We start from the raw sequence: 57,671 nt of genomic DNA, 5'->3' as shown, positions 1-57,671 counted from the left end.
AGATAGGTCGTGAGCTGACGCGTGGCGTCGCTCACTTCGTCGACACTGATCTTTTGCGCCGGCCGCGCGCGCGAAGAGCCGGCATCCAGTTGCGACAAAAGCGAATCGAATTCGCGGCGAGCGGCCTCGTCGGGTAGGTACGTGGCGAGCCGCTCGCGTAACGCGTTGACGTCGGCGGCGCTCGCCGATGCACGCCGCAGCAGCAAGGTCGCCACCGGGCCTACGTGACTGGCGAGCCGCGCCTCCAGTTGCGCGATCCATTCGGGCGGCCAGGTTCTCGATGCTCCCGATACTGTTGACTTCCCTGACGCGGGCGCCACATCGAGCGTGGCGGCGGGACTCGCGTAGGCGAGCACGGTGCGCTCGGCGTCCTCGTTATCGGCGGCGAGTTCGGCAAGCAACGTGTCGCGCCATTCTCGCGCGGAAGCGAAGCGGTCTTGCGGACGCTTCGACAATGCTTTCATCAGCATCGCGTCGATATAGCCGGGCAAATCCGGCGCGATGGTACTCGGCGCAGGCGGCGTGTCGTTGAGGACCTTTTGCATCACCACGCTCGGCGTTCCTGTGAACGGGCACACACAGGTCAGCATTTCGTACAGGACGACGGCGGCCGAAAACAGATCGGCGCGCGCGTCGACTGGATCGCCGGTGAATTGCTCCGGCGACATATAGCTCGGTGTGCCGAGCATCGTGCCGAATTGCGTCAGGTACGACGAATCGAGATGCGCAATGCCGAAGTCCGCAATCTTGCATTCGCCACGCTGCGCGATCAGCAGATTGGCCGGCTTGATGTCGCGATGAACGATTCCCGCGCCGTGCGCGTAGTCGAGCGCATCGAGCAGTTGTACGAACCATCTCAGCGCACGCGGCGCACCCATGCGCGAACCGGCGCGCACGTGCTCCGTGAGATGCGCGGCCAGGCTTTCGCCGCGCACGTATTCCATCGTGATGAAGGCGGTGTCGCCGGCTTCGCCGTAGTCGTACACCGCCACGATGTTCGGATGAACGAGACGGCCCGCCGCGCGCGCTTCGTTGAGGAAACGGGCGGTGAGATCGTGCGCGGACTCGTCCGGCGTTTCACCCGGCGCCAGTTCCCGCCGGATGGTCTTCAGCGCCACCTGGCGCTCGATGTGCGGATCGAAGGCCAGATAGACGACGCCCATCGCGCCGCGCCCGAGTATCCGTTCGATGACGTAACGGCCAAGCTGGGCGGGGAAGTCGGCCGGGGAGGGCATGGCCTAGGCCTCTTCTTCGTCGAGGATCCTGAACGCCTCGACGAGACTCGTCTGCATGCGCCCGAACGACACGGCGAGCGATGCGATTTCGTCCGATCCGCTCACCGGCAAGGGCGTCGCGCCGAGCTTGCCGAGGCTCATTTCATCGGCGGCGCGCGACAGCAACTGGATCGGCCGCGTGATCAGCAGATGCATCATCACGTTCATCACGACCAGTACGACCGCGAACACGCCGCCGAGCGACAGCATGAACGCGCGCCAGATCGCGCGGCCGCGTTCGATCGGCTGCGCCATCGGAACCGACACGAATTCCGCGCCGATCACTTCGTTCATCGGCCAGTTGAAGCCGTTCGTGGAACCGTACTTGTCCAGCATGGTGGCGGGCGCCGCGCTCGGGTTGCTGTGGCATTGCATGCAGGCAGAGTCGGTGATGCGGCTCGGGCGCGCGAGAAACAGCGTGCGGCCGCCGGGCGCATCGCGTTGGCCAGTCAGTTCCTTGAGTTCGGGCCGGTCATGCAGATGGCTGATGACATCGGCTTCCCAATCGGTGGGCCGGTCGCGCGGATTGGTCGGATTGACCATCGTCGACTTGTACGAGAATTTCGGGAAATCCTTCTGCAGGAGATTGAGCATTTCGATCGCCGAGAAGGCGGGGATGGATTCCGGCACGAACTGATATTTGATCTGCGTCGCGAGGAGCGGCGTGATGTGCGCGGCCGTGTAGTTCTGCATCGATGCCGCCGCGCTGATCAGCACGTTGGCGTCATGAACGGTCTCGTCCAACGCCTGCTTTTGCAAAAGGCGATCCGAAACGACGCCGGCCGCGACCAGCCCGATCGAAAAGATGAGCAGGAACACGAGGTTGAATTTGACGCTGAGTGAAAGTTTGAGTTTCATGGCGTGTTTCAAGCGGTTTTGGCGCGGCGTTTCATGGATAACGAACCGGGTTATTGGCAGCACGTATGGGCGGATAAAGGAACACGCGCCACTCGGGCAGCGTATTCAGATGGTTCGCGATCGATCCGCGAAACGCGCTGTCCGCGAGCCGCGCGTGAAAGCGCGCGGCAAAGCGCTTGCGCTCGGGCAACGTGGTCGTGAGCCACGGCGCGATGTCGTCGTAGGTGGCGGAGCGCAACGGCTTCAAGGCGGCGCTGGGAGGCGTGGTGCCAATGGTGAGCGGCTGCAGCGCGTCGCGAAACGCGGCTGGCATGGCGGCAAGGAATGCGCTGGATGGTCGCGGCAGAATGTGGGCGGCGGGCGCGTTGCCAGAGAGTTCGGCGAAGCTTCCGGCGGGGATCGTTTGAGGCGGTTTGAGGGCGAGCGTGTGCACGCCGCTTTCGCTGAACACGGCGATATCGCCTGCGTCGTCGGGCGTGGCGACGATGGCCGCCGCCGCGTCTGTGCTCGTGCTCAGGCGAAGCGCGCCGCGCTCTGTCTCCACGATCCGTTGGGGACATGACGCAGCCTTGCACGCATGAGCGATCTTCATCCAGCCGTGCAGGAAGGCGATGCGCCCATCCGCCTGCAGCATCACGCGCGACTGTGCACCGAGCGCGACGAGCGTGCTGTTGTCGTCCTGAATCTGCACGACGCCTTGTCGCGGCGACAGAATCAGATCGTCGGCGCGCAGGGACTCGCCAGCACCGAGCGCGAACACGTTTGTCGCGCGCACCACCGTGATGGGAGAATCGGCGCTGACCAGTGTCCAGGCCGCGCGTGCGGGCGAGGACAGCGTAGCCAGCAGGACGACACCCAGGGCCCATGCCCGCAGTCGATAAGCCATGTGCTTCGCTCGAAGGTTGACGATGCCGGCTAACGCCGGCCTCTTCAACACAACAGCGAAGCGCGCGAATTATTCCGTGGCTGGAATAATTCGCGTGTCGAGGGCGGCGCGTTGAACGGGCGCGGGAATGGGGGCGAGAACAGGCGCCGGCAAAGAACCGAAGAGCGGCGCTGCGCTGCGGGTGGAAATGCTGTCGCCAAGCGCATTCAGATCGAGGCCGTGGGGCGGACCGATCAGCGCGTAGCCGAGTTCGGACTGACGCCAGGTGACGACCGTCATCGACGCAACCTGCTGCGTTGCCTGGTTCGCGTCGGGCTTGGCTTCCTTTATCACGCACAATGCCACGGGCGCGCCTTGTTTGGGCAGATAGACGATCTGAATGAGCGGCTTGTCGTTGAAACGCAGGCGCTGCACACGTTTGAACGTGAGGCCAAAGGCGCTCAAGTCCGGAATGCGAACGGCGAGGCCATCGTCGTCGCGAATCTGCGCGACCGTTTTCGCCACCAACGCGGGATCGGATTCGACGTTAGCGAGCGTGTCGCGAGAATAGAGTTGCTGATAGCTGGCGGCGGCCATGACCCAGGGCGATACGCCCGATACGCCCGTTCCCACCGACGCCACCGATGCGCCTACCGTCGAGGCGGGTCCGACGCCGCTCCCGAGGCGCAGCACGAACCCGCAGGCGAACGCCCCCACGACGAACGCGACGGCGAGCCACGCGGGCGCGACGCGCAAGCGCGAACGGATCGGTGCTGATGCCGGGGCGCCGACAGGTTGTGGCACGACGGCGTCGTTGGCGCTCGCATCGCGCCCGAGCGGCGCAGCTGCGCCTGGCCGGCCCGGCAGCTCGTTCCGGGCGGGGTCTTGCAGTGACTTTTTCGCCGCGTGTGCCATCTCGCCAATCCGCGCGATCAGGCTTTCAGGCACCGGCGGCAGCGACTGCTGCGCGAACGCTTCCGCGTAAGGCAGGCGCGACGCCCTGAGCCTCGCGACGCGTCGCATGGCATCGGGAGAGCCGTTCAGCGCGCGCTCCACGGCTTCGCGCTCATGGGCGGGCAGTGTGCCGTCCACGTAGGCCATTAATTCGATGTCGTCCGGATTCATAAGGCCTGTCTTCGCTCTTCGCGGAATGGGACGCCTCGCCCAAAACCGCATGACGCCATAAGGGCTAGTGATAAAACACCCGTGGCTCGACATTATTCCATCGAGCTACAAGATTTTTTTCGGGCCCGCGCGGGCGCGTTCGCCGTCGAGCGGCGTGGTGCGGAGGCGACGTTCTGGCAACGCCTGAGAACGTCCAATATCGCGCGCCTGCTCACAGTAAAAGCTTACTGCAAGGCTTGCTGCGACTCGCCGTGCCACGGCCCGATGCGTCGCTGTCGCGCAACGCGCTCGGGCATGCCGTCATCAGGATGTGGCGTGTGCGTTCGGTGAGGCATTGCTGAACAGCGGAGCCATGTCGAGATTGGCAATGCGCTTGCCGAGCGCGGCGAGATCGACGTCGCCCGACTTCCCGATAAGCGCGTAGCTCAGCTCGGCTTGCCGCCACGTCGTGACGTCCATGGCATCGAGCGTCTTCGTCGCGACCGGCTGGTCCGGCTTCGAGTCTTTCATCACGCAGAGCGCGATGGGCGGGCCGTTTTGTGGCAAATAGACGATCTGCACGAGCGGCTTGTTGTTGAAGCGCAGGCGTTGCACCGACTTGAACGTCAGCCCGGCGTTCGTCAAATCCGGAACGCGCAAGGCGAGCCGGTCGTCGCTGCGGATATCTCTGACGGTCTTCGCGGCGGCCTCCGGATCTTCCTGCGTGTACGCGACGGTCTCGCGCGTGTACAGCTTCTGATAACCGACCGCCGCAGCCACCCACGGCGATACGTCGGCGTTGGAGGCGATCTGTGCGCCGCCGCTTGAAAGCGGACTTGAAAGCGGGCCGAACCGCACGAACAGGCCGCAGGCGAAAGCGCCGGCCACGCAGGCCGCGGCAAGCCAGACCGGGACGCCGCGCAGGCGCGAGCGCACGGGTACGGAGGGCGCTCTTTCGCCGGGCGGCAGGGCCGGGTCGTTCGATTCCCGGGCGCGATGCGCGCGGACCAATTCGTCGACCTTGAGCTTGAGCGAATCGGGCACCGGTGGGAGAGTCTGTTGCCCGAAGGCGTTCTCGAAATCGAGTCGCGAAGCGCGCAGCAGCGCGACCTTTTCCCTCGCTTCGGTGGAAGCGCGCAGCCGCGCTTCGATCGCGCTGCGAACCTCGGGCGACAGGCCGCCATCCACGTAAGCGAGAAGTTGAGCGTCGTCAGCCATCATGCGATCGAATCCTTAGGTATCTTCGCGGGCCGGACTTTCGGCGTGTCGCCGCCAAGCAGCGCGCCGACCGCCTGGCGGGCGCGCGACAGGCGGCTCATGACCGTGCCGATGGGCACCTCGAGCACGTCGGCGGCTTGCTGATAGCTCAGGCCTTCCACGGCGACGAGCAGCATCACGACGCGCTGTGTCTCCGGCAAGCATTCGACAGCGTCGACGATCTGCCCGTGCATCAATTGCGTTTCGGGACTCCTGTCGACGGGGTCCGGAAGATTTTCGAGGAAGTCGTCGTCCCAATCGAAACTGGATCGTCGGCGCACGCTACGGGCGCGCAGTTCGTTGATCCACGTTGAATGGACAATCGAGAACATCCAGCTCAACGGAGCCGTGTCGGGCTGAAGCTGGTGGGCGCGTTCGAGTCCGCGTAGGCAGGCGCGCTGCACGAGGTCCTCGGCGTCATGCTGGTCACCCGACAGGCGAAGCGCGAACGCCCACAAGCGCGGCAGCATTTCGGGAAGCATGCCTGGTAAATCTGCACCGTTCATTGAACGAATATCTCCCATGTTCCCCGAGATGTGTTCGAAAGCACTGCGAGCACGTCGACCTCGTTCCAATAGTTGGACTATCGTTCGTCACCGTTTTTTCGCCACGAAGTTCGAACAGCTTAGTTTAACGTGAGACCGAACAACGCGTGAAAGTGCTCTTTACAGCATCGACGGTGGTCTCGATGCGGCCCTTTCTAGCGGGGACGCGTGCCGGCGGCCGTCTCTTCGCGTGTACGCCGCTCGAACGAAATCTCGTAGACCGCCGAGCGCGCGGCGAGCAGCGGATCGTCCGAGGGCGCGATGCCATCGGGGAGGATCAGCGGATCGAAATTGATGTCCCGGCAGGCGCCGTCGATCTGGCTCTCGGCGCGCTCGATCACGATCATGCCGGCGTCCACCCGATGCAAATCGCGCTCGGCCGGCCATGCGCGCGTCGCGTCGTCGACCGGGTCCCCCGGGCCTGCGGGTGTCAGCATGAGGTGCCAGGAAACGGGGCCGGTCTGCAAGCGCAGGTCGAGATCGTGCGCGAGAAAGTCGGGGTCGCGCGCCGGGTTGGTGTGTTCGTTCGACGGCGCATAAGGCGTGTCGGGAACGACACGCCAGCGCACGAAACGCGTGTTGCCGTTGGCATCGACGAAACGGAACGCGTCGATGCTGAAGTAAATTGCGTTATAGAAAGCCGAGGAAGGCGGATGGGTCTCGATCCACTCGCGAAAGGCCGTCGTTTCGGGGTGCTTCGCAAAAAACGAGCTCATTTTTGCGGGGTCCCGCCGGCCGGTCCGCGCGTCCGGCCGCAGCGCCACCAGTTGCTCGTACAGCGCCTGTGGCGTGGCGACCTGGAAGATCGGCACGGAGTTCATTGCGGTGCGCCATTGTTCGCCATTGTGCAGCGAGAAGAGCAATGCAAAGCTGCGCACGGTCGTGTCGGCGTCGTCCTGGGCGGGATTGCCGCCCGGTGCGGAGAGGCGGCCGATCACGGGAGTGCGGCCGCGCTCGAACACGCGTGCGTGCGAAAGCGCGACACCGCTTCCGTTGCTGTCGAAATAGCCGCTCACGCACACGCCCTTGGCGTGATTGCGGCGAAAGCCGGCGTGCCTGCCCATGCTGTCCTCGAAGGCGTCGATCATCCGGGCGGGCGTCAGTGCGCTCTCGCTGCCCGGCCAGTGAATCCAGCCAGCGACCCACGCGAACGCTCCTGCGACAGCCGCAATGACGATCACGATGAAGGTGTATCGGAGAACAAGCGACGACGGCTGGGGGTGGGACATGTTGCAGCGTGAAAGCGAAACGCGCCGGTCCGGAAAGGTGAGGAGTATAGAGCAGGGTACGTTTCGGTGCTTGGCCTCGCAATGAAAACGATTCGCGGTGAACGGTGCGTCTTGCCTTCTGGTTGGGGAATAAAAAGGCTCATGGGATGTTTTACGAAAGCGCACAGGCCGGTGTTCCGCCTCGCACGTGACCGACATTTTCTCGCCCAAACTTCTGAAGGAGAATCCGAGTGCTCCCGAATCACATCGTTACCTCGAACAGTTTGAACGAAGCCTTCCAGTCGATTCTTGCGGCTAACCAGGGAAGGAATTGCGTCTGGGCCGTCGTCGAGCTATCCAACTCGACGTCGGGAAACCTCGGATACTGGGCCGCGCATTCCACCCAGAATGTCGTGCAGGTGATCGGCCAGGCGCTCAGGGGGCGGATCGAACAGGCGACCCTCCGGAGTTCCGGGCAAGCGATCTCCGCGGGGGATCGCAGAACCATCAATGAGAAGATCGCGGCCGAGGTCGGCGTTCAGGGGCTGAAGGATAAGGTGGGTCACGCCGAGGAGCGACTGATCCTTGCGTGGCCCGAAATCATGGCGGACTACTCGCAAGCTCGCGATGGCGAGCAGCCCGACACGGTCAAACTGTATCTGTCGGACAGTCCGTGCACTGTCCATGACGGCAACAAGGCGAGCAATAACATCGCCGGAAAGCCGCATTCCTGTTTCGCCAAGCTCAATCTTTTGATCAGCAAGAACGCTTCCATTACATCCTGGAACATCTATTATCGAAAGCCATGGGGAATCTTGCAGACCAAGAAGCAAGGGAGGATGACCCTGGATCAATGGAACAATGTTCAGGCCGGACAGGCGCTGGTTACAAGCAACCAAAAGTATCAGGCCTTCAGTTCGGAGCTTGAGGCAGCGGCAACACGCGCTGGACTGTAGTGGATTTCCAGATGGCGCAGAGCCCAGAGTCGGCGGACGCGCCGCGTCCGCCGGTTCGTTGGCTCCTTATTGGGCCAAGTCGATCCGACCATAGACCCCAGTCGTCGGTGTCGGGCCGGCGGCGAAGAACAAGGTATTGAGCGGTTGATTGGCGGCGTTGTTACCGAACGAAATGCCCCAGATACCCGGCTGCTTGAAAGTCGATCCGTCCGCCTGTGTCATGGCGCCTATGAACGATCCGGTATTGGGATCAAACGCGTCGACGGTGCCGTCGCCGAAATTTCCAACCAGCAGATCATTGCTAAGTTCTCCGAAATTACCAGGAGCCACGGCAAGGCCCCACGGCGAGTTCAGCGATCCGCCCTGGGCAATGCGCTTCGTGAGGTGCCCGGCCGTATCGAACGCGTCGACAGCGCCGTTGCCCGCGCCGTTCACCTGGGTGTGTCCATCGGGACCGAGCTTCGCAAACGTCACATAGATGGTTGTGCCGACCACACGAATCCCGAAAGGGGAAAAGCCGGCCGGCAAGCCGGGGTCCTTGAACTGCCCGTCGAGTTGCACCTTGTTGAACGACTTGTCGAATACATCGACCTTGCCGTTGTGGAAGTCCGCCGCGTAAAGCAGGTTCTGGCCGGCATTCGCGCCGATGGCAAGACCCTTGTACACAGCGCCGCCGGCGCCGTCGTCGTGCGCATTGACCGCTTGCGTCGGCAATACTTTCGGTGACCAGGCGGCGATCGTGCCGGCGTCGGTGGCCCACAGAAAGACCGCGTTGCTCGTGGCGCCGTTTGCGCTGATCGCAAAGTCGGTGCTGGTATTGAACACGATGCCCGTCGGGCCGGCAGCCTGTCCACTCGCCGCGGGCGGGATCGTTACGACGAGCGACTGCACGACGCCATTGCCGTCATAGAGCGTCGACTTTTTCGTGTTGTTGTCGGACACCCACATGACGCCGGTTGGGTTGAATGCAATGCCCCAACCGTTCTTGAGATTGGCGTCCATGTTCGGTGCGCTCACGCTGCCATCGGAAACGAGGACGGTGGTCTTGAACGGGCCGGTGGCCGGGGGCGGGGGTGTGGAATTGTTGTCGCCGCCACCGCCGCATGCGGTGAGTGTTGCGGTGAAAGCGGCGAATGACCAGGCAATAAGCGTTTTCTGAGGTAATTTCATTTCGCGGATTCCTCTTGTATTCGGAGTGGCGCCCGCTGCAATCGCCTCTTTGTCTGCGATGCATGCGAACGAACGATTCGGGAGCGCGCAAAGTAATGGGCGTGCAATCAGCGAACAGAAAATCTGCGGATTGCATTGCCCGATCCCTTTGGCTTTGAATCGTCCTTCTCCGAACGCCTGTGCTTGCGGTTTTATTCCGCGACGGCAAACAGCCGAAGGCGACAAGAAGCGTTGCGCGCTTGTGGAATACCTCATTGGCGAGAGGTGTTATGGGAAGGACAGAACCGCCGCCACTCTTGGCCCGTTTGGCTATCTCGCACTGGCAGGAGTAGACTCGCCGGGGTCGCTCCGTGATACCGCGCCGATCGTCGCTTTGCGCCGATATGTGCGCGTGAGCAGAAGGAGTCGGAACTACAGGTCGAGTGGCGTCGGGGAATTCGAAAATGCGTTTGTCAAAGGTGGATCTGAATCTATTCGTGGTCTTCGAAGCCGTCTACAGAACGCGAAACCTGACGCGCGCAGCGGAGCTGCTGTTCATCACCCAGCCTGCTGTCAGTAATGCGCTGGGGCGGATGCGCAAAGCATTCGACGATCAGCTGTTTGTCAGTACGTCGGCCGGCATGATGCCGACGCCCGTTTCGGAAAACATCATCGGCCAGGTGCGTGAGGCGCTGCAGTTGCTCGACTCGAGTACCTACGTTGGAGGACGCTTCGACCCAGCCTCGTCCGAGCGCACGTTCCGGCTCAGCATGAACGACCTCACGGAGGCGCTCCTTCTGCCCGCACTGGAGGAGGTGCTGCAGCGTCTCGCGCCCGGTATCCGCATCGAAAGTTATTTCACGACGCGTAAAGAGGTTCCGGAAGCACTCGCCAGCGGTGCGGTCAATCTGGCGATCGACGCACCGCTGATCGACGATCTGTACCTCGAGCAGGAGCCGTTGGGCCGCGACCGGTATGCGTGCATGCTGCGTCACGATCACCCGTTTGCCAGGAAGAAGCTGACGATCGACGACTACCTCAAGTTCGGTCATATCCACGTATCCAGCCGCCCCCAGGGACCGGGTCTTGTCGATGCCGAACTGAACAGACTGGGCCTCAGGCGATCGATTCAGACGCGGGTTCAGCACTATCTGGTCGCCCCATTGATTGCGATGCGAACCGATCTCGTGCTCACGGGCCCCCTCGTGCTGCTGCAGCGGTATGACGCGCGAATCCTCGCGCTACCCTTCGATCTTCCGGATCTCGAGTCTCATGGCTACTGGCATCGAAGCGTGACCGGGGATCCGGCGCATCGCTGGCTGCGCGAGCAGGTTGGCCGTCTCATGCGGGAAATGAACCAGTAGAACCCGTGGCCGGGGTCTCCGGGAGCCTACGCATCAGGTGTCACGGAAATGTATAGTCTGCTATCACGATAATCAATTTCCTGAATGACGCGACGCTGGGTATTCTGCTAACCATGTTCAGGCGAGGATGGCATGGCAGAACTCTATTTTGTACGGCATGGTCAAGCGTCTTTCGGCGCCGATAACTATGACGAGCTATCTCCTTCCGGCCGTACCCAATCACGTTGGCTCGGCGAATACGTCGCGCACGCGAGCTTGCGGTTCGATCGCGTCGTGATCGGAACGATGGAGCGGCATCGGCAAACTGCCGATGAAATTCTCGCCGCAATGGGCGGCCCGCAAGTCGAGATCGCGCAAGACGCGGGGTTGAACGAATACGATTTCCATGCGTTGTTCGCCGCCCTCGGCGAAGAGGGTGTGCCGGCGGGCTGGTCGGCAGGTAAGTCGTCCGCACGTTCGAAACAGGACTTCTACAAAGGGCTCCGGCACGTATTGCAGCTTTGGGCCGATGACCGTTTGCCCGGCCCTGTTCCAGAGACATGGCAGCAATTCCAGGCGCGGGTCCAGCGCGCGCGCAGCGAAATCCAGCGGGTTGGCGGCAAGCGCGTTCTGGTGGTGAGTTCGGGTGGTCCGATCGCGGTAACCGCCCAACAGGTTCTGCAGGCGCCTGCCGAGACCGCGATCGCACTCAACATGCAGATTCGAAACAGCAGCGTTTGCCAGTACGTCTTTAACGACAGCGCGATGTCGCTAGTCAGCTTCAATTCAGTGCCTCATCTCGAACGTGCCGGGAGGCATGAATTTGTCACTTATGGTTGATTCGAATCGGGATTCCTGCGACATGAACTACCCCCACGCTCACTATCGTTCGCCGCCCCCCGAGGGGCCGTTGCTTCCCTTGGGGCGGCCCGGCGGGAGGCAACATGAACGCTAGCCTCCAATTCGACATTGAAGCGCTCACGTGTTATCTGACGGCGCATGTGCCCGGGTTTCAAGGGCCAATGTCCATCGAGAAATTTTCCGGCGGACAATCCAACCCGACGTTTCTTCTGACGGCGCAAAGCGGTCGCTACGTGCTGAGGCGTCAACCTCCCGGCGCACTGCTCAAGTCCGCCCATGCTGTTGACCGCGAATTTCGGGTGCTGTCGGCGCTCGGCCGGACAGCGGTCCCTGTGGCGCGTGCTTATCACCTTTGCGAGGACCGCGACGTCATCGGCAGCCTGTTTTACGTCATGAGCTACGAAGACGGGCGCATCTTCTGGAATCCGGCGCTGCCCGAAGTATCCGTCGAGGCGCGCGGTGGCATCTACGATGCAGTGCTCGGCACCATGGCGGCTCTCCATGACGTGGATATCGACGAAGTCGGCTTGTCGGACTACGGCCGCCCGGGCAACTATTTCGCGCGTCAGATCGACGTATGGACCAAGCAATATCGCGCCGCGCAGACCGATACCTTGGAAGCGATGGATTCGCTGATCGAGTGGCTGCCTGCCCACTGTCCGGAGGAAACCGGCAAGCCTTCGCTCGTGCATGGCGATTTCCGTATCGACAATCTCATTTTCATGCACGGTGCGCCGCAAGTTCGCGCGGTGCTGGACTGGGAGCTGTCCACGCTCGGCAATCCTCTCGCTGACATCGCGTACTTCTGCATGTGTTTGCGGCTCCCGCCCGGCAGCCATATCGCCGGACTCGAGGGCCTGAATCGAACGGCGTTGGGGGTGCCGGACGAGGCGTCGATTGTCGAACGGTATTGCAAGCTTCGCGGAATTGCGTCGATTGAGAACTGGAACTTCTACCTGGCGTTCAGCTTCTTCCGGCTTGCTGCTATCGCACAGGGCGTGAAGAAACGGGCCTTGAGCGGTAACGCGTCGAACGACAAGGCGCGACAGGTGGGGGAGATGACTGGGGCGCTTGCCCGGATGGGCACTGACCTGATCTGAAGACAGGTCAGAGACCGGAACGTAGAAATAAGGAGACTGATCGTGACTACTAATTTGTTTGATCTGACAGGAAAGATTGCTCTGGTGACGGGCGCGAGCCGGGGTATTGGTGAGGAGATCGCCAAGCTGCTCGCCGGGCAGGGTGCCCATGTGATTGTGTCGAGCCGCAAGGTGGAAGATTGCGAAGCGGTGGCATGCGAGATCAGGGAAGCGGGCGGCAGTGCTGAAGCGCAACCGTGCCACGTAGGGCGTGTCGAGGACATTCTCGCGATCTTCCGGCATATTCGTGCGCGGCATGGCCGTCTGGATATCCTGGTCAACAACGCGGCGACTAATCCGTATTTCGGCCACATTCTCGATACCGATCTGGCGTCGTTCGAAAAGACGGTGGAAGTCAATCTGCGTGGCTACTTCTTCATGTCCGTGGAGGCGGGCAAGTTGATGCGGGAGCACGGCGGCGGCGCGATCGTCAACACGGCCTCGGTCAATGCATTGCAGCCGGGCGACAAGCAGGGAATCTACTCGATCACCAAAGCCGCCGTCGTCAACATGACGCGGGCCTTCGCGAAGGAATGCGGGCCGTTGGGGATTCGAGTGAACGCGTTGCTCCCTGGATTGACCAAAACCCGCTTTGCCGGAGCACTGTTTAACGATGAGGCCACGTATGAAAGCTGGATGTCCAGAATCCCGTTGCGGCGTCACGCGGAACCTCGCGAGATGGCGGGCACCGTGCTCTACCTGGTGTCCGACGCGGCGAGCTATACCAATGGAGAGTGTGTCGTCGTCGATGGTGGACTGACGATCTAGCCACGTGGTCGAAGCAGGGCATTGGCCGATGCTTCGACGACACCAATCAGACTAAGGAAGCGTAAAAATGGACTTTGCATATAGCCCGAAAGTCGAAGCGTTGTGCACCCAGGTGCGCACGTTCATGGACACTCATATCGTTCCGCGTATCCGGCAATGGCACGAGGAAGTGAGTGCAGGTCAATATCCGGTGTCCTTCATGGAGGAATTGAAGGACCGGGCGCGTGAAGAGTGTCTCTGGAACCTGTTCCTTCCGCATCTGCGCGACGACGAACCCGGCACCCGCCTGACCAATCTCGAGTACGCGCCGCTGGCTGAAATCATGGGGCGGGTGTCGTGGGCGTCCGAGGTGTTCAACTGCAATGCGCCGGACACGGGCAATATGGAACTGCTCCATATGTTTGCCACGCCCGCTCAGCGCGAAGCGTGGCTCAAGCCCCTGCTCGACGGCAAGATCCGCTCGGCCTTTGCAATGACGGAGCCGGCTGTGGCCTCCTCGGACGCGACCAATATCGCGACGTCGATTCGTCGGGATGGCGACGACTATGTCATCGACGGCCGCAAGTGGTTCATCACGAATGCGGCTCACCCGAATTGCAAGCTCTTCATCGTGATGGGCAAAACGGATCCGGACGCGCCGAGCCATCGGCAGCAGAGCATGATTCTCGTGCCGCGCGACACACCCGGCGTCACGGTGATCCGCAATATCTCGGTGGTCAATCACGTGGCGCCAGAAGGCCACTGCGAGATCGAGTTCAAGGGCGTGCGCGTGCCTCGGTCGAATCTCCTCGGTGAGGAGGGCAGTGGCTTTGCGCTCGCGCAGGCGCGCCTTGGTCCGGGACGGATTCACCACTGCATGCGTTCGATCGGCGCCGCGGAACTGGCGCTCGAATTGATGGTGGAACGGGCCCAGGCACGCACGACATTCGGCAAGAAGCTGCATGAGCATGGGGCCGTCGGCGAATGGATTGCGAAGTCCAGAATCGAAATCGATCAGGCGAGGCTCTTTGTTCTCAAGGCCGCGTGGATGATTGACAACGTGGGGGCGAAGGAGGCAAAGAAGGAGATCTCGATGATCAAGGCGCTCGTGCCGAATGTTCACACCGCCGTTTGCGAACGGGCGATGCAGGTGTTTGGCGCGATGGGGCTGAGCCCCGACACGCCATTGGCCGATAGCTGGACGTGGGGCCGTGCGTTGCGCTTCGCGGATGGCCCGGACGAGGTTCACCTGCAGAGCATTGCACGCATGGAAATCAAGTCGCGGCCGTATGAGACGGGGAAGGATAGTCCCTATCTGACGGCGTTGGTGTAAGGCATAGCGCGGGTTTCGAAGCGTGACTCGCGCGATGCTTTGATTAACCGATATCGGTCAACTTCGACCTCTCGCGCGACTGGCCCATTCACATTCCAGCTATGTTTGGACTTCACTTCGGACTATCCCGAAGTGCATTTCTTGTTTCCGGCATTTTTCCGTTGAATTTGTTTGCCTAGACTCCGTTCCAGATGCACCACTCGCTCGTGGCAAAGGGCGTTGCTGCAGGAATGGAGACGGCGGCGCCTGTGCGCCGCACCGATTCTTACCGAACAAAACAGAACGGAGGCATGCATGTCTGAAAACAGCTACGAAACGGGTCGGCTCAATTTGCCGTTTGTGGGAATCTGCACGTTCGCGAAATCCCCGTTATGTCTCGACTGGGACAAGATCGACGCGGACGTCGCGGTCATGGGCGCGCCCTTCGATTGCGGCACCCAGTGGCGGGCCGGGGCACGCTTTGGTCCGCGTTCGATTCGCGACGCGTCGACGCTGTTCTCGTTCGGCCACGGCGGCGCGTACGATTTCGAAGACGACGTTGTTTATCTGCCCAATAACGAAGTCCGTATCGTCGATATCGGCGATGCGGACATGGTCCACACCAACACGGAAAAGAGCCACTCAAACATCGAGTATGGCGTGCGCAAGATTCTGGCGGCGGGCGCACTGCCGGTGGTGATGGGCGGCGATCACTCAATCAACATTCCGTGCATCAACGCGTTCGAAGGCCAGGAGCCGTTTCATATCGTTCACATCGACGCACACCTCGATTTCGTTGACGAGCGTCATGGCGTACGGCACGGTCACGGCAATCCGCTGCGGCGCGCGGCGGAGAAAAGCGTGGTGTCGGGTATGACGCAGATCGGCATTCGCAACGTGTCGTCCACGGCGCGCGAGGGTTACGCCCAGGCGCGCGAAATGGGCTCCGACATCATTTCGGTGCGCGATCTCCGGCGCCTCGGCATTCAGGGTGTGCTGGATCGCATCCCGAAGGGCGTGCGCTATTACCTGACGATCGACATCGACGGTTTCGATCCCTCGATCGCGCCTGGCACGGGCACGCCGAGTCACGGCGGTCTGCTGTACTACGAAGGACTCGAACTGTTCGCGGGACTGGCCGCGCAAGGCGACGTAATCGGCATCGACCTCGTTGAAGTCGCGCCCGATTACGATCATTCGGGCTCGACTTCAATTCTTGCGGCGCAGTTGCTGCTGAACACGATCGGCCGTGTCATGCATCAGCGCAAGGTTAAACGAAACCTTTCCCGCTAATCCACGGGTTTTTTTCCGCCTTTATTGGTGTGGTTCAATTGCCTGGCTGCTGTGCGCAACTGGTTGCAAAAGGCCTGGACGACCCGTGCCGATTCCGCCCCCTTGCGCGTGACGATCTGGAAGTCCAGATGGGTCGCGTAATGTTCGGGATCGATGCGGGTCAGCAAACCGTCGTCCACCCAGGGCCTGGCATAGTGCGGCGGCAGGAAACCGATGTAGTTGCCGGATAGAATCAGCATGGCCCGGCCTTCCACATTATCGACGGAGGCCGCGGCCTCCGGCATGCGCAACAACTTCAATTCCTGGCTGCCGAGGTAGGCGCGGGCCGCCAGCCGCTGTTTGCTGAGCAGCGAAACAGGCACCCGGCCGCTCGCCCGTTCGTGCAACGGATGGGTCGACGCACAATAAAGCCCTTGTTCCTCACGATAGAGCGGCAGGTAATCGAGGCCTGGAATCCGCACGGGGAACGGTCCGACCGCAAAATGCAGGCGCCCGTCCAGCACGTGCTGTTCCATGCTGCCAGGCGTTTCGATCTGCACATGCAGGCGGACTTCCGGCGCCATCTGGCCGAACTCCCGGATCGCTATCGGCAGAGGCGAGAACTTGTCGGTAAGCGTCGCTTCGATCATGCCGAAGCGCAATACGCCGGAAAGCTGATTACGCAGCGCACCGGCTTCCATATGAAACGAATCGACCGCACCAAGCAGGCGCTGCGCGGCGGCGTGCAGTTCCGCGCCTTCCTCAGTGAGCCGGAAGCCGGCGCGCCCGCGTTCACATAGCCGCAGTCCGAGCCGCGTTTCCAGTTGCGACATGTATTCGCTGATGCTCGATGCACCAATGTTGAGAATGGGCTGCGCAGCGGCGAACCCGCCGCATCGCACGATGGTTTCGAAGATCCGCAACAGCTTGAGATCCGTGTCCTGAACTTGCATCGTGCCGCCTTGAGGTTACTTCGGGAAATTCCGAAATGTGTTTCATCAATGGTGCATTTTATTGAGGATTTTGGCTACACAGAATTGCTGTCAACCCCACTGTCCGGACATTGGAAGAAACGTCGCGGCGGACGGGGCCACGCGATGTTTTCTGTGCCCACACTGATAAGATTCGCCGCCTTCGGCAATGAAACGGTCTGGCACGCCACACGAGGTGAGGAGAGCATGATGAGCAAGTCATACGCAGGTGCAAGCGGGTTGGTAGCAGTCGCTTTGAGCATGTTCTCTCTGAGCGCGACGGCCGGCGATCAGGTCGTCAAGATCGGCTTGACGGGGCCATTGACCGGCCCGCAGGCCGCTATCGGCAAGGACGACGAAAATGGCGTGAGAATGGCGATCGAGCGCCTGAATGCCGAGGGTCTCGTGATCGGCGGCCAGAAGACGCGTTTTGAACTGGTCTCGCAGGATGACGCCGCCGACCCGCGTACCGGCATGACGGTTGCACAAAGCCTGGTGGACGCGAACGTCAAGGTCATTTTCGGGCCGTTCAATTCCGGCGTCGCAATTCCGATCTCGAACCTCGTGAACGTCTCGGGCATCGTGATGGCGACCGTCGCGTCGAACCCCTCGATCACGCAGCACGACTATCCGTTCGTGTTTCGCATTTCCGCGAGCGACACGCAACTTGGCAGCCGGATGGGGGAATTTGCAGCAAAGCAACTGAAGGTCAAACGCATTGCCGTGATCGACGATCGCACGGCGTACGGGCAGGGCGTTGCCGACGAGTTCGTCAGCGCGGCGAAAGCCAACGGCATCGAGATCGTCGATCGTCAATATACGACCGACAAGGCAACCGACTTCGTTTCGATCCTCACGCATGTGAAGGGCTCGAATGCCGAAGGGATTTTCTACGGTGGTTACTACGCTCAGGCTGGCGCGCTGCGCAAGCAGATGAAGCGTCTCGCGATGAATGGCTATCTGCTGGGCGGCGACGCGATGTGCAATGCCGAACTGGCGAAGCTTGGCGGCGACGCGGTCGATACGCGCGTGTATTGCCCGCAAGGCGGCCCCGTTCTCGATCAAACGCCGGAAGGCCGCCGTTTCAAGGCGGACTACAAGCAACGCTTTCATACCGATCCGCTGACCTACAGCGCGGCTTTGTACGATGGCGTGAACATCGTCGCGCAAGCGATGACGAAGGCCAACTCGATCGAACCGGCCCAATACCGCGCTGCGCTGGCGAACATCGATTCTCGCGGTGTGTCCGGCCACTACCGGTTCGACAAGAATCGCGATCTCACGGATTCTCCCATCACCATCTATACCTATCGCAATGGCGAGCCGACGCCGCTTGCGTCGGCACAACCTTAGGCTTGTGCCGAGCGCGCGGTCTGCGCGATCGTACGGTAGCTTTCCATCAGGTCGATCATGAATACCTGAAGGATGGTTGGGGGTACCGCGGTCCGCCGCACGATCGCGCAGAACGGCCACTGCGTGCCGAACTGGTCCGGGCAGATTTGACGCATGTCACCGCGCGTGGCCCAGCGGGCAGCGTAGTGATTCGGCAGGAATCCGATGTATGCGCCCGATAGAATGAGGATAGCCTGCGCCTCGATATTGTCGACGGTTGCCGCGGCTTTGCTGACCTTGAGCATTTGAAGGTCGTGCTGCTGCAGATAACCGCGCGCTACCACACGGCTGGACGCGATGGCCTGCTCGAGCGCGATATCGTCTTGCGAGTTGTCGGCGAGCAGGTGACTCTTTCCGCAATACAGGCCGTCCGGTTCATAGTAGAGATCGGTGTAGGTCAGCCCCGGCACATGAAGCGGGAAGTGCCCGACGGCGATATGCAACCGGCCGTCCAGCACACGCTCTTCGAGTTCGGCGGGCGTGCCGACATAGACATCCAGATGCACGTCGTGTCCTCTCGACACGAAAGCTTGCAGTGCCTGGGGCAGCGGTGAAGTTGAGTCCGTTACTGTGTTGTCGATAATGCCGAGGTACAGCTTTCCCGAGATGTGCTGTTTGAGCGCAGCCGTATCCACACAGAAGCTTTCTACCGCCACCTGCAGTCGCTGCGCCGCCTCGTAAGTCGCCACGCCGTGTTCGGTCAGGCGGAATCCACTCCGCCCGCGCTCGCAAAGCTTGAGTCCCAGGCGCGTTTCGAGCGTCGTCATCTGCTCGCTGATCGTCGACTGGCTGACGTTCAGGGTCGCCTGGGCGGCCGAAAAACCACCACACCGAACCACCGTCATGAAAACCCTCAGTAGTTTGAGGTCCACGTCCTGCAACTGGATCACCGTCGTCGCTCCTCTTGCACTGCTTGCTTCGATATTCCCGATATGAACATCTGATTCACGTGATTTTTACCTTCTGCCATGTCATCCATAGTCTCTCTAAACGCCGCGCTGCCACAAGCCGCGTTTATATCGATGGACCCCCGGTCGATTGTGAGCAGTTGAGCCTCCCGGCAATCCCGCGAGGTCTTTGCCAGGCGTTGCAGGAACAGGCGGACATACGTGCATGAAACCGGCCCATAAGAGGCTGAGTAGCACTCATTCTGTAAGTCAGGAGACAATGATGGATACCGTCGTACAAAATTACCTGAAGAAGTTCGGTGTCAGCGAAGAGACACAACGCTTTCTCGCCAAGTCGCAGAGAATGTTCATAGACGGTGCCTGGGTGCCGCAAGGCGAGCGGGAATCCTGCGCGGTGATCGAGCCGTCCACTGCGGGCGTGATCACCCACATTCCTCTCGGCACGACTGCCGATCTGGATCGCGCGGTTGAAGCTGCCCGCAAGCAGTTCGACGGTGGCGCATGGCGCAGGCTCAAGCCACTTGAGCGCGAACGGCTGATTCATCGGCTCGCCGATCTGATCGAGGCAAACGCAACGGAATTGGCTGAGATCGAATCGATCGACGTGGGCAAGTCTGTCGCTATTGCGCGCGACGTCGACATTCAAGGCACGATCGATACCTTCCGCTATTTTGCCGGTTGGGCGTCGAAGCTCCACGGCCGCACGGTCGAGCCCTCGCTGCCGGGGGACTACGTTGCCTATACCCGCAAGGAACCCATTGGCGTGATCGGCGTGATCGTTCCATGGAACTTCCCGCTGCAAACCATGGCGTGGAAGGTCGCGGCCGCGCTCGCCGCTGGTTGCACGACGGTGATCAAGCCCGCTGAACTCACCTCGCTGTCGACGCTTCGCTTTGCAGAGCTGGTGCAGGAGGCCGGGTTCCCTGACGGCGTCGTCAATGTAATAACCGGGCGTGGGCGCGATATTGGCGCGGCCATGGCTGCTCATCCAGGTATCGACAAGATCACGTTCACCGGTTCCACCGAAGTGGGCCGCACGGTCGGGCACACGGCTGTGGGCGGCTTCAAACGCCTCACGCTCGAACTGGGCGGCAAGTCTCCGGTGCTGGTGCTGGAGGACGCCGACATCGACGCAGCGGCCCAGGCGGTCGCCAACGGCATCTTTTTCAACTCCGGACAGGTCTGCGATGCGGGCACACGGGTGTACATCCAACGCGGCATTCACGACAAGTTCATTGGCGCGCTGATCGAACACACACGCAAGATGAAGATCGCGCCCGGGCTCGATCGGGATTGCTTCATCAGCCCGCTCGTGTCCGCGCTTCAGAAGGATCGCGTCGCTTCCTATATTGAAGCCGGCCAGCGCGAAGGCGCGGAAGTCGTGCATGGCGGCCATGAACTGGATCGGCCTGGCTATTTCGTCGAGCCGACCATCTTCGCCCATTGCCGCAGCGACATGAAGATCGTCCGGGAAGAAATCTTCGGGCCGGTGCTGGTGACCGCTCCCTTTGACGACATAGGCGACGCGTTGTCGCTGGCGAACGATTCGCCGTACGGTCTCGCCGCCGCGATCTATTCCAACGACCTGAACCGTGTGCACAAGCTGATCCCTCAATTGCACGCCGGAACAGTCTATGTCAATGCACATAGCACCATCGATCCGTCGATGCCATTCGGCGGATTCAAGGAGTCTGGCTTCGGCAAGGACCTCGGCCCGGAACAACTTGATCATCTGATGGAAAGCAAGGCGGTCTGGATCACGCTGCACTGAAGTGCCATTGCTCCGCTGACGCCCCGAGACATACGTGAGCCGAGCGCCACGTGACGAGCGGGTGTCGCAGTCAGCATGCATGCCGGATCCATCTCTATTCCATCAACCTCTCAATACAGCCAGGGGTGCATGATGCAAGCAACAGACGAAGCAGTTAAAGGTGCCGTAGCCGGGATTGAGCACGGGGCCATCGAGGGTCATTCAATCGACTTTATTCCGGATAACGAAAGAACAGACAAGCTATCCAGACAAGGACCGTTCTGGTTTCTAGGTAACTTCACGTTCTTCACCATGACCATCGGCTTTGTGGGTCCCAGCATTGGCCTGAGCGCGCTGTGGACGACGATAGCCGGTACGCTGGGCATCATGTTCGGCACCTTGTTCATGGCCTTTCACGGATCGCAGGGCCCGCATCTCGGCTTGCCGCAGATGATTCAGTCGAGAGCGCAGTTCGGCTACCGCGGGGTCATCGTCGTTTTGCTGGCAACGCTGTTCGTGTTTGCGGGATTCAATATCGTCAACCTGGTGTTGATGATGCAGGGTCTCAAAGCCCTGTTCAACTGGGATCCGATCAAGGTGGCGTTGGCCGTCACGGTGCCGGCTTCGATTCTGGCCATTTTGGGTCACGACTGGATGCACCGCAGTTTCAAGTGGGCGTTGTATCTGTCGCTACCGCTTTACGGCCTCGTGACAGTAGCCGTTCTGATGCACTGGGTGCATGACGTGCCGCTCGCCGCTGTCGCACCGGGCGCGGCACCGACGCCACCGCTCGGCTTCAACTGGACTGCATTCATTGCGCAATTCGCCGCCGCTGCCAGTTACAACATCGCATACGCACCTTACGTATCCGACTATTCGCGCTATCTGCCAAAAAACACGCCGAGCGGCAAGCTGATTGCGGCGGTGTTCCTGGGCGCCTCGCTGTCGGGCGCATGGATGATCGCGATCGGCGGCTGGCTCGCGGACCATCTGCATGCAACCGATGTGCTGGTCGCATTGAATCAGGTAGGTAGCGATCTGGCGCCGGGTATGGGCAGCGTGGTGGTTGCCGTCACGATCCTGGCGTTTCTGCCGGTGATTGCGATGAACATCTATAGCGCCAAATTGACGGCCATCACGGCAGTTGATTCGTTCCGCAAAGTCCAGCCGACGCCCAGGACTCGCATTCTGGCGATTCTCTTCGTGGTGATCCTTCAGCTCGGCGTGGCGCTGAGCATCTATACCTCGGGTAAGGGGCTCTCCGTTCTGAATATTTACCTTGTCGTCATGCTGTATTTTCTGGTGCCCTGGACCGCGGTCAATCTCACGGATTACTTTTTCGTCCGCAAGGGCCGTTATGCGATTCCGCACTTCTTCATGCCTCACAACAACCTGTACGGCACATGGGGCGCGCGCGGTTTGCTGGCCTACGCGATCGGCTTTGCCGCAATGATTCCGTTCTTCTGCGTTCTCGATGGTTCAGACGAAGTGTATGTCGGCCCGTTTGCCCGTGCGATGGGCAGCGTCGATCTGGCCTGGCTGGTCGGGCTGCTCGTCTCGGGCATCGCGTATTACGTGCTGTCGCGCTCGCTCGATCTGCGGTACGAAGCATCGGTCATCGCCCAGATCGAAAAGACGTCACCGCAATACACCACCGGCGACAAGAATCGCTACTGATCCACCGACGAGCCCGTCGAGATTTTAGGAAGCAGGCAAATATCATGAATACCGAGCAATTCGATTACATCATTGTGGGCGCCGGATCGGCCGGATGTGTATTGGCTAACCGGCTCACCGAGGACCCGGCCGTCCGGGTTCTGGTACTGGAATACGGCGGCAGCGATCGCAGTGTCATCATTCAGATGCCGAGCGCGTTCTCGATGCCGATGAATACGAAAAAGTACAACTGGAAGTATCAGACCGCCCCCGAGGCTCATCTGAACGGCCGTCAACTGCATTGTCCGCGCGGCAAGGTGCTGGGAGGCTCGTCGTCGATCAACGGCCTCGTCTATATTCGCGGCCACGCGTGCGATTTCGACGAATGGGAAGAGCTCGGCGCGCGAGGCTGGGGGTATCGCAACTGTTTGCCGTATTTCCGGCGCGCGGAGAACTACAAGTTCGGCGGCGACGCGTATCGGGGCGGGGAAGGGCCGTTAAGCACCAACAACGGCAATAACATGGCGAATCCGCTGTACGGTGCTTGGGTCGAGGCGGGGGCAGAGGCCGGATACATCAAGACGGAGGACTGCAATGGCCATATGCAGGAAGGCTTCGGCGCGATGCATATGACCGTCAAGGACGGTGTGCGCTGGTCCACCGCCAACGCTTATTTGCGTCCCGCAATGAAGCGGCCCAATCTGACCGTGGTCACGAATGCGATGACACGTCACGTGATTCTCGAAGGCAAGCGCGCTGTCGGGGTTGCGTACGATCAGGGCGGGGTCACGCATACCGCGCGATGCCGTGCGGAAGTCTTGATCGCCTCGGGTCCGATCGGTTCGCCCCACTTGCTGCAACGCTCGGGCATCGGGCCTGCTGAGGTGCTGCGCAAGGCAGGGATCGAGGTCAAACATCACCTGCCGGGCGTGGGCGAGAACCTGCAGGATCACGCGGAGATTTATATCCAGTACGCGTGCAAGGAACCCGTCACGCTCAACGCGAAAATGGACCCGTTAAGCACATTCATGATCGGGCTGCGCTGGCTTTTGTTCAAGGACGGGCTCGGCGCCAGCAATCATTTCGAGGCGGGCGGATTCATCCGTTCAGAAGTGGGATTGCGTTGGCCGGACATCCAGTTCCATTTCCTGCCGGCAGCCATGCGCTATGACGGCAACAAGCCGTTCAAGGGCCACGGATTCATGGTGCTGACCGGACCGAACAAGCCGAAGAGCCGAGGCTACGTGCGAGCGACGTCGGCTGATCCCTATACGCACCCTGAGATCCGCTTCAACTACCTGGATCGCGAAGAGGATCGTGAAGGATTTCGACGCTGCGTTCGCTTGACCCGCGAAATCATCGGACAGCCCGCGATGGACCGCTTCCGCGACGTCGAACTCGCGCCCGGCCCCGACGTGCAAACGGATGAGCAGATCGATGCCTTCGTCAGGGCGAACCTGGAAAGCACGATGCATCCATGCGGTTCGTGCCGCATGGGGGAAGACGACATGGCCGTGGTCGATTCCGAGTTGCGGGTGCGCGGTATTGAGGGTTTACGCGTGATCGATTCGTCGGTATTTCCGACCGAACCCAACGGCAATCTGAACGCGCCGACCATCATGCTCGCCGAACGTGCGTCGGACCTGGTCCGGGCGGTGTCCATGCTGCCCCCGTCCGATGTGGACGTGGGTCTCGCCGAGGGATGGGAGACGCGGCAGCGCACCCATGCGCCGACGCGAAACTTGCATGTCGGGTAGGGGCGTGGCCCGCTCTTTACCCCGCTTCACCTCTCTTTACCCCTCTGATTAGCAGGATAGGTTGGGCGCCCTGTTTCCGGTAGCATCCGTTCCTGCTACGGGCGTAACTGTCTCGTCAGCGGTGTTGGAAGCGCGATCGTTGGGCCACAAAAATTCGAAATAGCCGGAAACCTGAGAGACCCCAACGTGAGCCCGGAAACGCATGCAAAAATGGCGGGCTCTGCGCAGAAAACGCTGCTCGACAATGCTGACTCGCAGGGTTAGCGGGTACTGCCGCCTACGGGCGTCAGTACCCGCGCGAGAATAGCCGCCTACCTGTCGCCCGGCTGGGCGATGCCATTAGAAAGATGCTTGAGCCACAGGCTCATCAAGCCTGCCCGTCCTCGCACGCCGTATTTGCGGAAAATCCCGGTGATATAGGAATGCGTGGTCGAGGCGGCGAGGCCGAGTCGCTCGGCGATCTGTTTCTCAGTCGCCTCGGTCAGCAGCAGTTCAAGAACCTTGCGTTCATAGGGCGCCAGGACGGACAACAGGGCTGAGGGCGCGGCCTTCCGGCGACGGAGTTCGGTCACGTCGCGGGCTACACCGACGCGCAGTCGCTCGTGCTCCAGCCAGCGCGCTGACCACGTGACGTAGACGTCATCCCCATTCTTGTGTCGATAACGGTTCTCGAAGCCTACCCGCTTGCGGCCGGCCAGTACTTCCTTCGCTTCCTTGCGCGTGGCGTCCTGATCGGCTGGAACCACGAAGTCGATGATGAACTGATCGACGAAATCGCCCGGCGCATACCCAAATATATCCTCGCACGCCGGGCTGGCATGACGTATCCGCCCCTGCTCACTCACGAGAAAGATGGCGTCAGGCGAATAATCCGCGGCAGTGATGACAAGGTCTTCGATGAGTTCGCTTTTCATGGCTGTGTACGGGTTCCTGCGCTGCCGGATCGCGCCTGTGAGACCCCCATGTTTGGGTGACAGAAACAGGCTGCGTTGAGGAAACAGCGTAGCGCGATACCAATATTTGGTCAATTTTACTCGCCGTGTAGGCGAATTCACCCAGGTACGGGAGAAATTTCCAGTGAATGGCCGCTGCCGTCGGCGCAGGCGGCGGATCGCGAGGCAATCCGGGTGAGTCGACCCATAAGCAAATTTAGGTCTAGTTATCCAGAATGGTTGTTTGTCGTTATGGCAGGAGCAGGTTGAAATGTCGTCCATGAATCACTCGATGCAAGGACGACGTGGTGGAAGCAGCAAAAATTCTGAACGAAGGTAAGGCGCTTATCTCTACGTGGCGGCTCGACGCGGTGTCGAATACAACGCGTCATTCCCTGTCACGAGATCCTGATCCGTATGAATAAACCGGCCACCAGCCTGCCGCCCCTCGAGTGGGTTCGTGTCTTCGAAGCGGCCGGACGGCTCGGCAGTTTTATCGCCGCGGCGAACGAGCTCGGCTTGACTCAGGCCGGCATCGATCATCGAACTGTGGATCGCGCCACGGCTGGCGAAAATCGCCGCCGCGTTACCGAGCGTTCATCTCACCTTCGAAACGGTGCAACGGCTTCCCGACTATGCGCTGGCCGGCGCCGACTATGAAATCCGGTTTGGTGACGGCCGTTGGCCCGAACGGGTCTCGACGCGATTGTTCCATGAGGAACTCGCGCCGCTTGCCGCGCCGGCCTTGCTGGCCGACGTCAAGGGAAGCTGGGAGAACCTGCCGTTTATCGCGACATCGGGGGCCACGCGTGGGCTGACGCGACTGGTATACCGCCAACGGTACGACGCTGCCGCCGGTGCCGTCGTTGCGGTTCGATACATTCGTGTTCGTGTTCGCGTTGCGGGCCGCGGAGGCTCGCCCGGGCATCCTCCTCGGCTCGCTTCCGCTCTGCCGATTATCGATCGAAGCAGGGCGGCTCACGCGCCTGACGGAGAACGCACTGCAGATGGAGAGCAGCTACTGGATAACATGGCAGGCCGCGGAGCCCGACTATCCGGAACGTCAGACGTTGATTCGTTGCCTGACGGAGCTGTAGGTTGGCGTAGCCGGTCCAGTGACACGATCCGGGGTATGGGGTGGTTCGCGTGTAAGCGGATTCTTCATTCTCACGATTGCAATGTGAGCGTAATTGTGAAAAGGGCGCGCGGTGTAGCCCACCGGGAAGCGAAGTCAGGCAAAATTCCACTGCCAACGCCGGTCAGTGACGCCATTCGCCAACCCATTTCACGATCTCGAGGTAATGAATGACTACCCAGCAACCTACGATCATCTACACCCTGACCGACGAAGCGCCGCTGCTGGCGACGAGTGCCTTCCTGCCCATCATCCGCACGTTCACCGCGTCGGCCGGAATCCACGTCGCCGCGAGCGACATCTCGGTGGCCGGCCGCATTCTGGGCGAATTTCCAGAATTTCTGACCGAGGCGCAACGGGTGCCCGACAACCTGGCCGAACTCGGTCGTCTGACCTTGCTGCCCGATACCAACATCATCAAACTGCCCAACATTAGCGCCTCGGTGCATCAGTTGGTCGGTGCGATCAAGGAGTTGCAGGGGAAGGGCTACAACGTGCCGGATTTCCCCGAGGAACCGAAAACCGAAGCCGAGAAGGTCATTCGTCAGCGTTACTCCAGGTGCCTGGGCAGCGCCGTCAATCCCGTGCTGCGCGAGGGCAACTCGGACCGCCGTGCACCCAGCGCCGTGAAGAATTACGCTCGCAAGCATCCGCACAGCATGGGCGAATGGAGCATGGCTTCGCGCACTCACGTGGCTCACATGAAGCACGGCGACTTTTACCATGGCGAAAAGTCCATGACTTTGGACCGCGCCCGCGACGTGAGGATGGAACTGCTGACCCGCAACGGCGAGACGATCGTCCTCAAGCCTAAGGTCTCATTGCTGGACGGCGAGATCATCGACAGCATGTTTATGAGCAAGAAAGCGCTCTGCGACTTCTACGAAGAGCAGATGGAAGATGCGCGTAAGACCGATGTCATGCTGTCGCTGCACGTGAAGGCCACGATGATGAAGGTCTCGCATCCGATCGTGTTCGGGCATGCGGTGAAAATTTTCTACAAAGAGGCCTTTGAGAAGCACGGCAAACTGTTCGACGAACTGGGCGTGAACGTCAACAATGGCCTCGTGAATCTCTACGACAAGCTGGAGAGCCTGCCCACTTCCAAGCGCGAAGAAATCATCCGCGACCTGCACGCGTGCCACGAGCACCGGCCCGAACTGGCGATGGTGGACTCGGCCAAGGGGATCTCGAACCTGCACGCTCCCAACGACGTGATCGTGGATGCCTCGATGCCGGCCATGATCCGCATTGGCGGCAAAATGTGGGGCGCCGATGGCCGTCCGAAGGACACCAAGGCGGTGATTCCGGAAAGCACGTTCGCCCGTATCTATCAGGAGATCATCAACTTCTGCAAGACCAACGGCAACTTCGATCCGGTCACGATGGGCACGGTCCCCAACGTCGGGCTGATGGCCCAGCAGGCAGAGGAATACGGCTCGCACGACAAGACATTTGAAGTGCCCGAAGCGGGCGAAGCCCGCATTGTCGATATCGCCACGGGCGAAGTGTTGCTCGTGCAGAACGTCGAAGAAGGGGACATCTGGCGCATGTGCCAGGTCAAGGACGCGCCGATCCGAGACTGGGTCAAGCTGGCGGTTACCCGCGCCCGCAACTCGGGCATACCGGCCATCTTCTGGCTGGACCCGTACCGCCCACACGAGGCCGAGGTCATCAAGAAGGTCGAGACCTACCTCAAGGACCATGACACCACCGGTTTGGATATTCAGATCATGTCGCAGGTGCGAGCCATGCGTTACACGCTGGAGCGCGTCATTCGCGGGCTGGACACCATCTCGGTCACGGGCAATATTCTGCGCGACTACCTGACCGATCTGTTTCCCATAATGGAGTTGGGCACCAGCGCCAAGATGCTCTCCATCGTGCCGTTGATGGCCGGCGGCGGCATGTACGAAACCGGCGCGGGCGGCTCGGCGCCCAGGCACGTCAAGCAACTGGTGGAAGAAAACCATCTGCGCTGGGATTCGCTGGGTGAATTCCTGGCGCTGGCGGTGTCACTGGAAGACCTGGGCATCAAGACCGGCAATGCCAAGGCCAAAATACTGGCGAAGACGCTGGATGATGCCACTGGCAAGCTGCTGGAATACAACAAGAACCCTTCACCAAAGACAGGACAACTGGACAACCGCGGCAGTCAGTTTTATCTCGCCATGTACTGGGCCCAGGGGTTGGCCGCGCAAACCGAAGACGCCGCTCTTGCCGCACATTTCGCGCCGTTGGCGAAGCAACTGACCGAGAACGAGCAGGCCATTGTTGCTGAATTTTCGGCCGTGCAAGGCCAGCCGGTAGACATCGGCGGCTACTACATGCCCGACACAGAAAAGCTGGACGCCGTGATGCGCCCGAGCAAGATTCTGAATGCGGCACTGTTGGCGACTCAGGCTTAAGGAATTCAGGCTGCCCTGTCAATCAGGGCAGCCTGTGTCCGGTTGCTTGTTGATCGCTATCTTTCTGGTACCGATGCCCCGTTAGGCGGGCAACGGTCCAGTCGCGCTGCGGCGCCGACGCCACGAGGGCGCTGGGTGAATGACCATCCGCATCGACGATCGTCACTGCGGCATTGACCTCGTACAGGATCGACTGCTGATCCGTGAATGCGTACCCTTTCTCGCGCGGTGATGGTCGACCGCCGCTGTCCGTTTTTAAGCGCTTTCAGGTTGCTGCCGATACTGTATGAATGTACAGTGTTGTGTGTGTGCGGCCACTGAGCGCAAGCCCTCTTGCACTCCGCACCCGCAACCGACTTTCTTTCCAGAGGCGCTGGCAAGTGCACACCATTGAACGGAGATTCATTCCCATGCCGGCTTCACCCATTCAGGCGCGCCATGCCTGAGCAACTCTGGCTGCCCGGACTCGAGGCGCCACCCGTGCCGACAGACGGCCTGTTCTTCGCCGTCTTTCCAGATACGCGTACGGCGGCGAATATCTCGAAGCTCGCGCAACAGCTCTGCGGGGAGACGCGCTCAAAGAGCAAGCCGCTTGCAGCCAACCGTATGCACGTCACATTGATTCACCTTGGAAATTTCGCTGGCGGTTTGCCGCCAGCGCGAGTGGATGCGGCCATGAACGCGGCCGCGTCGATCAGGATGGAGCCTTTTAGCGTCGAGTTCGACAGTGCGCTCAGTTTTGCGCTGAAGCCGCGGCCGGGGCCGTTGGTGTTGGGTGGAGCGGAGGGTGTCGTTGGACTCCACGCGTTACACGACGCACTCGGATCGGCACTGCAAGACGCTGGATTTGGGGATCGCGCGGGCTCGTCAAATACGATGTACACCCCGCACGTGACACTCGCTTATGGCATGCCGTGGGTCGCGACACGTCCGGTCGAAGCCGTCAGTTGGAACGTGCGTGAGTTTGCTCTGGTGCACAGCCTGCTTGGACGTACCCGGCATGTGGTTCTCGCGCGATGGACTTTGGCCGCTACGTGAGCGTGCTGCCTCGCGTCGGCCGTCGTGAAGCCCATGCGTTGAGGCATTCCGGACTAGAACCGCACGCCGGTCGCGCAACCGCCGGCAAAGCCGCTGCCACTTCCGCCTGCACCTCCGCAGAACACGCCGCAGCCTGATAACGCGGCCGAGAGCGTCACGGCCGCCAATGCCGTACGCAGGCATCGCTTGAAAGCGCGCTTTTGAAGCGGCGCTGTCAGTACAGTCAGGTGTGGATGGAAGTGTGTGGCGCAGGTCGGACTAGCAGTGTCGAAGCGGTGGTCGATGATTCTGGAATGCATAGCGTAATGGGCTCCACGAGTGAGGCAGGTGCAGGCGGCCGCTGCTGTGGCACGCGGTGAAAGATATTCGTAAGTTTTTTGCGGGTTCGAAGCTGCAGCGCCGGCCGGGGCCGGCAACCCTCCACCCTAATCCACGCCATGCGCCCCTCAAATAGGCAATATCTGAAAACCAGGGGGATTCGTCGGTCAGACAGCCAGAACCGTCGCGCGCTCCCTGATAGAATGCTTGGGCCGCAACGTAGTGGACTGCAGATGAAATTGCTTGATGCGTTAGTCGAACAGCGTATTGCCGCCGCAGCCGCGCGCGGTGAGTTCGACGATTTACCCGGCGCGGGTGCGCCGCTGCCCCTTGAGGACGATGCTCTGGTCCCGGAGGAAGTGCGCGTCGCCAACCGGATTTTGAAAAATGCGGGTTTCGTGCCGCCGGCTGTCGAGCAGCTGCGCGCCTTGTGCGACCTGCAAGCGGAGCTGAATGCCGTGAGCGACCAGGCCACCCGCTGCCGTCTCCAGGCGCGCTTGCTGGCGCTGGATATGGCACTTGAATCGCTGCGTGGCGGCCCGCTGGTCCTGCCGCGCGAATACTGCCGCCGCATTGCCGAGCGGCTGTCGGAACGCGTTGGCAACCTCAATATGGCCGATGCGGGTTCGCAGTGAGCGAGCCGCTAGTGCGCTCCGCACCGCCTGATCCGGCGTCTGTCGAGTACCGCGAATCGGCAGAGGCGGCCACCTTGCTGGCTGCTCCGGCCGGCTCCGTTGGTCCCGGTGCTCCCGCACCGGCGGCGAGTGATTCGACTTCAGCAATTGCCGTCACTGCGCCAATCGATACCCCCACGCCAGAAGAATCGCCCGCACCGCCCGTCTCGGAGCGCGATCGCCGTTTCATGGCGCTCGCCCAGGCCGCCGCCGAAGAGGCGCGTGCAGCCGGCGAAGTGCCGGTTGGCGCGGTACTCGTGCGGGGCGAGGAAGTCATCGCCAAGGGGTTTAACCATCCGATCGGTGCTCACGACCCGTCGGCACATGCGGAAATGATCGCATTGCGCACAGCCGCGCAAGCTGTCGAAAACTACCGTCTGCCGGGCTGCGAGCTTTATGTGACGCTGGAACCTTGCCTGATGTGCGCCGGAGCGATCATGCACGCGCGCATCGCACGCGTCGTGTTCGGGGCGCGCGATCCGAAAACCGGCGCGTGCGGCAGTGTCGTCGACGCCTTCGCGAATCTGCAATTGAATCACCACACCACGGTGACCGGCGGTGTGCTCGAAACCGAATGCGGCGCCGCGCTCAAATCGTTCTTTGCCGACAGGCGGCGCGCAAGCCGTGAAGCACGCGCGGCGGCACGGGGCGAAGCGCCCCTCGACGCAGATGTTGAAACGCGCGGCGAACCGGGGTCGGCTGAGCCGCTCTAAAACAACAACGTCCAACAGGTCTTGCCAATGACCGTTCATCGCACCATTGAGTTGATCGCGCCGTCCGGGTATCCGCACGAATCCGAGGTGCTGCATCGCGCGTTGCACCGCTTGCATGCGCAGGGGCATCGCGTCGAGGGTGTGGAGGTGACAAGGCGCCGCTACCAGCGCTTCGCCGGCACCGACGGCGAACGTGCCGCCGATCTGAACCGGCTGGCCGACCCCTCGCGTGAACTGCCCGACATCGTGCTAGCCGTGCGTGGCGGCTACGGTGCGGCGCGCATCCTGCACGGACTCGACTACGAAGGGCTGCAACGGCGGCTGACCGATCAGCCGGTCGCGCTGGTGGGGCATAGCGATTTCACCGCGGTGCAGCTTGCCTTGCTGGCACGTGCGGGCGTGAAAACCTTCTGCGGTCCGATGTTGATGAGCGACTTCGGCGCGGAAGATCTGAGCGAATTCACGATGCAGCACTTCTGGTCCACGCTGACCAGGCCGACCATGACGGTGACGGGCAACGTGCCGCAAGCGCAGACCGCCGACGTGACCGGCATGTTGTGGGGCGGCAACCTGGCGGTGCTGACATCGTTGATCGGTACACCTTACATGCCGCCGGTGCAGGGCGGCATTCTGTTCGTCGAAGATGTCAACGAGCAGCCGTTCCGGCTCGAGCGGATGCTTTATCAGTTGCACCTGTCGGGCATCCTCGCGCAACAGCAGGCGCTTGTGCTCGGCGATTTCTCCGGTGGCAAACAGTACGATTACGACAACGGCTACGACCTGCACGCGGTGATCGAGCAGGTGAGGGCGGTGATCGGGATTCCGGTCATCACCGGGCTGCAATTCGGTCATGTTCCCAACATGCTGACGCTGCCGGTCGGTGCGGACGCGCACCTCGTCGCTAACGCGCATGGGTTCAAGCTGACGGTATCGGGCTATCCAACCCTCGCCTGAAAAGACGTGGGGCAGGGAAGCGGGCGGTTTGCCCGCTTTCTTTTTTAATCAATAATGCAACTAACGGTCGGCATTTTTCACCCCCGCGCCAACAGACCAGTTCCATGAAGGCCCCTCACTTTGTTGACAAAAACTGTCTCCAATAGACGGCCACCCTGACCATTAATTAAACTGGTATTGAAGCAGAGTAAGGTCCGCGCAGGCTGCTCATTGGCCTACAGCATGGCCCGGCCGTCCAGATTGTCGAAAAGTGACGCAAAAATTGTTGACAATTTTTGTGTCCATCCTATGATGACCAACATACCGAGACACACATCATGTCCGACACAGATTCCACCGCCGCGAATAGTTCGAAACCCGAAGCGATCGCCGAGCGCATCCGCGCCGCGATCCTCGAGCATCGGCTGGCTCCCGGCGCCAAGCTGACAGAAGCGCAGTTGTGCGAAGTATTCGGCGTGAAGCGCGGCCCGATCCGGCAGGCGCTCGCGCAACTGGCCACCGACCACCTCGTCGACCTCGAGCCGAATCGTGGTGCGTTCGTCGCCAGTCCGTCGCTGCAGGAAGTGCATGAAGTGTTCGAAATGCGCCGTATCATTGAACTGGCCGTAGTTGAAAAGATTTGCGGCGGTCACGGCATGCGCCGTTTGAAGAGCATTGGCAGCATGATCGGCCGTGAGCGCAAGGCGTTCGAAACACGTGATTTTCCGGCGTGGATTCGTCTATCGGGTGAGTTCCATACCGAGTTGGCCGGGCTCACTGGTAACGCCGTGTTGTGCGACTGCCTGAGCGGACTGGTGGCACGCTCCACGCTGATTTCTGCACTGTACGAATCACTCGGACGCAGCCCTTGCTCGTTCGAAGACCATGAAGCCATTCTCGCCGCGCTCGACGCCGGCGATGCCAAAGAGGCGGCGGCACTGATGTCGCGCCATTTGCAAAGCGTCGAGTTGAAGATGCTGGAGCGCCCCGCACGTGGCGCAGCCGATCTGCATGAAGTTTTCGGCGCACTTAACAGCGCAGCGAAGGAAGCACCTGGTAGACCCAAGTCCGCGCCAGACTGAGGCAGGCGGCCGGTGCGCGCCCGTTGCTGGTGCGCGTCGCACTGAATTGAACTGAACCGAATCAGGCGTTGCAAGGCGGCTCGGCGTGAGCGCTGCCGGCTTGCGCACGCGTGGCCGTCACGGGATGACAGCCTTGGAGTAGTAACGCATCGCCGGGAATACGCGGCTGCAGGCGGTGCGATAAGCACAAGTACGTCAAGTACGGAGACACCCGCGGTGCGGTCAAGCAACCTGCTCGAACCTCCTGTTTCCTCTTGCTTGCCTATCGAGGAGAAGAGGGCGGCTGGCATGACCGATGCAATGTCCTTCGATTCACGATCGATGGTCTCTATCCCAAGGAGGAATCATGGCTCAGTTCAGTGCAACGTCCAGCAGTCCCGCAATTCCCACATACGGAGACGCGCCCAGCGATCCGTCGATCCCCGCAGGCTACAGCGAGAGGCTGTACAACGAAGACCTGGCGCCGCTGCGCCATCAAACCTGGGGTGCTTACAACATCTTCGCGTTCTGGATGTCGGATGTGCATAGCGTCGGCGGCTATGTGTTCGCGGGCAGTCTGTTCGCGCTTGGACTGACGAGCTGGCAAGTGCTGATCGCGCTGCTGGTCGGCATTATGATTGTCAACCTGCTCTGCAACCTGATCGCCAAGCCGAGTCAGGCGAACGGCGTGCCTTATCCGGTGGCTTGCCGCGCAACGTTTGGCGTGCTCGGCGCGAATATTCCCGCCGTGATTCGCGGCTTGATCGCGGTTGCATGGTATGGAATCCAAACTTATCTGGCTTCGAGCGCACTGGTGATCGTGGTGCTGAAGTTCGTCCCGCAACTGTTGCCGTACGCGGACGTGCACCACCATGGTTTCATGGGGCTTTCCACCTTGGGCTGGACCGGGTTCATGCTGCTGTGGGTGTTGCAGGCGCTGGTGTTCTGGCACGGCATGGAGACCATCAAGAAGTTCATCGACTTCGCGGGTCCGGCAGTCTACGTGGTGATGTTCATTCTCGCAGGTTACATGGTGTATCGCGCAGGATGGCGAAACATCGGCATCAACCTGGGAGGCGTTAAATATCACGGCATGGAAGTGGTGCCGGTGATGATCACGGCGACTTCGCTCGTGGTGTCGTATTTCTCCGGGCCGATGCTGAATTTCGGCGACTTTTCGCGCTACGGCAAGAGCTTTCGCAGCGTGCAGCGCGGCAACTTCTGGGGGCTGCCGGTCAACTTCCTCGCCTTCTCGCTGGTGACGGTGGTCACGACCGCGGCCACGCTGCCGGTGTTTGGCCAATTGATCACGGACCCGGTCGAAACGGTGGGCCGTATCGACTATCCGACTGCGGTGATTCTCGGTGCGTTGACCTTCACGATTGCGACTATCGGCATCAACATCGTCGCTAACTTCGTGTCGCCGGCCTTCGACTTCTCGAATGTCGCGCCGCGTCTGATCAGTTGGCGCGCGGGTGGCATGCTTGCGGCGGTGGCGTCGATTTTCATCACGCCGTGGAATCTCTTCAACAACCCGGCGGTCATTCACTACACGCTCGACGTACTCGGCAGTTTCATTGGACCGTTGTATGGTGTCCTGATCGTCGACTACTTCCTCGTGAAGCGTCAAAAGATCGTGCTCGACGATCTCTACTCGGTCTCTCCAAGCGGCTCATACTGGTACAGGAACGGTGTCAATTACCGAGCCGTCGCCGCATTGTTGCCGGCCGCGGTCATTGCCGTGATCTGCGTGATGGTGCCGACGCTCGATGGGCTGGCCAATTTCTCGTGGTTCATCGGCGCTGGGTTGGGTGCCGTGTTCTATCGCGTGCTCGCTCGCTGAGCCAGTGCTGCAACAGGAGTCGATATGCGCATCAAACTGATCAATCCGAATACGACCCAACGCATGACCGAGGCGATGGGCCGCTGCGCGCGCGAAGTCGCCACGCCTGGCACCGAAGTGATCGCGGTCAACCCGACAATGGGACCGCCGTCGATTGAAGGCTATTACGACGAAGCGCTTGCAACGCCCGGTTTGCTCGCGGAGGTTATCGCCGGCGAGCGTGAGGGCTGTGACGGGTACGTGATTGCCTGCTTCGGCGACCCCGGTTTATACGCGGCCCGCGAGGTGGCGCGCGGGCCGGTGATCGGCATCGCCGAAGCGGCGATGCATGCCGCGAGCGTGCTGGCGCCGGGATTTTCGGTGGTGACAACCCTGGCGCGCACGTGCGGCATGGCGTGGCATCTCGCCGAGCGCTACGGTATGAAGCGTTTTTGCCGCAACGTGCGCGCCACCGACGTCGCCGTGCTGGACCTGGACAAGCCCGGCTCGGCGGCGCGCCGCATCATCCTCGACGAATGTCGGCGCGCGCTGGCGGAGGACGGTTCGGACGCGATCGTGCTCGGTTGCGCCGGCATGGCCGAATTGTGCGCGGAGATTGAAGACGCCCTGGGCGCGCCGGTGATCGAGGGCGTAACGGCCGCGGTCAAATGGACCGAGGCGCTGGTCGCGCTGCGATTGTCGACAGCCAAGCGGGGCGACTACGCGCGTCCGCTGGCCAAGCGCTACGACGGCGCGCTGGAAGCCTTCAGTCCAACCGATGCCGACCCAAATCCCCGGCCGCATCGCGATTCGGCCGCGAGCACGGCGGAAGGCGCTAATGCGCCGGGTTTGCTGCGGGTAAACACCACGGAACGCCCGGCGGGGCGGGCTCCGCACATACATCCAGTCTGACACGCACTATCTGTCCGGGTGTATGGGCGCACCCGGGCGTTTTCGCTACACTGGTCCCACTCGGCGCTGGTGCCCGAACGCTATTTTGCTGCTGCTTTTGGTGCCGCTATTCCGGGCTGTTTCCGCCCGCGCCGGCATGCGTAACACGCAAAATCACGCACACGCATGCAGAACGCACGCAAACCCCACGTGCATGTCACGTGAGTTCCACGCGAATTTTACGTACCGTCATCACGCTTTCGTCAAACCATGCCACTCGACTCGAACTATCCACGCGATCTGATCGGCTACGGCCGCCACCCGGTGCAGGCGAACTGGCCGGGTCGGGCGCGTGTCGCGGTGCAATTCGTCCTGAACTACGAAGAGGGCGGTGAAAACTGCGTGCTTCACGGCGATCCGGGCTCGGAGCAGTTTCTGTCGGAAATCGTTGGCGCGGCGTCTTTCCCGGCGCGTCATATGAGCATGGAGTCGATCTACGAATACGGCTCGCGCGCAGGCGTGTGGCGCATTCTGCGCGAATTCGAAAAGCGCGGCTTGCCGCTCACGGTGTTCGGTGTCGGCATGGCGATGGAACGGCATCCCGATCTCGGGCGCGCGTTCGTCGAACTCGGTCATGAGATCGCCTGCCACGGCTATCGCTGGATCCATTACCAGGACATGTCGCCGGAAAAAGAGGCGGAGCACATGCGCCTCGGCATGGAAGCGATCGAGCGCATTACCGGCGAGCGCCCGCTTGGCTGGTACACCGGCCGCGACAGTCCCAACACGCATCGCCTGGTCGCCGAATACGGCGGCTTCCTGTACGACTCGGACTACTACGGCGACGATCTGCCGTTCTGGATGGACGTTGAAGTGACGGGCGGCGCGAAGAGTCCGCAACTGATCGTGCCGTACACGCTCGACACCAACGATATGCGCTTTGCCAGCCCGCAAGGCTTCAACACCGCGGACCATTTCTTCACGTACCTGCGCGACGCATTCGACGTGCTCTACGAGGAGGGCGACGAAGCGCCGAAGATGCTGTCGATCGGCATGCACTGCCGTTTGCTCGGCCGTCCGGGGCGTTTCCGTGCACTGCAACGTTTTCTCGACCATATCGAACAGCACGATCGCGTGTGGGTGACGCGTCGCGTCGATATCGCGCGTCACTGGCGCGAACATCACCCTTACCAACAAAACAACCGCGGGGCAGCGGCATGAAGGCGATGCAATACACTCTTGACCAACTCAACAGCACGCCGACCGGCGCGTTCGTCGCGGCGCTGTCGGGCATTTTCGAGCACTCGCCGTGGGTCGCGGAAATCGCCGCGCAGCAACGGCCGTTTGCCAGCATCGACGAACTGCATAGCAAGATGTCGAACATCGTTGAGACTGCCGGCGAAGAAAAGCAACTGGCGTTGATCAATGCCCACCCGGAGCTCGCCGGCAAGGCTGCGGTGCGCGGCGAGTTGACGGCCGAATCCACCCGTGAGCAGAGCGGCGCGGGCCTTGCCCAGTGCACGCAGGAAGAATTCGACAGGCTGGTGGCGTTGAACAGCGCCTACCGCGAGAAGTTTGGCTTTCCGTTCATCCTCGCGGTGCGCGGTTACGACCGCCACGGCATCATCGCGAACTTCGAGACCCGCGTGAACAACAGCCGCGCGGATGAATTGCGCGCCAGCCTCGATCAGATCTACCGCATCGCACGTTTCCGGCTCGACGACCTGATCGACGCGTAAGGTTTGACCACGCGTCGCGAACCTCGAACTGAAACGTTTTTTCAGCACTAGCAAACACTAAGGAAGACTACGATGGCACTCCCGATTCTCGACCCCAACGCACCGGAATTCACGCGCCGCTATGTGAACCTGGCGGACCCGCGTCTGGGCGCGCAGGCCCTCGAGGCCAGCGACGATTTCTTCGCACCGAAGGAGCGTATGCTGAATCCGGAGCCGGCCGTTTTCATTCCGGGCAAGTACGACGACAACGGCAAGTGGATGGACGGCTGGGAAACGCGCCGCAAGCGCGCCAACGGCTACGACTGGTGCGTCGTGAAGCTCGCGCGTCCGGGCGTGATCAAGGGTCTCGACCTCGACACCAGCCACTTCACGGGCAACTTCCCGCCGGCGGCTTCGGTTGAGGCTGCGCGCGTCGTGGACGGCGTGCCGAACCAGTCCACGCAATGGACCGAAATCGTCCCGTCGACCACGCTGCAAGGCAATAGCCACCACTATCACGAAGTCAGCGACGCGAACGCCTACACGCACCTGCGCGTGAACATTTACCCTGATGGCGGTATTGCGCGTCTGCGTGTGTATGGCCAGCCGCAAGTCGACTGGGCGGGCGCGAGCCGCACCGAGCAGTTCGATCTGGCCGCGATGGAAAACGGCGCGTATCTGGTCGCGGCGAACAACCAGCACTTCGGCGCTGCATCGACGATTCTGATGCCGGGCCGTGGCGTGAACATGGGCGACGGCTGGGAAACGCGCCGCCGCCGTGAACCGGGCAACGACTGGGCGATCGTCGCGCTGGCGCAACCGGGCGTGATCCGGAAGATCGAAGTCGATACGGCTCACTTCAAGGGCAACTATCCGGACCGTTGCTCGATCCAGGCCGCGTATGTAACGGGTGGCACGGACAGCTCGCTGATCACGCAAGCCATGTTCTGGCCGGTGCTGCTGGGCGAACAGAAGTTGAAGATGGACAACCAGCACTATTTCGAAAGCGAAATCGCTGCCCTGGGTCCGGTCACGCACGTGCGCTTCAACATCATTCCGGACGGCGGCGTGTCGCGTCTGCGTCTGTGGGGCACGCTCGCATCATGAAAACGCTGCTTATCGAACCCTTGACGAAGGAGGCGTTCGCTGCATTCGGCGACGTGGTTGAACTCGAAGGCGCGAAGCAGATTCCGATCAACCTCGGCACCACGATCCGCTATCACGATCTCGCGAAAGTGGACGTGACCGACGAGAACGGTCGTACGCTGGTGAACCTGTTTCGCGGGCAGCCGCGCACGTTGCCGTTCGAGGTGAAGATGCTCGAACGGCATCCGCTGGGCAGCCAGGCCTTCGTGCCGCTCAACGACAAGCCGTATCTGGTGGTCGTGGCGCCGGCTGGCGAGCTGGACCCGACGCAGATTCGTGCGTTCGTGACGAGCGGCTGGCAAGGCGTGAACTATGCGAAGGGTGTCTGGCACCATCCGCTGATCGCGTTGGGCGGCGTGAGCGACTTTATCGTCGTCGATCGGGGTGGCGATGGACACAATCTGAACGAGCAGGATCTGGCCGAGTCGTTCTGGCTTACCGAAGACGCGTTGAGCGCGGTGACGGTTTGAGGTTGGTTGCTTTGACGTATGGATCAGGTTGATTATGAAAAGGCCCACCGTGCATGCTGTGGGCCTTTTTTATTTGGGGGCCACCGTGCCGCGGGGCGCATCTCGTCGATCAGTTACGCTTGCCAAGAAGCGGTGAGTGTCCGATCACTTCACGTGCACGTTCTGCGGGCTCCGGCGCGGAGAATCCCGCGGCTTCGATTGCCGGTTTGAGTCCATTGAATTGCAGACTTTTCTTCGGCGATCGCAGCGATGCCATGCCGTCATCCCAGGCGTGAAGCATCTGCTTCGCCACGTTGCGCCATTGCGGCTCGTTGCGTGCCGCTTCAATCAATTCGTGACCGACGGTGAGCGCCGAATCGCATAGAGCCTCAACCATCTGCGCATATTGCCGCGGCGCGATCCCCATGCGGGTGTTGAAAAAGCGCTCAAGCGTTTTGCCCGCCGCCCAGGTCTTACGGCCGTCGATCGGAAGGCCTGGCAGATTGGCTGCGAAACGCGGATAGGCCTGTGTTGTGACGATGTCATAGGCGGGCGTAAACGCGACATCATCCACCGACGTGTAAAGCAGTGCGACGTTCTTCGTGTGGCAGTCCGCGTTGCGCACGACGTAGTTTGTCAGCAAGTGCCAGGCGAGATGTTCGAGTTGCTGCCGCATGCTCTCGCGATCGAGCAGGTAGGCTCGCGCGGCGTTGAGCATTTTCTCGCTGGTCGAATTGTACTTTTCGTGCGGCGGCAAACCTAACAGGCCGCACATGTCTTCGACACCATAGGCCGGCAGTCCGTGCTTATCGACGTCGAAGCGTTCGACGATCAGCGCCCGGCCGTCATCCGACATCTGCGTGCGTGCGACCGGCCCTACGCCGAGCCGTTCGAGCACGCGCATCGAGTAGAACTCGTTGAAACCGAGAAACGGCGTGCTGTCGTCGGAGCCTTTGACGATGTGGTGGCTCGTTCGGATGGTCGGTTTGCCGAGCGGCGTCGGTGCGGACGCGCTGGAAGCAACCGTCTGAGGTGCGATGAACTTTGGCACGGCGCCCGAGATGGCCGCGCGCGCATATTCACGAACCAGCGCGGCGAAATGTTCGGCGGTATTGTCACCGTGCAGGATGTCCTGCACATCTAGCGCTTGCAGTTCGGTGCCCGGCGCTACGCCTTCGGGCGTAACGGTGACGCGGCCAATCCCCATGGCGCCGACCACGGCGAGCAGCGACAGATCGGTGCCGTCGAGCAATGGCCCAAATCGCTCGCGGATCAGATTTAGCAGGTAGCCCTCGGGCAGGTTCTGCCGGAAAAACGGATGCAGGTCGCGCGGCCAGCGCCAGGCTTCTTCGCGCACTGGCATGGTCAGACTGACGAAGTCGGCTACCGTTGCGTCGCGATCGTATTTGAGGACGTAGTCGTCGCGCTCCCGAAACAGCGTGGCGACGTGCTTGCCCAATACCTGAACGTCGAGTCTCATGAGTTCGCGTCCGGCATGCGTTGCTCAGCCAGGATGTCTTCGAGCGTGCGCCCGTGCCCGTGCGCGACGAACTTGAGGTCGTAGCCGGCTGCTTCAAGCAGACGCACGAGTACGGACACGCTCATATCGCTTTTGGCCAGCGTTTCCATACGTGCGACGGTGGTGCGAGCCACGCCCGCCCGGCGCGCCAATTCCTCTTGCGACAGGTGGTTTTCGCGCCGAACGGACTTCAGCATGTTCGATACGTCAGCGAGATTGGTCATTTGTAGCCCCAAGGCGTCGAATTGGCATGTATTAGCCTATATTGTAGCTCATGGGACACAAATTATTTCTATGATTTTGTGCCTTTCGGGCTACATTTTGCCTATTCTTATTCAATTTGTGCCTCTTGGGCTACAAAATTAACTGTCGTTATTAACAATTAACCCGGACCGACTGGCCAACAAAAAAGCGGGCTTCCCGCTCACGCGAAAAGCCCGCTTCGTACTGCTTTGCCAAAGCCGGGTGCAACACCCGGCCAGCACATTACTTCACTGCACCGCCTTCGAACCACGCGGCGATCTTCATCCGCTCGTCGTCGGTCATGTGCGTAACGTTGCCCAGCGGCATCGCCTTCAATGTCACCGCCTGCTGATAGATCCGCGGTGCGTTCTGCGAGATCTCGTCCGGCGTATCCAGCAACACGCCGGCCGGGGCGCTGCCCATCATCGTCGGATGGGCGGAGTGGCATGCCACGCAGCGCTGTTGCAGCACCGGCGCGATATCGGCCACCTTGACCGCCGGCGCGTTCGCGGCCTGCGCTTGCGGCACCATCGGCTTCGGCATGGTCCAGAAGAGGGCGCAGAACATCAGCACGATACCCACCAGCGGCAGATACCACAGGACCTGGCCACGGTGACGCATCACGAAGAACTGGCGAATCAGCGCGCCGGCCAGCATGATCATCAGGAGCACGACCCAGTTGTACTGATTCGTGTACGTCATCGCGTAGTGGTTCGACAGCATCGCGAACACCACCGGCAGCGTGAAATACGTGTTGTGCACCGAGCGCTGCTTGCCGCGCTTGCCGTAGATCGGGTTCGGCGTTTCGCCCTTGAGCATCGCGGCAACCATCTTGCGCTGACCCGGGATGATCACGAAGAACACGTTCGCCGACATGATCGTTGCCAGCATCGCACCCATGATCAGGTAAGCCGCGCGGCCCGCGAAGATATGGCACGCCAGGTACGCCGCGATCACCACATAAACGCCGACGCAGATCCCCAGAACTTTGTCTTTATTGCCGAGAAGACGGCACAGCGAGTCGTAGACGATCCAGCCTGCAGCGAGGAAGCCGAGTGCCGAAGCAACTGCCACAACCGGACCCATATCGAGCACGTTCTTGTCGATCAGGTAGGTGCTCGGCGCGAGCAGATACAGCACCGTGAAGAGGCTCGCGCCCGACAGCCACGTGGTGTACGACGGCCACTTGGACCAGTGCAGGTCGTCCGGCATTTCCGGCGGCGCGACGGTGTACTTCTGCATGTTGTAGAAGCCACCGCCGTGTACGTGCCACAGTTCGCCGAACACACCGCGCTTGCGCTGGTTCGGGTCCGTAGGCGGTTTCAGGCTGTTGTCGAGCGCGACGAAATAAAACGATTCGCCGATCCAGGCGATCGCGGCGATGACGTGAAACCAGCGCAATGCCAGGTTCAGCCAGTCAGTAATAAAGCCTTCCATGAAACTCCTCCACTTCTGATTCGTTGTACGTGTAACGACGCTTATGCCTTGATTGCGCCTTCGGTGACCCGGTTGACGGGGCCTCGGCATGCGTGGCGTGTCGCTACACAGACTGCGGGGTGAGAGACGCGGTGCGCTCAGTTCGCACGCGCCGTTTTTTATTGGAACGTCAGGTCGGGTCGCTCGCGTTCGATTGCGCTTCGCGGGTGTCTCCAAAGATCCGCACAGTGCAATCGGGCGCGCTCGGAAATACAACGCGACTTCAACCTCGCCGTCCTCCAACGCCTATCGAAAACGCAGGGTGCGCTGAGTTGCCCCTTAGTGCCCCCTTAGCTGCCCCGATAGGTGCTGTACGACCACGGCGACACCAGCAGTGGCACGTGATAGTGCGCGCCGGCATCGGCCACGCCAAAACGCAGCACGACGCGATCGACGAAACGCGGCTCCGGCACCTTGGTGCCGATCGATGCGAAGTAATCGCCGGCGCCGAACACGAGTTCGTATTCGCCCGCAACGAGTGCGTCGCCTTCGAGCAGCGGCTGGTCGCAGCGGCCGTCGTCATTGGTGGTGGTGGTTTTGAGCGCGCGGCGAGTGTCGCCGGAGAGCGCAAAGAGTTCGACCTTGATGCCCGCGCCGGGACGGCCGTTCGCGGTGTCGAGCACATGGGTAGTGAGCTTTCCCATTCGCAATTTTCCTTATGTGAATGCGAGGTTTCGGCGGCGGCCCGATCCAGAATACGTTGCGGCGGATCGAGGCTCCACGTCAGTGGCTACATACCCGTCGGCGAATTGAAGCGAGCGCCGTGGCAGCCATTGTAAAAAGGATGTTCACGTCAGCGCACGCGAGATAGGAAAGATAATACCTGGCGCATGACAGACAGCCTGTTGAAAGCTGTTTCGAGTCGATTTGTTCGACGATTGCCGTGCTTTTAATCGCATCGTCCGATCGTACCGGCGCCAAAATAGGCCCACTATATCGGCAGTGTGAGGTTGGGTATCGCACTGGCGCGAGTTGTCAGCATTATTTTGACCGTCGAAGGTTATACCCGTGCGCCGCAGCAAACATGAGTGAAGCGCGGCACATCCCGAAGACGGCGGAAATACGCTGGGTAACCGGGCCAACGGCGTTCGACAGGACGCGGCGGCACGGTTGGCGTGCCGTCCCATCGCGTTCGAACGGCTTTGCACGGAAGCAATGAAGCGGAGAAACGAATGACGATGGAACAAACGGCTATGAAATCAAACAGGCCGAAGAAAACGATGCTGGTGAAGCACGCGGACGTGCTGGTCACGATGGACGGCGCCCGGCGCGAACTGCGCGACGGCGGCCTGTATATCGAGGACAACCGCATCGTCGCGGTCGGACCCACGGTGGAATTGCCGCAAACGGCCGACGAAGTGCTGGACATGCGCGGCCACCTGGTGATTCCAGGGCTGGTGAACACGCATCACCATATGTATCAGAGCCTGACGCGCGCGATTCCGGCGGCGCAGAACGCCGAGTTGTTCGGCTGGCTGACCAACCTCTACAAGGTGTGGGCGAACCTCACACCGGAGATGATCGAAGTCTCGACCTTGACGGCGATGGCCGAGCTGTTGCTGTCCGGTTGCACGACCTCGAGCGACCATTTGTATATCTACCCGAACGGTAGCCGCCTCGACGACAGCATCGTCGCGGCGCAGCGGATCGGCATGCGTTTTCACGCCGCGCGCGGCAGCATGAGCGTGGGGCAGAAGGACGGCGGTTTGCCGCCGGATTCGGTGGTCGAACGTGAAGCGGACATTCTGAAGGACACGCAGCGTCTGATCGAGACGTATAACGACGAAGGGCGTTACGCGATGTTGCGCGTGGTGGTGGCGCCGTGCTCGCCGTTCTCGGTGAGCCGCGATCTGATGCGCGAATCGGCGGTGATGGCGAGGCATTACGGGGTGTCGCTGCACACGCACCTGGCGGAGAACGTCAACGATATCGCGTACAGCCGTGAGAAGTTCGGCATGACGCCGGCGGAGTATGCGGAAGACCTCGGCTGGGTCGGTCACGATGTGTGGCATGCGCACTGTGTGCAACTCGACGACGCGGGCATCGAACTATTCGCCCGCACGGGTACCGGCGTCGCGCATTGCCCGTGCTCGAACATGCGGCTGGCCTCGGGGATTGCGCCGGTCAAGCGGATGCGCCTTGCGGGTGTACCGGTGGGCCTCGGTGTCGACGGTTCGGCGTCGAACGACGGGGCGCAAATGGTCGCGGAAGTGCGGCAGGCGCTGCTGTTGCAGCGGGTCGGTTTCGGGCCGGACGCAATGACCGCGCGCGAAGCTTTGGAGATTGCGACGCTAGGCGGCGCGAAGGTGCTGAATCGCGACGACATCGGCGCGCTGGCGCCGGGCATGGCAGCGGATTTCGTGTCGTTCGACCTGCGTCAGCCGCTGTTCGCGGGCGCGTTGCACGATCCGGTCGCGGCACTGGTGTTCTGCGCGCCGTCGCAGGTGAGTCACAGCGTGATCGGCGGCAAGGTGGTCGTGAAGAATGGTCAGTTGACGACGCTGGAGCTCGGGCCGGTCATCGAGCAGCACAACCGCCTGGCCAGGACGCTTTACGAAGCGGCAGCGTAAGCGTAATGATTGGGTAAGAACGGAAGTAAGAGCGGAATAGAAGGAGCGGGTCTACCGGCATCCGCAAAGAATGGATGCCGGTAGATCGATGCACGAAGCGCAGCACAAAGCGCTGCGCCAAGATCAGGGCTTGTCGATCAGCGTCTTGGTCGCTTCAGCGACCAGACTGCGCAGCCAGCGCACTTCGTCGGAGTAATGCACGCGTTCGTGCCACAGCTGGTAGTACTGCATCGGCGGGAAATCGAGCGGTGCGGGCACCACGGTCAGCGGCAGGAACTTGGCGTAGTAGTCGGCAAACAGGCGTGTCGTCGTAAAGATCAGATCGGACTTGATCAGCACGTAAGGCGCCAGATTGAAGTACGGCAACGTGACGACCACGTGACGCTTTAACCGTTCGCGCGCGAGATGCACATCTATCGCGCCCCGTTGGCCCACCGAGTAAGGAGTCGGCGCAAGATGCGGCGCATTCAGATACTGGTCGAGCGTCAGCCCGCCGCGTTTGGCGAACGGATGCGTGTTGCTCATCAGGCAGACGATCTGATCGACGAACAGATTCGACAGGTGCAATTGCTCCGGCGGTTCCGGCCAGTTGCCGACCACGATATCGAGCTTGCCGTCCTCGAGCGCGAGTTCGTAGTCGAACGCCGGCCCGAGCGAGTGAAACTCGAGCGTCGCGTTCGGCGCGGCCTGACGAAAGCGTTCGACCACTGTCGGCACGAACAGCACGTTCAGGTAGTCCGGGCAGCCGATCCGGTAGCAACGGATCGAGGTCGCCGGGTCGAAGTTGTGCTGCTGGAACTTGATGCGTTCGATCTCGCGCAGCGCGTTTTGCACCGGTTCGAGCAGGCGCAGGCCGTACTCGGTCGGCACCATGCCAGACTTGCCGCGCACCAGCAGCGGGTCGCCGGTGATGTCGCGCAGGCGGCGCAGCGCCGCGCTGATGGCGGGTTGCGATTGATTCAGTTTGACGGCCGCGCGCGTGACGCTGCGTTCCATCAACAGGGTGTGCAAGACGCGTAATAGATACGTATCGATCGCCTCGCGTTGCTGACTCATGACTTCTCCGAAATATATGTTCTGGCTGATCGAGCGGGCGTGGGTATATATGGCTTTTAATATGAACACAAAGCCACGTCAAGAGTGGGATACCCGCAGAGCAAGCTGCGACGGGGGTTTGCGGGGAATTTTGACGGCTCGACTGAGCGGGTCGATTTAGGTATTGTCATCCGGTTGTGGTGACGGATCGCTTGCTGACAGGGCGGGCGGACGCGCTGTAACCGGCAGTCTCCGACGTACTACGGAATCACATGAGCGACTCTTTTTATAGCGACGGCGCCGCCGCGCAGCCGGCAAGCAGGCCGGAACAGGCGGCGCCCCGGCTGATGCTTCAGGGCATCACCAAACAATATCCGGCCGTGCGCGCCAACGACGACGTCACGTTGATCGTCGCGCCGGGTGAAATCCATGCCGTGCTCGGCGAGAACGGCGCCGGCAAAAGCACACTGATGAAGATCATCTACGGCGCGGTGCGGCCCGACGCCGGCGAGATCCACTGGGAAGGTCAACCGGTCGAGATCGCGAGCCCGGCGGCGGCGCGCAAGCTCGGCATCGGCATGGTGTTCCAGCATTTCTCGTTGTTCGAGACGCTCACGGTCGGCGAAAACATTGCGCTCGCGCTCGACGAACCGTTCGATCTGAAGACGCTCGCCAAGCGTATCCGCGAAGTCTCCGCCGACTACGGCCTCGACATCGACCCGCAACGTCACGTGCATAGCCTGACGGTGGGCGAGCGGCAACGCGTCGAAATCGTGCGTTGCCTGCTGCAGAACCCTCGTCTGCTGATCATGGACGAACCGACTTCGGTGCTCACGCCGCAAGCGGTGCGCAAGCTCTTCGAGACGCTCCGGCGTCTCGCGGCGGAAGGGTGCAGCATCCTCTACATCAGCCACAAGCTCGACGAAATCCAGGAGCTGTGTGACACCGCCACGGTGATGCGCGGCGGCCGCGTGACCGGTCACGTAAAACCGAAACAGGAAACGCATGCGTCGCTCGCGCAGTTGATGGTCGGCCATTCGCTGCCCGATTACACCCGGCGCGAGCACACGCCGGGCGCCGTGCTGCTCGATGTAAAGCAGTTGTCGGTGGAGAGCGACGACCCGTTCGGCACCTCGCTCGACAACGTATCGTTCGGCGTGCATGCCGGCGAGATCTTCGGCATCGCGGGCGTCTCGGGCAACGGGCAGGCTGAATTGCTATCGGCCCTGTCGGGGGAGAAGCGCGGCACGCGCGCCGATGCGGTCACGATCTGCGGCAAGGCGGCAGGGCGCCTCGGCGCAGGCGGCCGTCGCGCGCTCGGTTTCGGTTTTGTGCCGGAAGAGCGTCTGGGCCGGGGCGCAGTGCCGGCGATGACACTGTCGGAAAACGCACTGCTTACGGCGCATCGTCAGCAGATGGTGAACACCGGCTGGATCAGGGCGGGCGCGATGCGCGCCTTCGCCAGGCGTTGCATCGAAGCCTTCGACGTGCGCTGTGGCGGCTCGGAAGCATTGGCGCAAAGTCTCTCCGGCGGCAATCTGCAGAAATACATCATGGGCCGCGAAATTCTGCAGGCGCCCAAGGTGCTGGTGGTCGCGCAGCCGACGTGGGGCGTCGACGTCGGCGCGGCGGCTTTCATCCGTCAGCAGTTGCTCGATCTGTCGGCGCGCGGCGTGGCGATTCTGGTGATCTCGGAGGAGCTGGAAGAGTTGTTCGACATCTGCGATCGCATCGCGGTGCTTGCAGGCGGCAGACTTTCGCCAGTGCGCGCCACGGGAGCGACCAACGCCGAGGAAATCGGCCGCTGGATGGCGGGCCTGTTCGGCGACCGCGAGGGCGCGGCGCCTTCGGCGGAACAGCCGGCGCATGCCTGACCCGATCGATGCGCGACTTGCCGATCGACGTTAGAAACCAGAACCAGACCTAACCACACGCTCCCATGATTCTTCCGTATCGACTCGAAGCCCGCACGACGCCCTCGCGCACGATGCAGCTTGCCGTGCCGCTGATCGCCGCGTTGCTCACGCTCGCGATCGGCTTCCTGATCTTCAGCCTGGTCGGCCGTGATCCGCTCGAAGCCATGCACGCGTTTTTCATCGAACCGCTCTCCAGCGTGAACGGCTGGTCCGAACTGCTGCTGAAGGCTTCGCCCTTGTGCCTGATCGGCCTCGGCCTCGCGATCGGGTATCGCGCCAACGTCTGGAACATCGGCGCCGAAGGGCAGATGCTGCTCGGCGGCATCGCCGCCAGCGGCGTCGCGATCTATTTCGACCAGGCCACCGGCTGGTGGATTCTGCCGACCATGATGATCGCCGGCGTGCTCGGCGGCATGGCGTGGGCGGCGATTCCCGCGCTGCTGAAAAGCCGCTTCAACACCAACGAGATTCTCGTCAGCCTGATGCTCACGTATGTGGCGACGCAACTGCTGATCTATCTGGTGAGCGGCCCGTGGCGCGATCCGCAGGGCATGAATTTCCCACTCTCGGAGATGTTCAGCGGCGACGCGTTGTACCCGACGTTTTCCGGCGACTGGCACTGGAAATGGCTGCGCGGCACACGGCTGAACGCGTCGGTGTTCGTCACGCTGATCGCGATTCCATGCGTGTGGCTGTTCATGCGCAAGAGCTTCGCGGGTTACCGGATGAACGTCGGCGGTCTTGCTCCGCTCGCCGCGCGCTACGCCGGTTTCTCCGACAAAAAAACCATCTGGACGTCGCTGCTGATCAGCGGCGGTCTGGCGGGCCTCGCCGGCATGGGCGAGATATCCGGTCCGATCGGCCAGTTGCAGGCGACATGGTCGCCGGGTTACGGCTTCACCGCGATCATTGTCGTGTTCGTGGGGCGGCTGCATCCGCTCGGCATCGTGCTCGCGAGCCTGCTGATGGCGCTGCTGTACCTCGGCGGCGAAGCGGTGCAGACCTCGATGCAATTGCCGCAGGCGCTCTCCGGCGTGTTCCAGGGGCTGCTGCTGTTCTGCCTGCTGGGTGCCGACCTGTTCGTGAACTACCGCGTGCGTCGGCGCTCTGTCGCCGCGCAAGCCCACTGATTTTCCCGCCGGATCCCCATGGATATTCAACAAGCCAGCGCGCTCACCTCGAGCGCCGTCTCCGCCGCCATCCCGCTGATGTTCGCGGGCGCGGGCGAACTCGTCGCCGAGAAGTCGGGCGTGCTCAACCTCGGCGTCGAAGGCATGATGCTGATGGGCGCCGTGACCGGCTACGCGGTCACCGCCATTACCGGCAACCCGTGGCTCGGCGTGGTCGCCGCGATCGGCGCGGGCCTCGCGATGTCGCTGCTGTTCGCGTTCCTCACACTGACCATGCTCGCCAACCAGGTCGCCACCGGCCTGTCGCTGACGATCTTCGGGATTGGTTTGTCGGCCTATGTCGGCAAGCCGTACACGTCGGCCGCGGTGCGCGCCACGATCGACACGTGGACCATTCCGGGTCTCTCGAAGATTCCGGTGCTTGGGCCCGCGCTCTTCAGCCTGACGCCGCTCGACTACCTCGCGTTCCTGATGTTCGCGGTGATCTGGTGGTTTTTGTATCGCACGCGTGCGGGCCTCGTGCTGCGCTCGGTGGGCGAATCGCCGCAAGTGGCGCACTCGGTCGGCTTTCCGGTGATCGGCGTGCGTTACGGCGCTGTGGCCTTTGGCGGCGGCATGGCGGGGCTCGCGGGCGGTTATTACTCGATCGTTAACCTGCACTTGTGGCAGGAGCAGCTTACGTCGGGCCGCGGCTGGATCGCACTCGCGCTGGTGGTGTTCGCGACGTGGCGCCCGGGGCGTCTCTTGATCGGCGCGCTGCTGTTCGGCGCCGTGACCGGCCTGCAGTTCTACGCGCAGGCCATTGGCGTGCCGGTGCCGACGCAGCTTCTCGCGATGCTGCCGTACGTCGCCACTGTCGTCGTACTTGTGCTGATTTCGCGCAACCCGAACACGATTCGTCTGAATGCACCCGCGTCGCTCGGCAAGCCGTTTTTCTCGGCGGGCTGACACGCGTGTCGTTTCATATAACTGACCACACGTTTCAAATCAATCGACAAACACGACAGGAGAAAACATGAAGAGAAGAAATCTGCTGACCGCATTCGCCTGGGGCGCGGCCTCCCTGGCGCTTGCCGCACCGCTCGCGCAAACCGCGCAAGCGGCCGACGCGCCGGGCGTTGCGTTCGTCTACCTCGGCAATCCTGGCGACGCCGGCTGGACCTTCGCGCACGATCAGGGCTCGAAGGAAGCAGAAGCGAAGTTCGGCAACAAGATCAAGATCACCCGTATCGAGAACGTGCCGGAATCGGCCGACTCGGAACGCGTGTTCCGCGATCTGGCGAACAAGGGCAACAAGATCATCATCGGTTCGAGCTTCGGCTATCAGGACTTCGAACTGAAGGTCGCGAAAGATTTCCCCGATACGGTGTTCCTGCACGCAACCGGCTACAAGAAGGCGCCGAACTTCGGCACCTATGACGTGCGGATGTACCAGGGCGCGTATCTGGCAGGCGTCGCCGCGGGCTATGTGACGAAGACCAACACGCTCGGCTTCGTCGCCTCGGTGCCGATTCCTGAAGTGGTCCGCAACATCAACGCGTACACGCTCGGCGCGCGCTCGGTGAATCCGAAGATTCACACCAAGGTCATCTGGATCAACAGCTGGTTCGATCCGGGCAAGGAAAAGCAGGCCGCTGAAACGCTGATCGGCCAGGGTGCCGACGTGCTGCTGCAAAACACCGATTCGAGCGCGACGCTCGCGACAGCATCGGAAAAGCACGTACATGCGTTCGGATGGGATTCGGACATGAAGAAGTTTGGTCCCGAGGCCCACCTCGGGTCGGTGGTCGCGCATTGGGGCGTGTATTACAACTCGGCTATTCAGCAGGTGCTGGACGGCAAATGGAAGAACGATCCGGTGTGGTGGGGCATCCCGCAGAAGGCCGTCAATCTTGAAGACCTGAACACCTCGGCGATTTCGGCCGACGCGCAGAAGCAGGTCGCGGCAAAGCGTGATGAACTGGCGGGCGGCAAGTGGGACGTATTCACCGGCCCGATCAAGGACCAGTCCGGCGCCGTGAAGGTGCCGGCAGGCAAGACGCTGACCGATCTGGAACTGCAACGCCTGAACTGGTACGTGGAAGGCGTGGACGGCTCGCTGCCGAAGTAATCCGGCTTTCGCGGTCTTCGCTAGCGGATCGCGATCGGCTAATAATCGACCAGGCGGCGGTTTCAGCAACCGCTACTTTAAGGGGCTGCGTCCAGCGTGGACGCAGCTTTTTTTTGCTTCGGATTTTGCGTCGAAGATATATCAGGCGAAGCGCTAATCAATGCGCAAGCCGACCTTGATGGTCACCTGCCAGTAAGCGACCTTGTCGTTCTCGATCTGGCCCCGCGTTTCCGTCACTTCGAACCAGTGCAAGTTGCGCAGCGTCTTCGACGCTTTGGCAATCGCGGTGCAGATTGCGTCGTCGATCGATTTGGTCGATGAACCGGTCAGCTCGATTTGCTTGTAGACGTGTTCTGACATGGACTGTCTCCTTTGATCTTCGTTGGTGTGCAAAAAGTATAGGCAATGGATTGCCGCCAACATCGCTCGTATGGATCAGTCATCTCGCCCATCGCGCGCCCGATATGCCGCGGCGCGGCGAGGCCGTTATGATGTCCGCGCAACGCAACCTGAAACCTGACGAGGCTTGAAAGTGGAAATTGGTTTTTGCGGTCCCGGCCTGATGGGCGCGCCGATGATCCGGCATCTGCTCCGCGCGGGGCATACCGTGCATGTCTGGAATCGCACGCGGGCCAAGGCGGAAGCGTTGCTGGCGGACGGGGCCCAGGTGGTCGATACGCCACGCGAATTGGCCTCGAAGTGCGAAGCGGTGCTGCTGTGCGTCGCGGGCGCGGCGGCGGTCGAAGAAACGGTGTTCGGTGTAGAGGGACTGCTGAGCGTGGATGTCGCTGCGCCCGGGCGCGTGCGCTGGATCGTTGATCACTCGAGCATTCCGCCGGCCGCGACGAGGGCGTTCGCGCGGCGTGCGGCAACGATGGCGGACATGACGGCGGCAGAGGCGGGCAATGAGGGCGAGCGCGCCGCAAGCGTCGGCTGGATCGACGCGCCCGTATCCGGCGGCGTAGCGGGCGCGACGGCAGGCACGCTCGCGATCATGGCGGGCGGCGCCGCGGCGGACGTCGAGGCGGTGGCAAAGCTCCTCGGCGCCTATTCCGCTCGCGTCACGCACATGGGCGACGTCGGCGCGGGGCAAACCACCAAGCTTTGCAATCAGACCATCGTCACCGCGACCCTGGCGGCGATCGCCGAGGCGGTGAGTCTTGCGCAGCGCAGCGGTATCGACGCCTCCAAACTGACGGAAGGCCTGGCCGGCGGCTGGGCCGATTCGGCATTGCTGCAGATTTTCGTGCCACGCATGACGCAAAACGGCCTCGCGCCGATCGGCGCCTTCCGCACGTTCCAGAAGGACATCGACACGGTCGCCGCGACGGCGTACGAGACCGGCACACCGATGCCGGTTTCGTCGACAGTTCAGCAGTTGTTGCGGCTCGGCGCGGCGATGGGACTTGGCGAAGCCGATCTGTCGGCCTTCATCGACGTTTTGCAGACGCCGCGCGGCGGCTAGAAACCAAGCGGCGGGCGCGATTGCCGCGTCAAAGCGTGGAAGCACGGCGCGCGCGGGGTGAAGTCTCAATAACCTGCTAAAATATTAGGTTGTTCGCCGCAAATTCATTCAAAGGACGCGCCGTGCTGTCTACCGCCAATATCACCATGCAATTCGGGCCAAAGCCCCTCTTCGAGAACATCTCGGTCAAATTCGGGGGAGGGAGCCGCTATGGCCTGATTGGTGCGAACGGTTGCGGCAAGTCCACGTTCATGAAAATCCTGGGCAGCGATCTGGAACCGAGCTCCGGCAACGTGATGCTTGAGCCGAATGTGCGCCTCGGCAAACTGCGCCAGGACCAGTTCGCGTACGAAGACGTGCGCGTGCTCGACGTCGTGATGATGGGCCACGCCGAAATGTGGGCCGCGATGACCGAGCGCGACGCGATCTACGCGAACCCGGACGCTACCGACGACGACTACATGCACGCCGCCGAACTCGAAGCCAAGTTCGCCGAGTACGACGGTTACACGGCCGAAGCGCGCGCGGGCGAACTGCTGCTCGGCATCGGCATCGCGATCGAAGACCATAACGGCCCGATGAGCAACGTCGCGCCGGGCTGGAAGCTGCGCGTGCTGCTCGCGCAGGCGCTGTTCTCGAAGCCGGACGTGCTGCTGCTGGACGAACCGACCAACAACCTGGACATCAACTCGATCCGTTGGCTGGAAGACGTGCTCAACCAGTACAACTCGACGATGATCATCATTTCGCACGATCGTCACTTTTTGAACCAGGTTTGCACGCACATGGCCGACATGGACTTCGGTACGCTGAAGGTCTATCCGGGCAACTACGACGACTACATGCTGGCGAGCACGCAGGCGCGCGAGCGTCAGCAGAACGCCAACGCCAAGGCGAAGGAGCGCGTCGCCGACCTGCAGGACTTCGTGCGCCGCTTCTCGGCGAACAAGTCGAAGGCGCGTCAGGCTACCAGCCGTCTGAAGATGATCGACAAGATCAAGATCGAGGAATTCAAGCCGTCGTCGCGGCAGAACCCGTTCATCCGCTTCGAGTATGAGAAGAAGCTGCACAACATTGCCGTGGTGGCGGACAAGATTTCGAAGAAGTACGAGCGCTCGATCTTCAACGATTTCAGCATTAGCGTGCAGCCGGGCGAGCGGATCGCGATCATCGGCGAAAACGGCGCGGGCAAGACCACGCTGCTGCGCTCGCTGCTCGGCAAGCTCACGCTGGATCACGGCACGGTGAAGTGGGCTGAAAACGCGAACATCGGTTACATGCCGCAGGATACGTACGAGGAATTCCCGGACGACGTCACGCTGATGGACTGGATCGACGGCTACCGCCAGGAAGGCGACGACGAGCAGATGGTGCGAGGCACGCTCGGTCGCCTGCTGTTCAATGCCGATGACATCCGCAAGTCGGTCAAGGTGCTCTCGGGTGGTGAGAAGGGCCGCATGATCTGGGGCAAGCTGATGCTGGGCCGCCACAACGTGATGCTGATGGACGAGCCGACCAACCACATGGACATGGAATCGATCGAGTCGCTGCAGATCGCGCTCGATAAGTACGAAGGCACGCTGATTTTCGTGTCGCACGACCGTGAGTTCGTGAGCGGCCTCGCGAACCGGGTCATCGAAGTGAAGACCGATGGCTCGCTGAACGACTTCGGCGGCAACTATGAAGACTTCCTCGCGAGCCAGGGCGTGCAGTAAGCGTCCTGGTTTCACGGTGTAGCGTTAAGCAAAGCCCGCTTCCTCGAAGCGGGCTTTTTTCATGGTGCGTGTCTTGCGGGAAGCGCCATCAAATTCACCGTGAAGTGACCAGCATCAACCGACCAGACTCAAAACCAGACCAACAAACACGCTCATTGACCCAAAGCAACGCGCGCTGCGCCCGACGACCGATTATCTCCTTTTCGATAGTCCATCCATCAGGTCGTCAATGCACACCTCTCACTCGTTCCCACCCCTTGTTATCCGCGGCCGCTCGCTGCTTCCGATCGTGCAGGGCGGCATGGGCGTCGGCATCTCAGCCCACCGGCTGGCAGGCAGCGTCGCCCGTGAAGGCGCCATGGGCACCATCGCCAGCATCGATCTGCGCCATCATCATCGCGATCTGATCGAACTCTGCCGGCAATCGCCTGACCGGACTACGCTCGAACAGGCGAATCTCACCGCGCTGGCGCGAGAAATCCACGCCGCCAAAGGTCTCGCCAACGGCCGCGGCATGATAGCCGTCAACGTGATGAAAGCCGTCAACGCGCAAGCAGACTACGTGCGCGTCGCCTGCGAAAACGGCGCTGACGCAATCGTCATGGGCGCGGGCCTGCCGCTCGACTTGCCGGACATGACGCAAGGCCACGATATCGCGCTGATCCCGATCCTGTCGGATAGCCGCGGTGCCGCACTGGTGCTGAAAAAGTGGATAAAGAAGGGCCGTTTGCCCGACGCTGTCGTGATTGAACATCCGGCTCATGCGGGCGGTCATCTCGGCGTGACCAACCTCGCTGACCTGCAGGATCCTCGCTTCGATTTCCTGCGCGTACTGGAGCAACTCGATGCGGTATTCACGTCGCTCGGCTTGAGTCGCAAGGACGTGCCCGTGATCGTCGCGGGCGGCATCAACAGTCACGAAGCCGTGCGCGAACTACTGACCGCGGGTGCCGGCGGCGTGCAACTCGGCACGCCGTTCGCCGTGACCGAAGAAGGCGACGCGCATCCGAACTTCAAGCGCGTGCTGGCTGAAGCGACGCCTGACGACATCGTCGAATTCGTCAGCGTAACGGGGCTGCCCGCGCGCGCCGTGAAAACGCCCTGGCTGATGCGATATCTGCGTCACGAAACGAAAATCCGTGAGAAGGTCGGCGCGCTCAAACACGCCTGTCCGACCGCGCTCGAATGTCTCAGCGTCTGCGGCTGGCGCGACGGTGTCGAGAAGTTCGGCCACTTCTGCATCGATACGCGACTCGCCGCGGCATTGCGTGGCGACGTGGCCAATGGTCTGTTCTTTCGTGGCCGTGAAGCCTTGCCGTTCGGCACGGCCATTCGCAGCGTTCACGACCTGATCGAGTTGTTACTGACCGGCGCGACGCGACCCGCTGTCGCAGGACGATGGGCGTTCTCGCTCGGTTGATGCGGGTCAACGTGAAACCTGACGAGATCTTCGACAATCCCCGCACGCAAACAAACATCCGGGGAAGCACATGAAGCACTCGTTCAGGAACAGAATCAGGGTCGCCGCCGTCGCGTCGTGCCTGCTAGGCGCGGGCGCACTGGCTCCACAAGCCCAGGCCGCTGGCGACGACCCGATGAACGGCATACACGCCGGCGACATCCTGGTGCGTCTGCGCGCAATCAGCATCATGCCGAACGTGGAGACCAACCACACGCTGTCGGCGCTCAACGTGGGCGTCAACAACGCCATCGTGCCGGAGCTGGATCTGACCTACATGATCCGCGATTACCTGGGCGTCGAACTGATTCTCGGCACGTCGCGCCATCAGCTGACGTCGAGCCTTGGCAATCTTGGTGGTGTGAACGTGTTACCACCCACGCTGCTGCTGCAATATCACTTCAACCACGCGGGGCGTATCCGTCCGTACGTTGGCGCGGGCCTGAACTACACGTTGTTCTATAACAACGGCCTGAATGCAGGCGGCCAGCCGATCTCGATCACCAACCACAGCTTTGGCCCCGCGCTACAGGCCGGCGTGGACGTGCAGGTGACCAGGTCGCTGTTCGTCAATGCGGACATCAAGAAGATCTGGATGCACACCGACGCAACGCTTGGCGGTCAATCGCTCGGCCGGCTGAATATCGATCCGGTGGTGGTGGGTCTCGGTGTCGGTATGCGGTTCTGATCACCGCGCTTGAGAAGCTGCGCTCGTCATGCAAAAACGCCGGAATGTCCGGCGTTTTTTATTGCAATCTCAATCCTGATCGGGAGGCGAATTCGCCGGCAGGAGGCCACGCCGCAAGGCGGCTACAGCTTATCGTTCTTGAAACGCATCGCGGTGCCTTCCTGCTCGATGCGTACCCATACGGCGCGCTTTTCCTCGTCGCTCAGGAACACCCAGTTGGACACTTCGGTGGCGGTACGGCCGCAGCCTTTGCAGACTTCGTCGAAAAGCGTGGAACAGACGCCGATGCACGGGCTGTCGGGAAGAGCGTGGAGATTCGAAGCCATCGGAAACCTTGGGGCGGAGAAGCGGAGTTCCGCTATGTTAAACGATGCGGCGAGCGTGCCTCGGTGTTGCGCTCGTCGTGGCGCGAAGGCATGCACGGTTGGCAGTATCCGCTGCCGCGTCCGCTCCTATTCGAATCCCCTCAGCGCGCAAACCGGAGAATGCTTACAAAACCACTTCATATCGAGGCTAGCCGTACGGCATAAAATTCCTGAAAGGCGGGCTCTGGTTGCCACCCCAATGCGAACCGGGTCCGGCGAGGTCGCCGCAACTTGACAGCGAGATGACACCGAGGCTGCCACTGGTGTTTTTTTCGGGTAGACAGGCGCCAATAACCCGCTAAAATTGCGGCCATTTTGTAGCGGCGCGGCTTGCGCTGTACCGTTTGCGCGACAGCTCAGCATTTTTTTTGGTGCGCGCAATAATTAATGGTAGTTTTCGGGTTTTTCAGGGGAGCCG

At 61.4% G+C, this 57,671-nt stretch carries 51 protein-coding genes and 1 pseudogene (1 of these 52 only partly in view); 34 read left to right on the top strand and 18 right to left on the bottom strand.

Features of this window, described 5'->3' with window-relative positions; genetic code table 11:
• From B0G76_RS12135 to B0G76_RS12105, 7 genes are all read right to left on the bottom strand, one after another.
• Nucleotides 1–1,235: the 5' portion of a serine/threonine-protein kinase gene (locus B0G76_RS12135; protein ID WP_120292400.1), read on the bottom strand. 157 nt of this gene lie to the left of the window's left edge; the window shows 1,235 of its 1,392 coding nt (coding positions 1–1,235); its start codon is at nt 1,233–1,235; its stop codon lies beyond the left edge, outside the window.
• A gap of 3 nt (nt 1,236–1,238) precedes the next feature.
• The gene (locus B0G76_RS12130; RefSeq protein WP_120292398.1) at nt 1,239–2,132 is read right to left on the bottom strand and encodes a DUF3365 domain-containing protein; all 894 of its coding nucleotides are present in this window, start codon (nt 2,130–2,132) and stop codon (nt 1,239–1,241) included.
• Nucleotides 2,133–2,163: 31 nt separating this feature from the next.
• Entirely contained in the window at nt 2,164–3,018 is an 855-nt protein-coding gene (locus B0G76_RS12125; RefSeq protein ID WP_120292396.1) for a hypothetical protein, read from the bottom strand.
• Nucleotides 3,019–3,087: 69 nt separating this feature from the next.
• Entirely contained in the window at nt 3,088–4,122 is a 1,035-nt protein-coding gene (locus tag B0G76_RS12120) for an anti-sigma factor (protein WP_183082031.1), read from the bottom strand.
• A gap of 303 nt (nt 4,123–4,425) precedes the next feature.
• Entirely contained in the window at nt 4,426–5,322 is an 897-nt protein-coding gene (locus tag B0G76_RS12115; protein WP_120292394.1) for an anti-sigma factor, read from the bottom strand.
• Nucleotides 5,319–5,864: an RNA polymerase sigma factor gene (locus B0G76_RS12110; protein ID WP_120292392.1), complete on the bottom strand. Its 546-nt coding sequence runs from the start codon at nt 5,862–5,864 to the stop codon at nt 5,319–5,321. Before B0G76_RS12110 ends, B0G76_RS12115 begins: the two co-directional genes overlap by 4 nt.
• Nucleotides 5,865–6,058: 194 nt before the next feature.
• Nucleotides 6,059–7,132 carry a catalase family peroxidase gene (locus B0G76_RS12105; RefSeq protein WP_120292390.1) on the bottom strand — a complete coding sequence of 358 codons (1,074 nt, stop codon included), beginning with the start codon at nt 7,130–7,132 and terminating at the stop codon, nt 6,059–6,061.
• A 230-nt stretch (nt 7,133–7,362) separates the two neighbouring features.
• Between B0G76_RS12105 and B0G76_RS12100 the strand changes: the two genes are divergently transcribed.
• A complete protein-coding gene (locus B0G76_RS12100; protein WP_120292388.1) occupies nt 7,363–8,067 on the top strand; it encodes a hypothetical protein in 705 nt (234 codons plus the stop codon).
• Between the two features lie 66 nt (nt 8,068–8,133).
• Here B0G76_RS12100 and B0G76_RS12095 read toward each other — a convergent pair whose 3' ends face one another.
• Entirely contained in the window at nt 8,134–9,237 is a 1,104-nt protein-coding gene (locus tag B0G76_RS12095) for a TIGR03118 family protein (RefSeq protein ID WP_120292386.1), read from the bottom strand.
• Nucleotides 9,238–9,680: 443 nt separating this feature from the next.
• Here B0G76_RS12095 and B0G76_RS12090 point away from each other — a divergent pair, with 443 nt between their 5' ends.
• From B0G76_RS12090 to speB, 6 genes are all read left to right on the top strand, one after another.
• Nucleotides 9,681–10,580 carry a LysR family transcriptional regulator gene (locus B0G76_RS12090; protein WP_120292384.1) on the top strand — a complete coding sequence of 300 codons (900 nt, stop codon included), beginning with the start codon at nt 9,681–9,683 and terminating at the stop codon, nt 10,578–10,580.
• Between the two features lie 132 nt (nt 10,581–10,712).
• Nucleotides 10,713–11,399, top strand: coding sequence for a histidine phosphatase family protein (locus B0G76_RS12085; protein WP_120292382.1), 687 nt, complete (start codon nt 10,713–10,715; stop codon nt 11,397–11,399).
• A gap of 104 nt (nt 11,400–11,503) precedes the next feature.
• Nucleotides 11,504–12,520: a phosphotransferase gene (locus B0G76_RS12080; RefSeq protein WP_120292380.1), complete on the top strand. Its 1,017-nt coding sequence runs from the start codon at nt 11,504–11,506 to the stop codon at nt 12,518–12,520.
• 42 nt (nt 12,521–12,562) lie between these two features.
• Complete coding sequence (locus B0G76_RS12075; RefSeq protein ID WP_120292378.1) at nt 12,563–13,327, top strand: SDR family oxidoreductase; 765 nt, start codon at nt 12,563–12,565, stop codon at nt 13,325–13,327.
• A 67-nt stretch (nt 13,328–13,394) separates the two neighbouring features.
• On the top strand, nt 13,395–14,639 hold the full coding sequence (locus tag B0G76_RS12070) for an acyl-CoA dehydrogenase family protein (RefSeq protein WP_120292376.1): 1,245 nt from the start codon (nt 13,395–13,397) through the stop codon (nt 14,637–14,639).
• Nucleotides 14,640–14,933: 294 nt separating this feature from the next.
• Nucleotides 14,934–15,911 (top strand): agmatinase, encoded by a 978-nt coding sequence (gene speB, locus B0G76_RS12065; protein WP_120292374.1) that lies wholly within the window; start codon nt 14,934–14,936, stop codon nt 15,909–15,911.
• On the opposite strand, the gene B0G76_RS12060 is transcribed toward speB, so the two are convergent.
• Nucleotides 15,908–16,843, bottom strand: a complete 936-nt coding sequence (locus tag B0G76_RS12060; RefSeq protein ID WP_120292372.1) for a LysR family transcriptional regulator — start codon at nt 16,841–16,843, stop codon at nt 15,908–15,910. The two genes, speB and B0G76_RS12060, sit on opposite strands and share 4 nt — an antisense overlap.
• 228 nt (nt 16,844–17,071) lie before the next feature.
• Between B0G76_RS12060 and B0G76_RS12055 the strand changes: the two genes are divergently transcribed.
• Nucleotides 17,072–18,214 (top strand): branched-chain amino acid ABC transporter substrate-binding protein, encoded by a 1,143-nt coding sequence (locus B0G76_RS12055; protein ID WP_120296330.1) that lies wholly within the window; start codon nt 17,072–17,074, stop codon nt 18,212–18,214.
• On the opposite strand, the gene B0G76_RS12050 is transcribed toward B0G76_RS12055, so the two are convergent.
• The gene (locus tag B0G76_RS12050; protein WP_120292370.1) at nt 18,211–19,143 is read right to left on the bottom strand and encodes a LysR family transcriptional regulator; all 933 of its coding nucleotides are present in this window, start codon (nt 19,141–19,143) and stop codon (nt 18,211–18,213) included. The genes B0G76_RS12055 and B0G76_RS12050 overlap by 4 nt on opposite strands.
• A gap of 280 nt (nt 19,144–19,423) precedes the next feature.
• Between B0G76_RS12050 and B0G76_RS12040 the strand changes: the two genes are divergently transcribed.
• The 3 genes from B0G76_RS12040 (at nt 19,424) to betA (ending at nt 24,324) form a co-directional block, all read left to right on the top strand.
• Nucleotides 19,424–20,932 (top strand): aldehyde dehydrogenase, encoded by a 1,509-nt coding sequence (locus B0G76_RS12040; protein ID WP_120292366.1) that lies wholly within the window; start codon nt 19,424–19,426, stop codon nt 20,930–20,932.
• A 129-nt stretch (nt 20,933–21,061) separates the two neighbouring features.
• Nucleotides 21,062–22,588, top strand: coding sequence for a cytosine permease (locus B0G76_RS12035; protein ID WP_120292364.1), 1,527 nt, complete (start codon nt 21,062–21,064; stop codon nt 22,586–22,588).
• 44 nt (nt 22,589–22,632) lie between these two features.
• Nucleotides 22,633–24,324 carry a choline dehydrogenase gene (gene betA, locus B0G76_RS12030; protein ID WP_120292362.1) on the top strand — a complete coding sequence of 564 codons (1,692 nt, stop codon included), beginning with the start codon at nt 22,633–22,635 and terminating at the stop codon, nt 24,322–24,324.
• Nucleotides 24,325–24,635: 311 nt separating this feature from the next.
• Here betA and B0G76_RS12025 read toward each other — a convergent pair whose 3' ends face one another.
• A complete protein-coding gene (locus B0G76_RS12025) occupies nt 24,636–25,238 on the bottom strand; it encodes a PAS domain S-box protein (RefSeq protein WP_120292360.1) in 603 nt (200 codons plus the stop codon).
• Nucleotides 25,239–25,794: 556 nt separating this feature from the next.
• Here B0G76_RS12025 and B0G76_RS44770 point away from each other — a divergent pair.
• The 14 genes and pseudogenes from B0G76_RS44770 to B0G76_RS11950 all read left to right on the top strand — a co-directional run.
• Nucleotides 25,795–26,043, top strand: a pseudogene (locus B0G76_RS44770) (LysR substrate-binding domain-containing protein); the annotation flags it as partial.
• Between the two features lie 79 nt (nt 26,044–26,122).
• Entirely contained in the window at nt 26,123–26,353 is a 231-nt protein-coding gene (locus B0G76_RS43690) for a hypothetical protein (RefSeq protein WP_259460556.1), read from the top strand.
• 208 nt (nt 26,354–26,561) lie between these two features.
• Nucleotides 26,562–28,799 carry an NADP-dependent isocitrate dehydrogenase gene (locus B0G76_RS12010; protein ID WP_120292354.1) on the top strand — a complete coding sequence of 746 codons (2,238 nt, stop codon included), beginning with the start codon at nt 26,562–26,564 and terminating at the stop codon, nt 28,797–28,799.
• 438 nt (nt 28,800–29,237) lie between these two features.
• Nucleotides 29,238–29,837, top strand: a complete 600-nt coding sequence (locus B0G76_RS12005; RefSeq protein WP_120292353.1) for a 2'-5' RNA ligase family protein — start codon at nt 29,238–29,240, stop codon at nt 29,835–29,837.
• A gap of 551 nt (nt 29,838–30,388) precedes the next feature.
• The gene (locus B0G76_RS11995; RefSeq protein ID WP_120292351.1) at nt 30,389–30,790 is read left to right on the top strand and encodes a DnaJ family domain-containing protein; all 402 of its coding nucleotides are present in this window, start codon (nt 30,389–30,391) and stop codon (nt 30,788–30,790) included.
• Nucleotides 30,791–30,936: 146 nt separating this feature from the next.
• Complete coding sequence (tadA, locus tag B0G76_RS11990; RefSeq protein ID WP_409076752.1) at nt 30,937–31,542, top strand: tRNA adenosine(34) deaminase TadA; 606 nt, start codon at nt 30,937–30,939, stop codon at nt 31,540–31,542.
• A 27-nt stretch (nt 31,543–31,569) separates the two neighbouring features.
• A complete protein-coding gene (ldcA, locus tag B0G76_RS11985; RefSeq protein ID WP_120292349.1) occupies nt 31,570–32,496 on the top strand; it encodes a muramoyltetrapeptide carboxypeptidase in 927 nt (308 codons plus the stop codon).
• Nucleotides 32,497–32,813: 317 nt separating this feature from the next.
• Nucleotides 32,814–33,557, top strand: coding sequence for a GntR family transcriptional regulator (locus tag B0G76_RS11980; protein WP_120292348.1), 744 nt, complete (start codon nt 32,814–32,816; stop codon nt 33,555–33,557).
• Nucleotides 33,558–33,903: 346 nt separating this feature from the next.
• Nucleotides 33,904–35,379, top strand: coding sequence for an NCS1 family nucleobase:cation symporter-1 (locus B0G76_RS11975; protein ID WP_120292347.1), 1,476 nt, complete (start codon nt 33,904–33,906; stop codon nt 35,377–35,379).
• A 24-nt stretch (nt 35,380–35,403) separates the two neighbouring features.
• Nucleotides 35,404–36,270: an aspartate/glutamate racemase family protein gene (locus B0G76_RS11970; RefSeq protein ID WP_120292346.1), complete on the top strand. Its 867-nt coding sequence runs from the start codon at nt 35,404–35,406 to the stop codon at nt 36,268–36,270.
• Between the two features lie 249 nt (nt 36,271–36,519).
• Nucleotides 36,520–37,470, top strand: a complete 951-nt coding sequence (gene puuE, locus B0G76_RS11965) for an allantoinase PuuE (RefSeq protein WP_120292345.1) — start codon at nt 36,520–36,522, stop codon at nt 37,468–37,470.
• On the top strand, nt 37,467–37,988 hold the full coding sequence (gene uraD, locus B0G76_RS11960; RefSeq protein WP_120292344.1) for a 2-oxo-4-hydroxy-4-carboxy-5-ureidoimidazoline decarboxylase: 522 nt from the start codon (nt 37,467–37,469) through the stop codon (nt 37,986–37,988). Before puuE ends, uraD begins: the two co-directional genes overlap by 4 nt.
• 72 nt (nt 37,989–38,060) lie before the next feature.
• Entirely contained in the window at nt 38,061–39,074 is a 1,014-nt protein-coding gene (alc, locus tag B0G76_RS11955) for an allantoicase (protein ID WP_063495873.1), read from the top strand.
• Nucleotides 39,071–39,583: an ureidoglycolate lyase gene (locus B0G76_RS11950; protein ID WP_120296329.1), complete on the top strand. Its 513-nt coding sequence runs from the start codon at nt 39,071–39,073 to the stop codon at nt 39,581–39,583. Before alc ends, B0G76_RS11950 begins: the two co-directional genes overlap by 4 nt.
• 109 nt (nt 39,584–39,692) lie before the next feature.
• On the opposite strand, the gene B0G76_RS11945 is transcribed toward B0G76_RS11950, so the two are convergent.
• The 4 genes from B0G76_RS11945 to uraH all read right to left on the bottom strand — a co-directional run bounded on the left by B0G76_RS11945 (nt 39,693) and on the right by uraH (nt 43,444).
• On the bottom strand, nt 39,693–41,042 hold the full coding sequence (locus B0G76_RS11945; RefSeq protein ID WP_120292342.1) for a type II toxin-antitoxin system HipA family toxin: 1,350 nt from the start codon (nt 41,040–41,042) through the stop codon (nt 39,693–39,695).
• Nucleotides 41,039–41,305: a helix-turn-helix transcriptional regulator gene (locus B0G76_RS11940; RefSeq protein WP_120292340.1), complete on the bottom strand. Its 267-nt coding sequence runs from the start codon at nt 41,303–41,305 to the stop codon at nt 41,039–41,041. Before B0G76_RS11940 ends, B0G76_RS11945 begins: the two co-directional genes overlap by 4 nt.
• 262 nt (nt 41,306–41,567) lie before the next feature.
• Entirely contained in the window at nt 41,568–42,761 is a 1,194-nt protein-coding gene (locus B0G76_RS11935) for a urate hydroxylase PuuD (protein ID WP_120292338.1), read from the bottom strand.
• 329 nt (nt 42,762–43,090) lie between these two features.
• A complete protein-coding gene (gene uraH / locus B0G76_RS11930; protein ID WP_012433320.1) occupies nt 43,091–43,444 on the bottom strand; it encodes a hydroxyisourate hydrolase in 354 nt (117 codons plus the stop codon).
• A 528-nt stretch (nt 43,445–43,972) separates the two neighbouring features.
• Between uraH and B0G76_RS11925 the strand changes: the two genes are divergently transcribed.
• On the top strand, nt 43,973–45,370 hold the full coding sequence (locus B0G76_RS11925) for an 8-oxoguanine deaminase (RefSeq protein ID WP_120292336.1): 1,398 nt from the start codon (nt 43,973–43,975) through the stop codon (nt 45,368–45,370).
• A gap of 123 nt (nt 45,371–45,493) precedes the next feature.
• On the opposite strand, the gene B0G76_RS11920 is transcribed toward B0G76_RS11925, so the two are convergent.
• Nucleotides 45,494–46,426 (bottom strand): LysR substrate-binding domain-containing protein, encoded by a 933-nt coding sequence (locus B0G76_RS11920; RefSeq protein WP_074764203.1) that lies wholly within the window; start codon nt 46,424–46,426, stop codon nt 45,494–45,496.
• A gap of 251 nt (nt 46,427–46,677) precedes the next feature.
• On the opposite strand from B0G76_RS11920, the gene B0G76_RS11915 reads away from it, so the two are divergent.
• The 4 genes from B0G76_RS11915 to B0G76_RS11900 all read left to right on the top strand — a co-directional run bounded on the left by B0G76_RS11915 (nt 46,678) and on the right by B0G76_RS11900 (nt 51,561).
• Complete coding sequence (locus B0G76_RS11915; RefSeq protein ID WP_120292334.1) at nt 46,678–48,279, top strand: ABC transporter ATP-binding protein; 1,602 nt, start codon at nt 46,678–46,680, stop codon at nt 48,277–48,279.
• 65 nt (nt 48,280–48,344) lie between these two features.
• Nucleotides 48,345–49,451 (top strand): ABC transporter permease, encoded by a 1,107-nt coding sequence (locus B0G76_RS11910; RefSeq protein ID WP_120292332.1) that lies wholly within the window; start codon nt 48,345–48,347, stop codon nt 49,449–49,451.
• An 18-nt stretch (nt 49,452–49,469) separates the two neighbouring features.
• Entirely contained in the window at nt 49,470–50,399 is a 930-nt protein-coding gene (locus tag B0G76_RS11905; protein ID WP_120292330.1) for an ABC transporter permease, read from the top strand.
• Between the two features lie 67 nt (nt 50,400–50,466).
• Entirely contained in the window at nt 50,467–51,561 is a 1,095-nt protein-coding gene (locus tag B0G76_RS11900; RefSeq protein WP_120292328.1) for a BMP family ABC transporter substrate-binding protein, read from the top strand.
• Between the two features lie 153 nt (nt 51,562–51,714).
• On the opposite strand, the gene B0G76_RS11895 is transcribed toward B0G76_RS11900, so the two are convergent.
• Nucleotides 51,715–51,921, bottom strand: a complete 207-nt coding sequence (locus B0G76_RS11895; RefSeq protein WP_120292326.1) for a dodecin — start codon at nt 51,919–51,921, stop codon at nt 51,715–51,717.
• Between the two features lie 172 nt (nt 51,922–52,093).
• Here B0G76_RS11895 and B0G76_RS11890 point away from each other — a divergent pair, with 172 nt between their 5' ends.
• The 4 genes from B0G76_RS11890 (at nt 52,094) to B0G76_RS11875 (ending at nt 56,888) form a co-directional block, all read left to right on the top strand.
• Complete coding sequence (locus B0G76_RS11890) at nt 52,094–53,026, top strand: NAD(P)-dependent oxidoreductase (RefSeq protein ID WP_120292324.1); 933 nt, start codon at nt 52,094–52,096, stop codon at nt 53,024–53,026.
• Between the two features lie 122 nt (nt 53,027–53,148).
• Nucleotides 53,149–54,741 carry an ABC-F family ATPase gene (locus tag B0G76_RS11885; RefSeq protein ID WP_120296328.1) on the top strand — a complete coding sequence of 531 codons (1,593 nt, stop codon included), beginning with the start codon at nt 53,149–53,151 and terminating at the stop codon, nt 54,739–54,741.
• Nucleotides 54,742–54,970: 229 nt separating this feature from the next.
• Nucleotides 54,971–56,161, top strand: a complete 1,191-nt coding sequence (locus tag B0G76_RS11880; protein WP_120292322.1) for a nitronate monooxygenase family protein — start codon at nt 54,971–54,973, stop codon at nt 56,159–56,161.
• Between the two features lie 70 nt (nt 56,162–56,231).
• Nucleotides 56,232–56,888 carry an OmpW family protein gene (locus tag B0G76_RS11875; RefSeq protein ID WP_120292320.1) on the top strand — a complete coding sequence of 219 codons (657 nt, stop codon included), beginning with the start codon at nt 56,232–56,234 and terminating at the stop codon, nt 56,886–56,888.
• 122 nt (nt 56,889–57,010) lie between these two features.
• Here B0G76_RS11875 and B0G76_RS11870 read toward each other — a convergent pair whose 3' ends face one another.
• Complete coding sequence (locus B0G76_RS11870) at nt 57,011–57,214, bottom strand: DUF1289 domain-containing protein (protein ID WP_120292318.1); 204 nt, start codon at nt 57,212–57,214, stop codon at nt 57,011–57,013.
• Nucleotides 57,215–57,671: the final 457 nt, after the last annotated feature.

This window comes from Paraburkholderia sp. BL23I1N1 (genome assembly GCF_003610295.1).
Lineage (GTDB): Bacteria > Pseudomonadota > Gammaproteobacteria > Burkholderiales > Burkholderiaceae > Paraburkholderia.
This window is presented reverse-complemented; position numbering and strand designations above follow the sequence as displayed.

Coding starts and splice junctions, on each gene's coding strand:
- B0G76_RS12130 (WP_120292398.1), bottom strand. CDS start 2,132: ATGAAACTCAAACTTTCACTCAGCGTCAAATTCAACCTCGTGTTCCTG.
- B0G76_RS12125 (WP_120292396.1), bottom strand. CDS start 3,018: ATGGCTTATCGACTGCGGGCATGGGCCCTGGGTGTCGTCCTGCTGGCT.
- B0G76_RS12120 (WP_183082031.1), bottom strand. CDS start 4,122: ATGAATCCGGACGACATCGAATTAATGGCCTACGTGGACGGCACACTG.
- B0G76_RS12115 (WP_120292394.1), bottom strand. CDS start 5,322: ATGATGGCTGACGACGCTCAACTTCTCGCTTACGTGGATGGCGGCCTG.
- B0G76_RS12110 (WP_120292392.1), bottom strand. CDS start 5,864: ATGAACGGTGCAGATTTACCAGGCATGCTTCCCGAAATGCTGCCGCGC.
- B0G76_RS12105 (WP_120292390.1), bottom strand. CDS start 7,132: ATGTCCCACCCCCAGCCGTCGTCGCTTGTTCTCCGATACACCTTCATC.
- B0G76_RS12095 (WP_120292386.1), bottom strand. CDS start 9,237: ATGAAATTACCTCAGAAAACGCTTATTGCCTGGTCATTCGCCGCTTTC.
- B0G76_RS12090 (WP_120292384.1), top strand. CDS start 9,681: ATGCGTTTGTCAAAGGTGGATCTGAATCTATTCGTGGTCTTCGAAGCC.
- B0G76_RS12085 (WP_120292382.1), top strand. CDS start 10,713: ATGGCAGAACTCTATTTTGTACGGCATGGTCAAGCGTCTTTCGGCGCC.
- B0G76_RS12080 (WP_120292380.1), top strand. CDS start 11,504: ATGAACGCTAGCCTCCAATTCGACATTGAAGCGCTCACGTGTTATCTG.
- B0G76_RS12070 (WP_120292376.1), top strand. CDS start 13,395: ATGGACTTTGCATATAGCCCGAAAGTCGAAGCGTTGTGCACCCAGGTG.
- speB (WP_120292374.1), top strand. CDS start 14,934: ATGTCTGAAAACAGCTACGAAACGGGTCGGCTCAATTTGCCGTTTGTG.
- B0G76_RS12060 (WP_120292372.1), bottom strand. CDS start 16,843: ATGCAAGTTCAGGACACGGATCTCAAGCTGTTGCGGATCTTCGAAACC.
- B0G76_RS12055 (WP_120296330.1), top strand. CDS start 17,072: ATGAGCAAGTCATACGCAGGTGCAAGCGGGTTGGTAGCAGTCGCTTTG.
- B0G76_RS12040 (WP_120292366.1), top strand. CDS start 19,424: ATGGATACCGTCGTACAAAATTACCTGAAGAAGTTCGGTGTCAGCGAA.
- B0G76_RS12035 (WP_120292364.1), top strand. CDS start 21,062: ATGATGCAAGCAACAGACGAAGCAGTTAAAGGTGCCGTAGCCGGGATT.
- betA (WP_120292362.1), top strand. CDS start 22,633: ATGAATACCGAGCAATTCGATTACATCATTGTGGGCGCCGGATCGGCC.
- B0G76_RS12025 (WP_120292360.1), bottom strand. CDS start 25,238: ATGAAAAGCGAACTCATCGAAGACCTTGTCATCACTGCCGCGGATTAT.
- B0G76_RS12010 (WP_120292354.1), top strand. CDS start 26,562: ATGACTACCCAGCAACCTACGATCATCTACACCCTGACCGACGAAGCG.
- B0G76_RS12005 (WP_120292353.1), top strand. CDS start 29,238: ATGCCTGAGCAACTCTGGCTGCCCGGACTCGAGGCGCCACCCGTGCCG.
- B0G76_RS11995 (WP_120292351.1), top strand. CDS start 30,389: ATGAAATTGCTTGATGCGTTAGTCGAACAGCGTATTGCCGCCGCAGCC.
- ldcA (WP_120292349.1), top strand. CDS start 31,570: ATGACCGTTCATCGCACCATTGAGTTGATCGCGCCGTCCGGGTATCCG.
- B0G76_RS11980 (WP_120292348.1), top strand. CDS start 32,814: ATGTCCGACACAGATTCCACCGCCGCGAATAGTTCGAAACCCGAAGCG.
- B0G76_RS11975 (WP_120292347.1), top strand. CDS start 33,904: ATGGCTCAGTTCAGTGCAACGTCCAGCAGTCCCGCAATTCCCACATAC.
- B0G76_RS11970 (WP_120292346.1), top strand. CDS start 35,404: ATGCGCATCAAACTGATCAATCCGAATACGACCCAACGCATGACCGAG.
- puuE (WP_120292345.1), top strand. CDS start 36,520: ATGCCACTCGACTCGAACTATCCACGCGATCTGATCGGCTACGGCCGC.
- uraD (WP_120292344.1), top strand. CDS start 37,467: ATGAAGGCGATGCAATACACTCTTGACCAACTCAACAGCACGCCGACC.
- alc (WP_063495873.1), top strand. CDS start 38,061: ATGGCACTCCCGATTCTCGACCCCAACGCACCGGAATTCACGCGCCGC.
- B0G76_RS11950 (WP_120296329.1), top strand. CDS start 39,071: ATGAAAACGCTGCTTATCGAACCCTTGACGAAGGAGGCGTTCGCTGCA.
- B0G76_RS11945 (WP_120292342.1), bottom strand. CDS start 41,042: ATGAGACTCGACGTTCAGGTATTGGGCAAGCACGTCGCCACGCTGTTT.
- B0G76_RS11940 (WP_120292340.1), bottom strand. CDS start 41,305: ATGACCAATCTCGCTGACGTATCGAACATGCTGAAGTCCGTTCGGCGC.
- B0G76_RS11935 (WP_120292338.1), bottom strand. CDS start 42,761: ATGGAAGGCTTTATTACTGACTGGCTGAACCTGGCATTGCGCTGGTTT.
- uraH (WP_012433320.1), bottom strand. CDS start 43,444: ATGGGAAAGCTCACTACCCATGTGCTCGACACCGCGAACGGCCGTCCC.
- B0G76_RS11925 (WP_120292336.1), top strand. CDS start 43,973: ATGACGATGGAACAAACGGCTATGAAATCAAACAGGCCGAAGAAAACG.
- B0G76_RS11920 (WP_074764203.1), bottom strand. CDS start 46,426: ATGAGTCAGCAACGCGAGGCGATCGATACGTATCTATTACGCGTCTTG.
- B0G76_RS11915 (WP_120292334.1), top strand. CDS start 46,678: ATGAGCGACTCTTTTTATAGCGACGGCGCCGCCGCGCAGCCGGCAAGC.
- B0G76_RS11910 (WP_120292332.1), top strand. CDS start 48,345: ATGATTCTTCCGTATCGACTCGAAGCCCGCACGACGCCCTCGCGCACG.
- B0G76_RS11905 (WP_120292330.1), top strand. CDS start 49,470: ATGGATATTCAACAAGCCAGCGCGCTCACCTCGAGCGCCGTCTCCGCC.
- B0G76_RS11900 (WP_120292328.1), top strand. CDS start 50,467: ATGAAGAGAAGAAATCTGCTGACCGCATTCGCCTGGGGCGCGGCCTCC.
- B0G76_RS11895 (WP_120292326.1), bottom strand. CDS start 51,921: ATGTCAGAACACGTCTACAAGCAAATCGAGCTGACCGGTTCATCGACC.
- B0G76_RS11880 (WP_120292322.1), top strand. CDS start 54,971: ATGCACACCTCTCACTCGTTCCCACCCCTTGTTATCCGCGGCCGCTCG.
- B0G76_RS11875 (WP_120292320.1), top strand. CDS start 56,232: ATGAAGCACTCGTTCAGGAACAGAATCAGGGTCGCCGCCGTCGCGTCG.
- B0G76_RS11870 (WP_120292318.1), bottom strand. CDS start 57,214: ATGGCTTCGAATCTCCACGCTCTTCCCGACAGCCCGTGCATCGGCGTC.